Here is a 54,845-nt window from a genome sequence, read left to right on the forward strand (position 1 = left end):
TAAATCGTTTCTTCATGCTGCCTCCGTATGGGGCAGACTCTACATCATTGCCGTACTAATCTCGGGGAGCAGGTCACTGCAGGTCAAATTCGGGAATTTTCTCGTGAGTTTCAGCGTCCAGAATCTGCGACCCTGGCTCTCGTGGTTGATCTTGGGGATATTCTTGCTGTTTCTTTTTTTGAGCTTGCTCTGCAAGCTTCAGCTGTCTTACCGCTTCCAGCTTTTGTTGGCGCGCCTGCTTGCGCGAGGGCTTTGGTGGCTTGATCTCCTCTGTTGGTGCTGCGCCTGGGGCAGGGCGATCAAAGGAAATCTGTTGCGGGGTGTTGATGGCGATTGCGCCAGGATGTTTCTTCCAATGGGCAGCGCCGAACCAGGTTTTTTCAATCGTGTAGTAAGAAAGCCTTCTTGCCTTTGACATCGTCACCCCTGAGCATGGTCGAAAAGCTCAGACGGTACGTGTGTGGACTTGTGTTAGAAATCGTCCATAGGTGTGGCATTGGACAAGACAGCGAGAAATACCTGTTTTTTCAGTCATTCCAGAAGGCATTTGACTTCATGTTCTGTCGGGTCAGATTTGCACTTGGCGGATTACATCATAGCGAACCAATGCCTCACCCTTCTTGATCCGCACCGATTCAATCCGAATCTGTCCAATCTCCCCCAGTGCTGCCACATGCGTCCCGCCACAAGGATAGGCGGGCAACTCGCCAAATCCAATCTGCCGCAAGCCATTTTCCACGGCCATCACGCAGGGTAGATTCTGCGCCAGCAAGCCATTGCAGCGGCGCTCCAGTTCTGTCTGCGTCAGTTCCTGTGCCGTGCCATCTTCCGCAGCAACCATGCCCACTACACGCGCTTCCCCTGGCCAGTGATGAGCCTTGGTCGGCTTCCATCCCAGTTCCGCCATCACGTGCCCGATCACATGGCCTGCCGAATGCAGTTGCGCATGCAACTGGCGCGGCTCGGCGTCGACGGTCGCCACGGCCGGGCCTGGCGCGACCGGGGCTGCGGTGTAATGGACGATGCCTTCATTGTCGCTGACCACGCGCAGCACTTCCACGTCATCGATTCGGCCCGTATCACTGGGCTGTCCGCCACCCTGGGGATGAAAAGGCGTGGCCGACAGGCGCACGGCGTAGCGCCCATCGTCCTGCGGGGTGCAGTCCAGCACGTGGATGTTGGCGCGCAAGGCGCGGTCGGTCATGTAGAGGCGATCAGTCATGGCTAGGCTTTCAATATGGCTTGCTGCGAGTGTCGTGTATTGTATCGGTCGGACTAAGTTGCGATAATCCATTGCTATCGCAAATAATCTTTGCCCCATGAGCACAAATCAAAGCATCGCCCTGCTCAACGAAATGGCTGTTTTTGCCAAGGTGGTGGAGACGGGCAGTTTCTCGGAAGCGGCGCGCCAGCTGGGCGCGACGCCCTCGGCTGTCAGCCGGGCCATTGCACGCCTGGAAAAGGCACTCGGCACGCAGTTGCTGCAACGAACCACCCGCAAGCTGCGGCTGAGCGAGAGCGGGCGTGACATCCACCAGCGTTGCCGGGAAATGCTGGACGCCGCGCAATCGGTGCTGGCCGCCTCCGGTGGCTTTGATGCCGCGCCGCAGGGGCAGGTCCGGGTGAGCGTGCCCAAGGCGGTCGGGCATTACCTGGTGCATCCGCATGTGCCGGATTTCCTTGCCGCCCATCCCAGGGTGGACGTCCTGTTGAGGCTGGAAGACCGCTACATGGATCTGATCGATGAGGAGGTGGATCTGGCCATCCGCATCACCGACCAGCCGCCGCCGGGCCTGATGGGCCGCAGGCTGACGCGCATCGAGCACCTGCTGTGCGCCACGCCGGAGTACCTGGCGCAGCACGGGACGCCTCAGCATCCACAGGGACTCAAGACACATTCCTGCATCTACCTCGGCGAGGCGCCCGGGGACGCGCGCTGGCGCTTCCGCCGGCAGGGCGAACGGGTCACGGTCGAGGTGCGGGGGCGTTATGCGGCCAACCATACCGGGGTGCGACTGGATGCAGTGCTGCGCCATCTCGGTATCGGCAGCCTGCCGTATTTCGTCGCCCGGGAGGCGCTGACGCAGGGGCGTATCGTCCAGGTCCTGCCGCAATGGGGTTTCAGGACGCACTATTGCGGCGATCTGTGGGCGCTCTATCCGGCGACCCGCCATCTGCCGCCGCGGCTGGGGGCTTTCGTCAACTTCCTGGCAGAAAGGCTGGCCCGGGAGCCAACCATGGCCGATACCGGCGGACCTGGCTGATCCGTGCCGGCCTTGCCTGATATCTCAGGCTTCAGCGATCAGGCTTGAGATCAGGCGGCCGCCCGGTGCCAGACGCGGAAACTGCCCTCCATGGCGGACATGGCGGCGATCACGGTTTCGTAGTTCTTGTCGTTGTCATAGTCGGGCAGGCGCTGCTTCATCGCTTCCATCAGCTCTTCCAGGCCATCGGCGTCGTTGGGGACCAGTACGCCCTTGATACCCTCGGCAGTCTGGCCGGCGATGATCCATTGCGGCTGGGGCAGGCTGTCGTCGCTGATGCGGATGGTGACGTCGTCGATGGCGCTCCAGGCGATGCCTTCGCGCTTGGCGCCACGCACCATGGTTCGGATTTCCTGATCGTCGAATTCGACACTGATCTTGCGCGCCTGCTGTGCCGCGAGGCGGCCGCTGGACAATTCGGCCGCGCCCGGGGCCTGCACCTTCCAGTCGGTCTTGCGCACCTTGGGCGGAATGAAGCGGTTCTTGATCTGCTGCCCGAAGGCGAAGGCGGCGCCGAAGGAGAGGCCGGCGATCAGTCCGTAGAACAGGCTGGCGTCATTGGACATGTAGTGGATGCCGGCCCACAGTCCCACGGCGAAGGCGGCCACCAGGCCCAGCAGGGAAAACAGGACGGGAACATCGCGCTGCGGGCGCGGGTCGGGCTGGTCGGACATGGGTGGAGAGGCTCTCTGGATGACGGGAATGGGCCGAATGGTAACCCGCAAGGCCGGTGGCCGCTACCAGGGCCGCAGCATTTTCTTGCGGGGGAAGGGGGCTGGAACCCCGTGACGGGCGCGCGACTTGGTACAATCGCGGTTTCCTGCTTCAAACCTATCGTATTTTCTCCCCATGATCGACATCCAACTCCTCCGTAAAGACATCGAGAACGTTGCGGCCCGCCTGGCAGCCCGCAAGTTCGTCCTGGACGTGGCCGGCTTCAACGCGCTGGAAGCTGAACGCAAGCAGATCCAGACCCGCACCGAAGAACTGCAGGGCAAGCGCAACACCCTGTCCAAGCAGATCGGCATGCTCAAGGGCCGTGGCGAGGATGCCTCCGCGGTGATGGCCGAGGTCAATGGCATCGGCGACGAGCTCAAGTCGTCGGCGGCGCGCCTGGAAGAAGTGCAGCACCAGATGAACCTGTTCCTGCAGGCGGTTCCCAACCTGCCGCACGAGTCGGTGCCGGCCGGCAATGACGAAAGCGGCAATGTGGAATTGCGCAAGGTTGGCACGCCACGCCAGTTCGACTTCGAGATCAAGGATCACGTCGATGTCGGCGCCCCGCTGGGCCTGGATTTTGATACTGCCACCAAGCTCACCGGTTCGCGCTTTGCCGTGCTCAAGGGTGGCATCGCCCGCCTGCACCGCGCGCTGGCGCAGTTCATGCTCAACACCCATACCATGGAGCATGGCTATACCGAGTGCTATACCCCCTACATCGTCAATGCCGACAGCCTGCGCGGCACCGGCCAGTTGCCCAAGTTCGAAGCCGACCTGTTCGCTGCCAAGAAGGGCGGTCAGGAAGGCGAGGCCGAGAATGCCGCGCTGTACCTGATCCCTACGGCTGAAGTGCCGCTGACCAACTTCGTGCGCGACGAGATCGTGGCCGGCGATGCGCTGCCGATGAAGTTCACGGCGCACTCGCCTTGCTTCCGTTCGGAAGCCGGCTCCTATGGTCGCGATACCCGCGGCATGATCCGCCAGCACCAGTTCGACAAGGTGGAAATGGTGCAGATCGTCCACCCCGAGAAGTCCTACGAAGCCCTGGACGAGATGCTGGGCCACGCCGAGACCATCCTCAAGAAGCTCGGCCTGCCGTACCGTGTCATCACCCTGTGTACCGGTGACATGGGCTTTGGCGCGGCCAAGACCTATGACATCGAGGTCTGGTTGCCGGCGCAGAACACCTATCGCGAAATCTCGTCGGTCTCCAACTGCGAAGCCTTCCAGGCGCGTCGCATGCAGGCGCGCTTCCGCAATGCCCAGGGCAAGCCGGAACTGCTGCATACCTTGAACGGTTCCGGTCTGGCCGTGGGCCGTACCCTGGTCGCCGTGCTGGAAAACTACCAGCAGGCCGATGGCAGCGTGGATATCCCCGAGGTCTTGCAGCCCTACATGGGCGGCGTGAGCAAGCTGGTGCCGGGCGTCTGATCGGCTTTACCACTGCAGGACGCACGAACGGCCGCCTCGTTGATGAGGCGGCCGTTTTTTTATCGGTGCGGGGGCGAGAAAACGTTTTCCTGAGCGTGCCGGCTAGCCGTCCTTCATGGCCCAGGAGAAGGTGGCCGGGATGCGGCGCTCGATGAAGAGACTGTTGCCCTGGATCTTCTTGGCCTGTTTCTTGGCACGGGTGGCGGCCGAGGCGATCTGGTGCGGTGATGAGTATTGCGAAGGCTCGATCTTCACCGCGCCCAGCGATACCGATACCAGCGGGTGGAACACCCGGTTGCCCTGGCGATCCTCGGTGTAGTAGCCGCCACGCGCCAGGTCTTCGTCGTAGTAGAAGGCGCGGGCCTCGGCTTCGAAGTTGTCGAGGATGACACGGCAGCGCTTTTCCCAGTCTTCGCTCTGGAACATGATCAGGAAATCGTCGCCGCCGATGTGGCCGATGAAGTCCAGGGCAGGATCGCAGGCCTGCTGCAGCACGCGGCCGGTAGCCTGGATCATGTCGTCGCCCTTGCGATAGCCATAGACATCGTTGAAGGGCTTGAACTGGTCCAGGTCGCAGTAGCAGATGCAGAATTCGACGCCGCTTTGCAGCAGGTATTCGATGTGGTCGTTGATGGGGACGTTGCCCGGCAACTGCGTGAGTGGATTGGCGTGGCGGGCGGCGTCGATCTGCATCTGCGTGATTTCGCGCAGCAGGTCGTGGCCGGTGCCCAGGCCCACATACTGGCCCCGGTCGGTGATGATGAAGCCGTTGGAGAGGTGGTGCGTCTCGGCCTGCACCAGCAGGTTGGAGAGATCTTGCAGGCTGGTGTCCTGCTCGGTCAGCAGGGGATTGGGGTCCATGAAGAAGGCGCAGGACTTCTTGCCGTACAGCTCGCGCCCATACAGGCGGGCGAAGCGCTCCACCATGCTGTAGCGGTTGATCAGGCCGATCGGCAAGCCGTTGCTGACCACCGGCAGGGCCTGCAGCTGCGGATCGTTGACGAACATGTCGTAGGCCGCATCGTTGGTGACTTCCGGGCTGACATATTGCGTCTCGCGCAGCAGCTTGGCGACGGTGGCGCTGCGCTTGCCGGGGCCGTACTTGTTGGCATGGAGCGGTACCTTGTCGCGGCGCAGGGTCTTGCTGACGTCTTCCGAAATCGAGACCGGCGGCTCCGGCAGCGGGCGCGAGATGTGGTAGCCCTGGCCGCAGGCGATGCCCAGATCGCGGATGGTCAGCAGCTCGGCCTGCGATTCGATGCCTTCGGCGATGACGATGGAGCCGGACTTCTCGGCGATCTCCTGGATCGAGCGCACGAACTGCAGCTTCATCGGATCATGGTTGATGCCCTGCACGAAGTGCATGTCGATCTTCACGTATTCCGGCTGCAGTTCCGACCACAGGCGCAGGCTGGAAAAGCCTTCGCCGAGATCATCGATGGCGATCTGGAAGCCCATGTCGCGGTAGTGCATGGCGGCATTGCGCAGCAGGGCGTAGTCGTAGGTAGGTTCGTTCTCGGTCAGCTCGATGATGATGCGCTGCGGATTCACGCCCAGCTTTTCCAGATAGCGCAGGGTTTCGCCCTGGATCGCCTCGGGCTGCATCAGCGCCCCGGGGGAAACGTTGAGGAACAGGTTGCCCGGCAGGCCGAGTTGCGCAAAGCGGGTCAGCACGATGTGCCGGCACAGGTATTCCATCTGCACCGACAGATTGTGGGCGCGCGCCACCTTGAACAGCGCCAGCGGGGAGTGCAGGGGCGTATTGGAGGGTCCTCGGATCAATCCTTCATAGCCCAGGATTTCGCCATTGCGCATGCGCACGATGGGCTGGAACAGGGCGGAGAGCTTGCGCTGGGCGATGATCTCGTGCAGCAGGGACAGCATCGGGTCCGGATCTTCGACGCCACGCAGGGCGGCACCCGAGGCGCGGGCAATGAGATCGACGACTTCTGCGCCGAGCGGGAAGGTAGCGTTGGATAGGGGCGCCATCTGGCTGAATCCGGGTCTGAAGGTCCAAAGAACGGCAAATAGTTTACGGATGCTAGAAGTGATTTATGACAACATGATGATGAGGAATGCAGTCTGAGCGGTTTGTAGGTGAAGAAGGATTCTTTCGCCACGCTGCTTCCGGTTCAAGAGGATGAAAAGCTCTTTTTTTAAAGTTTTTTCAAAAAAACATTCCACTATGAAAATAGTTCTGATATAGTCGCTGTCTTTGCTGCACCACGCAGTGAAACGACCGAAGTTAACCGGAGAGGTGGCAGAGTGGTCGAATGTACCTGACTCGAAATCAGGCGTACGGTTTCCCGTACCGTGGGTTCGAATCCCACCCTCTCCGCCAGTTGGCTCGCAGTTGTAGCAGTTGTATAGATAAGGCTCTGAATTTTTCAGGGCCTTATTTTTTTGCCTGTCGTTTCGGGTTGTCGTGTTGGCTGGTCGCCTTTGTCTGAGGTTTCGTCATTGGCGACCTGATCTGCCCGCCCGCCGCCTGCGCGGGAAATGCTTCCGGACCAAGCGCATCGCCGCGCTTTGTTCATCGTATCGGTGGTCACGCGTTCACGAGGGGGAAGCGCGTGATGCGCCGGTTTCTCCCATGACGTGGGAGTGCATGCCTGCTTTCGTGGCGCCTTGTCTGCGCTGCCCGCTTTTTTCATCCCTGCTCGCGATGTGGTCGTGCCGTCGATTGATCGGCCTTGTTATATTCGTCAAATGCACTTGCCTTCGTAGCGGGCTCATCATGTCCTTGAATCGTCTGTTCCGGCTCATTTCCATCGGCTTGCTGATGCTGTTTCTGGCATTTGCAGTGGCGTTGGTCTGGACGGAATGGAGTACCTATCGCAACGGCGCCAACAGCGTGCCTGCATTGCGCAATCTGCGGCTGGCCCTGCTGGCCATGGAGAAGGTTTCGGCCGAGCGTGGCCCGGCCAATGCTTTCCTGGGCGCATCACCGCAACAATCCGAGGCACTGCTGAAGCAACTGGCCGGCGCCCGGCAACAGACCGACGTCGCCCTGGCCAGTTTGCATGCGGCGCTGGAAGCCGATGCCCGCTTGCGCCAATCTTGGGCGCTGGACAAGGTGCGCACGGTGGAGCAGGGACTGGGGCCGGCCCGGGCCAATCTGGATCGGGTGGCGCGCCTGTCGGCCGACAATCGCAGCGACGTGCTGGTGCTGGCCGCCGTCGCCGGCATGGTGGACCTGATGCCGCTGATGATCCGCGTGGTCAGCGAATTGACCCTGGAAGTGGATCGGGCCGACCCGCGCCTGCGCGATGGTCTGTCGGCCGTGCGTGCCACCGCCAGCCTGCGCGAGTACGCCGGGCAGGTCGGTTCGCGCTTCGTCGCGCCGCTGATCGCGCAGCGCCAGCTGACCCAGGATGAGGTCATCGAAATCGGGCGCCTGTATGGCCGCATCGAACTGCTGCGCGGCGTGGTGGCTGCGCAGATGGCTGGCTACGCGAGCCAGCCGCAGTTTGCCGAGGCACTGGACCGGGTGGACAAGGAGTATTTCGATAGCGGATTCCAGTTCCTCGACTTTCTGCTGCAGATTGGCCTGCATTCCAGCAGCTATGGCGTCAGCACCGCTGATCTCTACAAGTTCTATGTGCCGCAGATGCAATCGATCACCGATCTGCGCGACCTGTTGCTGGCTGAATTGATGCGGCAGGCTGAACAGAACAATGCCCGGGCGCGCAACCTGCTGGTGCTGGTCGTGGGGCTGACGCTGACGGCCTGCCTGTTCTTCCAGTTGCTGATGGTGCTCATTCGCCGGCGCGTGGTGCAGCCGCTGGTGCGGGCCACCGATCTGGTGGCCGGTCTGGTGGAGGGCAAGCTGGAGCAGGAAATCCCGGAGGCGCGCCATCGCGACGAGATTGCTGCCATGATGCGCGCCCTGCGGGTGCTCAAGCAGCGCATGCGAGAGCGCAATAGCCTGGCCAGCGAGCGCGAAGCATTGATCACGCAGCTGCAGACCTCCTCCAATACCGATTTCCTCACGGGTGTGCTGAACCGGCGCGCCTTCTTCACCCAGGCCGGCCAGCAGATGGGCCTGTCGCAGCGCTATGGGCGGGGCATGGCGGTGGTGTTGTTCGATATCGACCATTTCAAGCGCATCAACGATACCTACGGCCACCAGGCTGGCGACGTCATCCTGCGCGGCGTGGCCCAGCTCGTGGCTGGCTTGCTGCGCAAGGTGGATGTGCTGGCGCGCTATGGCGGCGAGGAGTTCATCATCCTGTTGCCGGAGGCCGACCTGGAGCAGGCGGGCAGCGTTGCCGAGAAGTTGCGTGCGGCCCTGGAGCATGCTGATTTCGAGATCGAGGACGGGCGCCGGATCAAGGTCAGCGCCAGCTTCGGGGTGGCGGCGTTGGGTGATGGCGAGGGACTCGACGAACTGATCAGGCGCGCCGATCTGGCCCTGTACCGGGCCAAGCGGATCGGGCGCAATCGGGTCGAACAGGCGACTGCCGACGACCTTATGTCCTGATATTCCTGGGCTTGCTGGGCTTCCTGATCTTTAGGCGCTGTCGCGTTCGAGGATGGCGTAGCCGAGATCGCATACCGTTTGCGTGACTGCATCGCCATCGAAGCGGGTCAGCAGCATCTCGGCGGCCGTCAGTCCGATCTGGTGGGCGCTGATCTGGACGGTGGTGAGGGCGGGCAAGACTTCCGGCGCGATATCCAGATTGGCGAAACCGGCCAGCGCGACGCGCTGCGGCACGGCGATGCCGCGTCGGGCGCACTCCAGGGCAGCGCCTGCGGCGAGGACGTCATTGCTGAAAAAGGCGGCGTCGATGCCGGGTTGTAATGCCAGGAGCCGGCAGATGGCTTCGCGCCCGGCCTGCAGGAAGGAGCCCATGGGCATGACCAGATGCACCGGCTCCGGTGCCGACTGTGCCAGCAGCGCCTCGCGCATGCCGGCATAGCGTGCCAGGCCACGCGGGTCTTCGCCGCCCACGAAGGCCATGCGGCGATAACCCTTGCGGTGCAGGTACTGCCCCATGGCGTGGCCGGCAGCATGGTTGTCGAAACCGACCAGCATGTCGATCGGTTGCGGGGTTAGATCCCAGGTTTCCACCACCGGGATGCCGGCCGCCTTGAGGCGCTGGCGGGTACGTACCGAATGCTGCACGCCGGTCAGCACCAGGCCGTCGACCCGACGGCCGATGAAGGCTTCCACCAGCCCTGTTTCCGCTTCTTCCGAATAATTGGTCTGTCCCAGCAACAACTGGTAGCCCTGCAGGCTGAGTTGTTCGGACAGCCCACGCACGGTTTCGGCGAAGATCGAATGGCTGATGGTGGGCACGATGGCGGCCACGATGCGTGTGCGCCGCGAGGCCAGCCCGCCGGCCAGCATGTTGGGGATGTACCCCATGCTGCTGATGAAGGCCTCGACCCGCTCACGGGTGGCGGGGGCCACTTTCTCCGGCGTATTGATGACCCGCGATACCGTGATGTGCGAAACACCGGCAGCGCGCGCCACGTCTTCCTTGGTGATGGCGCGGGAGGGCGCAGCGGCGATGGCGGGTTTGCGATTCATGGGGATGGGTGGTGGCAAGTTGTCGCAAGCATAACAGCAGCTTGCCGCGGCAGGGCCTGCGGACATCCACAGGCGCCCAGCCGGACGGCGATGTGCAAGCTCAGTCGCGGTCGTTGAAGGCCGAGATGTGCGAGACCTGGAACACGCCCGACAGGGATTGCAGTTCGTCGCGGTGCAATTGCGCCAGGCGGTGCAGGTACTGCTCGCCCAGTTCGGTCAGCCGGACTTGCACCAGTCGCTTGTCGCGATCATCCGGGGCACGGGTGACCAGTCCCGCCTTCACGCAGCGCGTAACCAGCGCCACCACGCCGTGGTGCTGGGCCTGCAAGCGTTCGGCCAGTTCGCTGATGCTGGCCCACTCGCGCCCGGGAAAGCCCTTGATGTGCAATAGCAACAGGTATTGCAAGGGGGTGAGGCCCTCACTTTGCGCGGCGTCTTCCGAAAAGCGCAGGAAGCGGCGCAACTGGTAGCGAAAATCCGACAGGGCTTCGAAATCCTCCTTTTGCAGGCGGCTGGCGCTTTTCATGAGGGCTGGCCTTCATCGTGGAGGGAGTTTGCCGGTGCGCGGAACTGCGCAATACGGGGTAAGCGGGACATATATATCATCTTGTGATGTAATTGCGGTTTGGCCTGGTACGTGGCTGCGTCCCAGGTTGTCGTCTGCCCAAGTTGTCAGGGAACGGATATGCCCGATTCTATCTTGCTGTGGTTCAAAAGTTTTATTCCTGCCAAGACCAATGTCGATCGCTTCGAGCGCATGCGCTCCTGCGCCGGCAGTCTGTTCGGGATTCTGCTGGTCGGCCTGATCAGTTATGCAGTCCTTCCGCATGAAGTCCACACCATCTGGCTGATCGCGCCCATGGGGGCGTCGGCGGTGCTGTTGTTCGCGGTGCCATCCAGTCCGCTGGCCCAGCCCTGGTCCATCATCGGTGGCAACCTGTGCGCGGCGCTTATCGGTGTGACCTGCGCGAGGCTGGTCCAGGAGCCGGCGCTGGCGGCGGCATTGGCAATCTCGCTGGCCATCGGCGCGATGTTCCTGCTGCGCTGTATTCATCCACCCAGCGGCGCGGTGGCGCTGACCGCCGTACTGGGTGGGCCGGTGGTGCATGAGATGGGCTATGCCTTCGTGTTGTCGCCGGTGTTGCTCAATTCGGCGCTGCTGTTGCTGACGGCACTGTTTTTCAACAACGCCACCGGGCGCCGCTATCCCCATGCGCAGCACAGCGCGGCACCGCATCCGCACCAGACGCGCGATGAACTGCCGATCACGCGGCTGGGCTTTTCGCATGAAGATCTGGATGAGGTGCTGAAGGATTTCAACCAGGTGCTCGACATCGGTCGCGACGACCTGGAGGAAATCTTCCTGCAGACCGAGATGCGCGCCTACCATCGTCGCTTTGGCCAGACCCTGTGTGCGGCGGTGATGTCCCGTGATGTGGTGGCGGTGGAGTTTGCCACCGGGCTGGATGAGGCCTGGCGGCTGTTGCAGCAGCACCGCCTGCGCGCCATGCCCGTGCTGGATCGGGGGCGGCATGTAATCGGCATCGTCAGTCGCAGCGATTTTCTGGAGCATGCCGGGGTGGAGGTGCATACCGGGCTGGTGGCGCAATTGCGGCAGCTCTTGCGCCGGGTGCCGTTCAGTCATTCGGACAAGCCGGAGGTGGTGGGGCAGATCATGAGCCGCCCCGTGATCACGGCCCAGGTGGATACGCCGGTGCTGGAGCTAGTACCGCGCATGGCCGATGGCCTGCACCAGATCCCCATTGTGCAGGCCGACGGCAAGCTGGCCGGGATGATGACGCAATCGGACATGATCGCTGCGCTCTACGAAAAGAACCTGGCCAGCGCCCGCATGGAGCCGGGTTTGCGCAGCGTGGCTTGACAGGCTGCCCGCCAGGGGGGATCGTGCTTGCATGATACTTCACATCGGGAGCTGATCATGAGAATGAGCGGCGCGGTTCTGGCGCTATGCGCGCTCTTGCTGGTGCAAGCATGCGAGCGCAAGGGTGGTACTCCGCCACGGCCGGTGACGTCGGCTCTGCACAGTGTTGCTCAGGTGGCGTGACGCGGGTGAGGTGGATGAGGTGGTGCTGCAACAGTTATGCGGGTGGTGAATATCTGCTATTGCCACAATAAAGCAGACTCGGCAGTGGGCCGTCGCTATAGTTGCACCTGTCTCCTCCAATCTCCTCCTTAAGAAATTGGATTGAAGCCCGCACCTCTTGGTCGCGGGCTTTTTTTTGTCTATCGTTTCCGCATTTCCGTTCGGGTTTTCCCTGTCTGGAGTGATTGTCCCTTCTGGTGTCAGGGGTGGTAGTGCACCGGTTCTTGGTAAGATGGCGGACACGGCGCGCATGAGGCTGGTCGCTACGACCGATCATGCCGCTTCACGTTTTCTGTTCAGATTCTGTCAATGTCTTCCACATCCCTGTCTCCCTCGTCCTTGTCTCCTGCGCCCGAGCGGCCCGATACGCCATGTGTGGCGGTTTGCTCGACCACGTTCGATGATGTCTGCCGCGGTTGCGGTCGCACCGTCGATGAGGTCGCGCAATGGGTCTTCATGGATGTGGAGCAGCGCGAGGTGGTGTGGCAGCGCATCCTGGCCGAGGGTTATCCGCGCCGCAATTACTGATTGCCGGCGTTCTCCGTCGTGAAGAAGCGGATTCCTGCCTGGCGCAGCATGCCGGTCAGGGCGATCAGTGGCAGGCCGGTCAGTGCAGTGGGGTCGTCGCTGCGGATGCTTTCCAGGATGGCAATGCCCAGGCCTTCATTCTTTGCGCTGCCGGCGCAGTCGTAGGGCTGTTCGATGCGCAGGTAGGCGTCCAGCTCTGCATCCTCCAGGTCCCGAAAGCGGACCAGCGTCTGCACATTGCAGACTTGCGCGGTCGCGCCAGCCTGCCCATTTCGACCATCCCACAGGCACAGGGCGGTATGGAAGACGACTTCCCGCCCGCGCATCAACTGCAATTGCCGTAGTGCATTGGCATGGTTGCCGGGTTTGCCGATCTGCAGGCCATCCAGGGTGGCGACTTGGTCCGAGCCGATCACCAGGGCCGGCCCGCTGCGCTCGCCGATGGCAGCGGCCTTTTCGCGCGCCAGTCGCAGGGCGGTGGCCTCCGGCGTCTCTGTGGCATGCGGGGCTTCGTCGATGTCCGGGATCATGGTCTCGAAAGGCAGGCCGAGCCGGCTCAGCAATTGCTTGCGATAGATCGAGCTGGAGCCCAGGATCAGGCGGGTAGGGGAGGTTTCGGGATGCTGTTGCAACATGGTGTGTGGTGGTGTGGTGGCTGATGTCGACAGGCGACGTGGGCAAGTAAAACCGGGATTCTGGCGGAAAATCGACGTAAAAGAGGGTTTGCCGCGACAGGTCTGGCGATTTTTTCGCCTGTCTGCCGCAAATGGTGTGCTAAGGCTTTGACTGGTAAGGAAATTTTCTGTTATGATCGCAGGTTTTCCGGATTTTGCTTTGGCTATGAATGCATTTGTTATCGACGCGTTCGAATTCTGCAGGCTGAAACAGCAGGCGCAGGGTGAGATTCCGGTTGCTGAATTAGGTCGTCTGGCGCAAGAGACGGTTGACCGTTCCGGTACGATTCGCTGGGCTCTGTCCGGCGACATCGACAAGCTGGGACATGCTCAACTCAGTCTGGCAGTGTCGGGTGCAGTTAATCTGATCTGTCAGCGTTGCCTGACGGCATTGAATTTCGAGATTGATTCGAAGTCGCTGCTGGTATTGGCAAAAGATGAGGCGCAAGCCGACACCATCGAAGAACTGCTGGATGATGACGAGATCGATGTCATCGTCGGATCGGCAGCCTTCGATGTGAACTACCTGATCGAAGACGATGCGCTGCTGGCCCTGCCGGTGGCACCCAAGCATGATGTCTGTCCTGAGGGTGGTGTGGCGGCCGAGGCCAAAGGTGCTGAACGGGCTTCCCCGTTTGAGGTACTGAAGAAGTTGAAGCAGTAACAAGTATTGTTGGGGAATGTCTGGCGTTGCCGGGCAGCGGCACAGTGGGTTTGCGGAAAAACGCAATCCGGTGTGTTAAAATTTTCAATCTTAAGTAAGGTTTAGGAGTAATCATGGCCGTTCAACAGAACAAAAAGACCCCGTCCAAGCGCGGTATGCATCGCGCACACGACTTTCTGACTGCACCCCCGCTGGCTGTGGAGCCGACGACTGGTGAAACCCACCTGCGTCACCACATCAGCCCGAACGGTTTCTACCGTGGTCGCAAGGTGCTGAAGACCAAGAACGACGAGTAATCTCATTCATTGAGCTTGCTGTTTTTGGAGAAAAGCGGCGCAATGAGCTTCTGATTCAGGAGGTTCATTTTGCGCCGCTTTTTTATGTCCGTAGCATCCGTGTAATCCGTGTGCGGACGTGCCTGCCTGCTTGCGTGAACCTTCACTTTCCGCGCTGTACGTGCGTGCTATTTTGAACGGTCTCCAATCTGCCTCATAATGTGGGCTGGCAAGGCTCTGAATCAAATCGATGACCATCAAAATTTCAATCGACTGCATGGGTGGCGATCATGGCCCGTCAGTCACTCTCCCGGCCGCTGCCTCCTTCCTGAAGCGTGAATCCGATGCCGAGCTGATCCTGGTAGGGCAGGAAAGCGTGCTGCTGCCGCTGCTGAAGAAATACCGGCTGGCCGGCGAGCCGCGTGTGCAGATCCAGAACGCCACCGAGGTGGTGACCATGGAAGACCCGATCGAGGTCGCACTGCGCCGCAAGAAGGATTCCTCCATGCGCGTGGCCGTGAACCTGGTCAAGGATGGCGTGGTCCAGGCGGCCGTGTCGGCCGGCAACACCGGTGCCCTGATGGCAGTGTCGCGCTATGTGCTCAAGACCCTGCCGGGCGTGGACCGCCCGGCCATCTGCACCATCCTGCCGAACCAGAAGGACGGCCCTACCTACATGCTCGACCTCGGCGCCAATGTCGACTGCGAGCCTCAGCATTTACACCAATTTGCACTGATGGGTTCGGCCCTGGTGGCGGTCATGGAGGGCAAGCCCAAACCGACCGTGGGCCTCTTGAACGTGGGTGAGGAAGACATGAAGGGCAACGAGCTGGTCAAGGCGACCGCCGGGCTGCTGCGTGCCGACCACGAGAAGGGTATCCTCAACTTCTACGGCAACGTGGAAGGCAACGATATCTTCGAAGGCACGACCGACCTGGTGGTGTGCGACGGTTTCGTCGGCAACGTCACCCTGAAGGCCTCCGAGGGGCTGGGGCGCTTCGTCAAGAGCGTGCTCACCAGTGAATTCAAGAAGGGCTTCATCAACAAGCTGGGCGCCCTGATCGCCTACGGCGCCATCAAGGCGCTGTCGCGCCGGCTCAATCCTTCCCGTTACAATGGCGCCAGCCTGCTGGGCCTGAAGGGCCTGGTGTTCAAGAGCCATGGCGGCGCCGATGTGTATGCGTTCGAATGGGCCATCCGCCGCGCGTATGATGCGGCCAAGTATGATGTGCTCGCCCGTATTGCCGCCACCATGGCGGAGCTGATGCCCCAGGGACAGGGGCGCGCGGCCGAGACGGCTGTCGTGGCGATGGAGCCTGCGGCACCGGTCTCGCTGGATCAACCGAATTAACAGAGCAAGAAGACGGCATGACCACTTACAGCAAAATCGTCGGCACCGGCAGCTACCTGCCAACCAAGCGCGTGACCAATCACGAACTGGCTGCACAACTGGCAGAGCAGGGTATCGAGACCTCGGATGAATGGATCGTCACGCGCAGCGGTATCTCCGCGCGTCACTACGCCGAGCCGACCCAGCTCTCCAGCGACCTGGCCCTGGCCGCGGCGCAGCGTGCGCTGGAGGCGGCCAACATGCAGCCCAACGACATCGACCTGATCATCCTGGCGACGTCCACCCCGGATCACCTGGGGGGCTTCCCCAGCACCGCCTGTGTGGTCCAGCGCAAGCTGGGCATCACCAACGGCGCGCCGGCCATGGACGTGCAGGCAGTGTGCAGCGGCTTCGTCTATGCCATGTCGGTGGCTGACAGCTTCATCAAGTCGGGCGCCCACAAGAATGTGCTGGTGATCGGCGCGGAAGTCTTCTCGCGCATCCTGGACTTCAAGGATCGCACCACCTGCGTGCTCTTCGGTGATGGCGCCGGCGCCATCGTCATGAGTGCTTCGAAGGAGCCGGGCGTGCTGGCGACCAAGCTGCACGCCGACGGCAGCCACGGCCACATCCTCTGTGTGCCGGGCAGTGTGAACAATGGTGCAGTGGCCGGTTCCGCCTATCTGTACATGGATGGTCCGGCCGTGTTCAAGCTGGCCGTCTCGGTGCTGGACAAGGTGGCGCGTGAAGCGCTGGAAGCAGCCAACATGCAGTCCAGCGACGTGGACTGGCTGGTGCCGCACCAGGCCAATATCCGCATCATGCAGGGGACGGCCAAGAAGATGGGGCTGCCACTGGAAAAGATGGTGGTCACCGTTGCCGAACACGGCAACACCTCGGCTGCCTCGATCCCGCTGGCGCTGGACCAGGCGGTGCGCGATGGTCGTATCCGGCCAGGTCATACCGTCATGATGGAAGGCGTGGGCGGCGGCTTCACCTGGGGCGCCGTGCTGGCGCGCATGTAAGCAGGGCAGGGAGCGTGGCGCCGGATTCTCTGGCGCCGGCCCCGCATTTTTATCCAAACTCAATCACATCCAAGCATGACAACATTTGCTTTTGTTTTCCCGGGCCAGGGTTCTCAGGCGATCGGGATGCTCAACGGTTTTGCCGACAACGAGATCGTTCGCCAGACCGTCTCCGAAGCCTCCGACGCGCTGCAGTTCGACCTGGGCAAGCTCATTGCCGAAGGCCCCAAGGAAGACCTGGACCTGACCACCAATACCCAGCCCGTCATGCTGACGGCTGCCGTGGCGTTCTATCGCGCCTGGCTGGCCGCCGGTGGCAAGGTGCCGTCGCTGGTTGCCGGCCACAGCCTGGGTGAATACTCGGCACTGGTCGCCGCCGGTGTGATCCAGTTCAAGGATGCCGTGCCGCTGGTGCGCTTCCGCGCCCAGGCCATGCAGGAAGCCGTGCCGGTCGGGCAGGGTGGTATGGCCGCCATTCTCGGTCTGTCGGACGACGACGTGCGCGCCGCCTGTGCCGAAGCCGCGCAAGGTGAAGTGGTCGAGGCGGTCAACTTCAATGCGCCGGCGCAAGTGGTGATCGCCGGTCACAAGGCTGCGGTCGGCCGCGCCTGCGACATCGCCAAGGCCAAGGGTGCCAAGCGTGCGTTGCCGCTGCCGGTGTCGGCGCCGTTCCACTCGTCGCTGCTCAAGCCGGCTTCGGATCGCCTGCAAGCCTATCTGGCCAACGTGGCATTTGCCGCACCGCAGATTGCGCTGATCAATAACGTCGATGTGGCCGTGGTCAGCGATCCGGCTGCCATCAAGGATGCGCTGGTGCGCCAGGCTGCAGCGCCTGTGCGCTGGGTTGAGACCGTGCAGAAGATGGCCGCCGGTGGCGTGACCCACCTGATCGAATGTGGTCCCGGCAAGGTGCTGACCGGCCTGACCAAGCGTATCAATGGCGAACTGGTGGGTGAGGCCATCGTCGACCAGGAATCCCTGAACAAAGTATTGGAGTTGCTGAAATGAGTGCACAGAATCTGCAGGGCCAGGTCGCCCTGGTGACCGGCGCATCGCGCGGTATCGGTCGTGCCATCGCCACTGAACTGGCGCGCCAGGGTGCCAAGGTGGTCGGTACCGCCACCTCCGAGGCCGGTGCGGCCGCCATCAGTGAATACCTCGCGGCGCTGGGGCCGGAAGCCGGTCGCGGCGTGGTGTTGAACGTCAACGATGCCGAGGCCAGCGTGGCCGTGGTGGAGCAGGTGCAGAAGGAATTCGGTTCGCTGTCCATCCTGGTCAACAATGCCGGTATCACCCAGGATCAACTGGCCATGCGCATGAAGGACGAGGAGTGGGACAGCGTCATCGCCACCAACCTCACGGCCGTGGGCCGTCTCTCTCGCGCGGTACTGCGCGGCATGATGAAGGCCCGCACTGGCCGCATCATCAATATCACTTCGGTGGTGGGCGAGGCCGGCAATCCCGGCCAGATGAACTACGCCGCCGCCAAGGCCGGCGTGGCCGGCATGAGCCGCGCGCTGGCGCGCGAGATCGGCAGCCGCAACATCACCGTCAATTGCGTGGCGCCCGGTTTCATCGATACCGACATGACCAAGGCCTTGAACGAGCAGCAGTCCGCCGCCATCTTGCAGCAGATTCCACTGGGTCGCCTGGGTGCGGCCGAGGAGATCGCCTATGCGGTGGCCTTCCTGGCCTCGCCGCAAGCCGCCTACATCACCGGTACCACCCTCAATGTGAACGGTGGCATGTACATGGGTTGAGTAAGTCCTGAGGGCTTGATTCAAGTCCTTTTGCCGACTTTTGTTTGAAGTTAAGCTGCACTTGGCGCAATCTTGCCAGGAATAGTTAAAAGTAAATTTTCCCCGCGCAAACCTGCTAAAATGCGCGCACTTTTGTAACCTATCATCCCTCTGGAGGAACACTATGTCCGATATCGAACAACGCGTGAAGAAGATCGTCGCTGAGCAACTGGGCGTCGCCGAAGCCGACATCAAGAACGAATCGTCGTTCGTGGACGACCTGGGCGCCGACTCGCTGGACACCGTCGAGCTGGTCATGGCACTGGAAGATGAGTTCGAAATGGAAATCCCCGACGAGCAAGCCGAAAAGATCACCACCGTGCAACAGGCGATCGACTACGCCAAGTCGCAAGTCAAGGCCTGATAAGGGCTTTGGTCAAAGTTTCAGGAGAATTGCTTGAGCCGCACTCGTGAACGTCGTGTAGTCATTACCGGCCTGGGATGCATCTCGCCTGTCGGCAACAACGTCGCCGATACGTGGAGTGCCATCAAGGAAGGCAAGTCCGGCATCGCTACCGTCACCAAATTCGACGCTACCCCCTTCACCACGCACTTCGCCGGTGAAGTCAAGGGCTTCAATATCGAGGATTACATCCCCGCCAAGGAAGCGCGTCATATGGACACCTTCATCCACTATGGCATGGCCGCCGGTATCCAGGCCATCCAGGACAGTGGCTTGACGGTGACCGACGAGAATGCCGAGCGCATCGGCGTCATGATCGGTTCGGGCATCGGCGGCTTGCCGCTGATCGAAGATACCCACGCCGAACTGACCAACCGTGGTCCGCGCCGCATCAGTCCCTTCTTCATCCCGGCCTCGATCATCAACATGATCTCCGGCAACTTGTCCATCAAGTTTGGTCTGAAGGGCCCTAACCTGGCGATTGTCACCGCCTGCACCACCGGTCTGCACTGCATCGGCTCCGCCGCGCGCATGATCATGTACGGTGATGCGGATGTGATGGTTGCTGGTGGCGCTGAATCCAGTGTCTCGCCGCTGGGCATCGGTGGTTTCGCTTCGGCGCGCGCGCTGTCGACCCGCAACGATGATCCCGCGACCGCGTCCCGTCCGTGGGACAAGGATCGCGACGGCTTCGTGCTGGGCGAGGGTGCCGGCGTGATGGTGCTCGAAGAGTACGAACACGCCAAGGCCCGTGGCGCCAAGATCTATGCGGAACTGCTCGGCTTCGGCATGAGCGGCGACGCTTACCACATGACTGCCCCCAACCTCGACGGTCCGCGTCGCTGCGTGCTCAATGCACTGCGCGATGCAGGCGTCAATGGCGATGAGGTGCAGTACCTGAACGCGCACGGTACGTCGACCCCCTTGGGCGACAAGAACGAATCGGACGCGATCAAGGCCGCATTCGGCGACCATGCTTACAAGATGGTTGTCAATTCGACCAAATCCATGACCGGTCACCTGCTGGGAGGCGCTGGCGGTCTGGAGACCGTGCTGACCGTACTGGCCGTGCACAATCAGGTGTCGCCGCCGACCATGAATATCTTCAATCAGGATCCGGAGTGCGATCTGGATTACTGCGCCAACCAGGCGCGGGACATGAAGATCGATATTGCCGTCAAGAACTCCTTCGGGTTCGGTGGTACCAACGGTACCCTGGTCATCGGCAAGATGTAAAATGCAAGACCCGGCTTCCCAGGAAGCCGGGTTTGTCGTTTTAACGGCGCCATCGCTCCCGAGCATCTCATGTCTATAGCAGTTTCTGCGGATATCAAACCGTCCCGGCTACTCCTGCTGGTCACTGGCTTTGCCTGCCTGTGCGTGGCGCTGGCCGGCATACTGATGTCGTTGCTGATGCCGGGCGCGCTGTCGTTGCCGGCGCGATTGGGCCTCGCTGGAGGCTGCATCCTGGCAGCCGCAGTCGCCCTGGCCATGGTGTTGCGTGATCGCAAGGTCATCTGGCTGCATATTTCCGGTACCGGGCAGATCCGCGTGGTGGAGCACCTGGTGCAGTCGGCGCGCGCCAAGCCGCAGGTCATGAAGGCCGGGCTGGCCCAATTGCTGGCCGGCAGCACCATCTGGCCAGGCATGCTGTTTCTGCGCCTGCGCCTGGAAAACGGCAAGACCCGTACCATTCCAATTCTTCCGGATTCGGTTTCTGAAGATACCTTCCGTTCACTTTCCGTGGCATGTCGCTGGCTGATCAGTCACAATACGGCCAAAGCGAAGATGCTCGAAAAATAAGGTCGGCAGACTTGAAAATTGCCGGGCTGGAAGCATCTGCCACGGGCAATGACGATAAAACAACACGGCCATAAAAAACAAGGAACCCGGTTTGACGACAGAACGCGAAATAGATCAGCAGCTTGTTGAGCGCGTCCAGCGCGGCGACAAGAAGGCGTTCGAGCTATTGGTAGTCAAGTATCAACGCAAGCTCATGCGGCTGGTCTCGCGCCTGGTGCGCGACCAGGCCGAAGCTGAAGACGTGGTACAGGAAGCCTTCATCAAGGCATATCGGGCATTGCCGCAATTTCGCGGCGATTCGGCCTTCTATACCTGGCTGTACCGCATCGGTATCAACACTGCCAAGAACTATTTGGTCACCATGGGCCGTCGGGCGCCAACTTCGACAGAAGCCGATGCAGAAGAAGCTGAAACTTTTGACGATGCGGACCATCTGAGGGACATCAACACTCCAGAGTCGATGTTGGCCACCAAGCAAATTGCTCAAACGGTCAACGTGGCGATGGAGGCATTGCCGGAAGAATTACGTACTGCCATCACGTTGCGCGAGATCGAGGGGTTGAGCTACGACGAGATTGCAGATGCGATGAATTGTCCGATCGGCACCGTGCGCAGTCGCATTTTCCGCGCCCGGGAAGCAATTGCCGAGAAGTTGCGTCCCTTGCTGGATACGGCGGCGGACAAGCGCTGGTAATGAGGCCACAAGCCTGTTGTAAGAAAGAAAATAATAAAGCGGGTATGGAACTAAGATTTTTGCCGGGTGACTGCTTATGGATACCAAAGTAACGACCAGAGAACAGATCTCAGCCCTTGCCGATGGCGAGTTGAGCTCTGACGAAATGACCCTTGCCTTCGCGGCCTTGCGTTCTTCCGAGAACGCCCAGGACGCGTGGGAAGATTACCACCGCATCGGCGAGGTGCTGCGTTCGGAAGAGATGGATGTCTCCCTGAGCGCCGGCTTCTCGGCCCGCATGGCGGCATTGCTGGACGCCGAGCCGGCCATCGTGGCGCCGCAGGCTGCCGCAGTGACCGCGGCAGTGCCTGCCGCTGCTGAGGTTCAGCCAGCTGCAGTCAAGACTGCTGCCAATGGTGATCATCGCGCGGCTCGTCCCAGCCGTCTGGTGCGTCTGTTGATGCCCAGCGCGGCAGCGGCTGCAGCTGCCGTGGCCGCAGTGTTCGTGGCCATGCCGCAGCAGGCGGTAGTCAATGCCGATGCCAGAATGGCGGCTCCGGTCGCTCAGGTGGCTTCGGCTCCCTTGGCTGCCCCTTCGGTACCGTCGGCGATTGCCACGGTGGCCGATACCAGCGGCAATCCGCAAAACGTGAACCAGTTCAGTTCGCTGGCCCAGCAGGGTGAAGTCAAGCGCGACCCGCGTATCGACCAGTACCTGTCTGCCCACCAGCGTTTCTCGCCTTCCTATAGTTCGGCGCAATACGCCCGTTCTGCTGCCTTCTCCTCTGACGCCGATAAATAAGATGCGTCAAACGGGGCGTCTGTACGGCGTACTCTGCTTCCTGCCCATGTTGTTCTCGCCATCCGCTCATGCGGCGGATGGCGTTTCAGCATCTCCTGCCAGTGAAGCTTCCACTCCTTCCCCATTGCCGACGCAGTTGCAAAAAATGCAATCTGCCGCGCAGCGATTGAATTATTCGGGTAGTTTCGTCTATCAGCAGGGCTCTTTGATCCGCAGTTCGCGTGTCACGCACGTGGTCGCCGGCAAGACCGAGCACGAAAAGCTGGAGCTGCTCGATGGCAAGCCCAGCGAATTCATTCGCAACAATGATGATGTCGTCGGCTATCTGCCTGACGTACGCATCATGCGCATGGAAAAACGTGTGAGCCGGGATGTGTTCCCGGCGATCCTGGATGCCCGCCCCGATGAACTGGCTGTCCACTATCGATTCAAGGCTGGCGCCCCCGAGCGCGTGGCCGGACGGGTGTGTGATGCCGTGGTGCTGGAGCCACTGGACAAGCTGCGTTACGGTTACCGGTTCTGCGGCGACAAGGCCACGGGCCTGTTGTTACGCGCCCAGACGCTGGGAGCGAAGGGGGAGGTGATCGAGCAGATCGCCTTCACACAAATAGAGATCGGCGGGATTGATCGCAGCCGCGTCAACCCCACCTACAGGGATACGCGCGGCTGGCAGGTGGAAAAGACTGCCATGAGCCCGGTCGATCTTTCCGCATGGCGGATTACGCCACCGTCGGGATTTCGTAAGATCCAGCAGGTAAGACGCATGATCCCCGGTGTGACGCCGGACGGACCGGTGCCTGCCCAGAACCAGCCAGCCGGACGTGAAGTGTCGCAGATCGTGTTTTCTGACGGTCTGGCCGCCATCTCGGTGTTCATCGAGCCCGGTAGCCAGGGCGGGGAAGAAGGTACGATCCAGCAAGGGGCCCTGAATATCCTCGGTCGTCGCCAGGGAGACTACTGGTTGACCGTGGTTGGCGAGGTGCCCGCCGCCGCGATCCGGCAAGTCGCCGATTCCATTGAACTGACATCCAAATAGAAGAGAGACTGTTGCAATGACTCCGTTGAAGAAGACCTTTGCCAGCGCCTTGCTGGCCGCCTCCGTTGTGGCCGCCGCTCCGGGCGTGCTGGCTGCGCCGCCCGTGGCGTCGCCAAGTGTGGCCGCGCTGCCCGATTTTGCCGACATCGTCGAGCGCACCGGCCCCGGTGTGGTCAATATCCGGACTACCGAGCGCGTACGTCAGAATGCCCAGGGGCAGGGCGGGATGGATGATCCGGAAATGCAGGAATTCTTCCGGCGTTTCTTCGGTATCCCCGTCCCACGCCAGCAGCAGCCCGGAACGCCTCGTGGCAATGGCAAACAGGGTGGGCAGGGGCAGCAGGAGGAGGTACCGCGTGGCGTTGGTTCCGGCTTCATCATCTCCGCCGACGGCTTCATCCTGACCAATGCCCATGTGGTGGAAGGTGCCAGCGAGGTCTATGTGACCTTGACCGACAAGCGTGAATTCAAGGCCAAGATCGTCGGCTCCGATACCCGCACCGATGTGGCTGTGCTCAAGATCGACGGCAGCAACCTGCCGCGCCTGAACATGGGTGACTCCGACAAGATCCGCGTCGGCGAGTGGGTGCTGGCCATCGGCTCGCCGTTCGGGCTGGAAAACACGGTCACTGCCGGCATCGTCTCGGCCAAGGCGCGTGATACCGGCGACTACCTGCCGCTGATCCAGACCGATGTTGCCGTCAATCCGGGCAACTCCGGTGGCCCACTGATCAATCTCAGGGGCGAAGTGGTCGGCATCAACTCGCAGATCTACAGCCGTTCTGGCGGCTTCATGGGGATTTCCTTCGCGGTGCCCATCGATGAGGCGCTGCGCGTGGCCGACCAGTTGAAGGCCAGCGGCCGCGTGACCCGTGGCCGTATCGGCGTGCAGATCGGCGAAGTGACCAAGGACGTGGCCGAGTCGCTGGGCCTGGCGCGCGCCCAGGGTGCCCTGGTGCAGCGTGTGGAGGCCGGCGGCCCGGCCGAGAAGGCTGGCCTGGAAGCAGGCGACATCATCCTGAAATACAACGGCGCTGCCATCGAGCGCCCCAGCGATCTGCCGCGCATGGTGGGTGCCACCAAGCCGGGGGCCAAGGCGACCGTCAACATCTGGCGCAAGGGCAGTGCGCGTGACCTGACGGTGACCGTGGTCGAGCTGGAAGCCGACAAGCCCAAGCAGGCCGAGGAAAAGAAAGCCAAGCCGGATAACACCCCCAATGCCCTGGGCCTGGTGGTGAGCGACCTGTCTGACGCCCAGAAGAAGGAATTGAAGGTCGATAACGGCGTGCTGGTGGAGGCCGTCAGCGGTGCCGCCGCAGCCGCCGGCATCCGCCCGGGCGACGTGATCCAGCGCCTGAACGAAGTCGATGTCAAGGATGCCAAGCAATTCGGGCAGTTGGTCGCCAAGCTGGATGCCAAGAAGCGCGCTGCGGTACTGGTACGCCGTGGCGACTCCTCGCAATTCGTGCCGCTGCGCCCGAACGGCGGCAACTGAGGAAGTCCGCTCCGCTAAGCAATGCCTGCGGGCATTGATCCTCAAGGCTGCGATTCCCGGGAGTCGCAGCCTTTTTCCATCCATCGCCCGGGATTGATCGCCCTTCTGTCACATGTCCCATACGTCCCCTGCATCCCCTAGTGAAGGTCAGCCAGCCCAGCCCGCAGAATTGCAGTTCATCATCTATTCGCGCAGTTATTGTCACCTGTGTGATGACTTGCGTGACGCCTTGCGCGCCGCGCTGGGTGCGCAGCCGGCGCAGATCGAAATGATCGATGTGGATGCTGATCCGGCTCTGGTGGCGCGCTATGACGAGCTGGTGCCGGTCCTGATGGGGCAGGCGAGGGATGGGCAGTGGTTGCAGTTGTGTCATTACCATCTTGATCCGCTGCGCTTGCAGGATTTTCTTGCCGCCAGGTAAAGCTGTGTGAGGGAGCCCGTCGATTCATTTCCACGCAAGTAAAAGTTGCCTGTCGGTCATGCTCGGCAGCGCCGTGTGGCGCGCTTTCCTGAGGTTTTTTCGCCTCCGCGAGCGCAGCCCGGCACCTGAAAGTCGGGCTTGTCACTCTGAAATCCGGTAAAATGCCGGGTCGAATAAGCTGTTGCAAAGGCGCTCGGCTGGGCACTGCCCGCTTCGGAGCGCCTTTTTTCATCGTTTCCAGTCTGTTAATGAACAATATCCGTAATTTCTCGATCATCGCCCACATCGATCACGGCAAGTCTACGCTCGCCGACCGCATCATCCAGTTGTGCGGGGGGCTCTCCAACCGCGAGATGGAAGCGCAGGTGCTGGATTCGATGGATATCGAGCGCGAGCGCGGCATCACCATCAAGGCCCAGACCGCAGCCCTGTCCTACAAGGCCAAGGATGGTCAGATCTACAATCTGAACCTCATCGATACCCCGGGTCACGTCGACTTCAGCTATGAAGTTTCGCGTTCGCTGTCGGCTTGCGAAGGTGCACTGCTGGTGGTTGATGCCTCGCAAGGCGTGGAAGCGCAGACCGTGGCCAATTGCTACACCGCCCTGGACCTGGGCGTGGAAGTGGTGCCCGTACTGAACAAGATCGACTTGCCGTCGGCCGACCCCGACAACGCCAAGAGCGAGATCGAGGATGTGATCGGCATCGATGCCTCTGATGCCACCCCATGCTCGGCCAAGACCGGCCTGGGCGTGGAAGAGGTGCTGGAAGCCATCGTCGCCAAGGTGCCGGCGCCCAAGGGCGACCCGGATGCGCCGCTGCAGGCGCTGATCATCGATTCCTGGTTCGACAACTATGTCGGCGTGGTCATGCTGGTGCGTATCGTCAACGGCACCCTGCGTCCCAAGGACAAGATCCTGCTGATGGCCACCGAGACCCAGTACCTGACCGAAAGCATCGGCGTGTTCACGCCCAAGTCGCAATCGCGTGATGCGCTCACGGCAGGGCAGGTAGGCTTCGTCATTGCCGGCATCAAGGAACTGAAATCGGCCCGCGTGGGCGACACCATCACCCTGGCCAGCAAGCCGGCGCCTTCGCCGCTGCCAGGCTTCAAGGAAGTGCAGCCGCAGGTGTTCGCGGGCCTCTTCCCGGTGGAGGCCAACCAGTACGACGCCCTGCGCGACTCGCTGGAAAAACTGAAGCTCAACGACGCCGCGCTGATGTACGAGCCCGAAGTCTCGCAGGCGCTGGGCTTCGGCTTCCGCTGCGGCTTCCTGGGCCTGCTGCACATGGAAATCGTGCAAGAGCGTCTGGAGCGCGAATTCGACATGGACCTGATCACCACTGCGCCCACGGTGGTCTACGAAGTCCAGCAGCGGGACGGCACCATGCTGATGGTAGACAACCCGTCGAAGATGCCGGAAGTGTCTAAGATCGAGGAAATCCGCGAACCCATCGTCACCGTCAACCTGTACATGCCGCAGGAATACGTGGGCTCCGTCATCACCCTGTGCACGCAGAAACGCGGCATCCAGATGAACATGAGCTACCACGGCAAGCAGGTGCAGCTGACCTATGAAATGCCGATGGCCGAGATCGTGCTGGACTTCTTTGATCGCCTGAAGTCGACCTCGCGCGGCTATGCCTCGATGGACTACGAGTTCAAGGAATACCGTGCCGCCGACGTGGTCAAGGTGGACATGCTGATCAACAGTGAGAAGGTCGATGCACTGGCCATCATCGTGCACCGCGCCGCCGCCCAGATCCGTGGTCGCCAGGTGGCGGCCAAGATGCGCGAACTGATTCCGCGCCAGATGTTTGACGTCGCCATCCAGGCCGCCATCGGCGCCACCATCATCTCGCGCGAGAACGTCAAGGCCATGCGCAAGAACGTGCTGGCCAAGTGCTACGGCGGCGACATCTCGCGCAAGCGCAAGCTGCTGGAAAAGCAGAAGGCCGGCAAGAAGCGCATGAAGCAGGTGGGCTCGGTCGAAATCCCGCAGGAAGCATTCCTGGCAATCTTACAAGTGGAAGATAAATAACATGCAGGCTTTGTTGGGCAACTTCGCACTCATTCTGTTCGTCCTGATGCTGGTGACCGGCGTGATCTGGTTCGCCGATACCTTCTTCCTGTCCAAGCAGCGCCGCGCCCGTGCCGATGCCGCCCTGGCCGAGTTCGATGCCCGCGTGGCGCGTGACGAGGCCCAGGGCATCAAGCGTGACGGCGCCGTGGCCACCGGCCGCGCCGACCTGCAGGCCAGCCTGATGAAGCAGCCGGCCTGGATCGAATACTCGGGCAGCTTCTTCCCGGTGATCGCCCTGGTGTTCTGCCTGCGCTCCTTCCTCTACGAGCCGTTCAAGATTCCTTCCAGCTCCATGGTGCCCACCTTGCTGGTCGGCGACCTGATCCTGGTGAACAAATTTACCTACGGCATCCGCCTGCCCATCATCAACAAGAAGATCATCGAAGTGAACCAGCCTCAGCGCGGCGACGTCATGGTCTTCAAGTATCCGAAGGACATGTCGGTGGACTACATCAAGCGCGTGGTTGGCGTTCCTGGTGATAAAATTGTCTATAAAAACAAGCGCTTAACCGTAAATGGTGAACAAATTTCTTATAAAGCGCTGCCGGATTATCTGGACGAGGAAAATCTGACGTACTATAAGCAATGGCAGGAAAACCTGACCGGCGTGGAACACAAGATCCTCACTGATGAGCGTGCTCCCAACTTCGTGCCCAACCCGGATGCCTTCCCGCATCATGAGCTGTGCACCTACAACGCTGAAGGTTTTGCCTGCACGGTGCCGCCGGGCGAGTACTTCATGATGGGCGACAACCGGGACAACAGCCTCGACAGTCGTTACTGGGGCTTCGTGCCGGACCAGAACATCGTCGGCAAGGCCTTCTTTGTCTGGATGAACCTGGGCGATATCAAGCGGATCGGCAGCTTCCACTAAGGCGCGCCACGTTCTGATCGAGCAGCTTTCGAAGGTTTCGCAGTTTTCCGTAGTTTCCATTTGGCAATTTTGCGTTGTGGAGGCAGACCCGGAGCAGTATTGAGCTTTGCTTTGCACCGATCCCGCTGACTGGTCAGGCTGGTAATCCCCGATCCTCGCGCCGCTGCGCGAACGGGGCGGCAGACTGAATGACGGATGAAAAAATGGATCCTCAACTCTTGCAACAACGGCTAGGCCACACTTTCAAGGACGCGTCGCTCCTGCAGCAGGCCTTGACCCATCGTAGCCATAGCGCCTTGCATAACGAGCGGCTGGAATTCCTCGGCGATTCGGTACTGAACTGCGTGGTGGCATCCCTGCTGTTCGAGCGCTACGACAAGATCGACGAAGGCGACCTTTCCCGTCTGCGCGCCAATCTGGTCAAGCAGCAGTCCCTTTACGAGATCGCCCAGCGGCTGGAGCTGTCGCAGTTCTTGCGCCTGGGTGAGGGCGAGCTGAAGTCGGGCGGTTTCCGCCGCCCCTCGATCCTGGCCGATACCCTGGAGGCGCTGTTCGGCGCCATCTTCCTCGATTCCGGTTTCGAGGCGGCACGCGCGGTGATCCGTGCGCTCTACGTCCCGGTGCTGGAACACGTCGATCCCCGTACGCTGGGCAAGGATGCCAAGACGCTGCTGCAGGAATTCCTGCAGGGCAAGAAAATCCCGCTGCCGCAATACAACGTGATCGCCACCCACGGTGCCGCCCACAGCCAGGAATTCGAGATCGAATGCCTGGTGCCCAAGCTGGACATCCAGGTCTTCGGCACCGGTGGCAGTCGCCGCGCCGGTGAACAGGCCGCTGCCAAGCTGGCGCTGGAGGCGGTGCAGCTGGCGCTGGCCAAGACGCCCTCGGCCGGCCGCAAGCCGCGCACCCGGACCACCCAGTTGAAGCTGGCCGGCATCGCCACCATCCAGCCCGATGCACCGGACCAGGAAAGCGGCAAGGGCAACCGTCCGGAGGGGGGGGCCTCCTCCGAGCGTGCTCCTGGCAGCAAGCCGGCCAAGTCGGCCAAGGAGCCGAAGAGCCCTGCGGCGGCCACCCGCAACGAGGGCAAGAACAACACTGGCGACCGCGCTGAAACGGTCGCGGCAGAACCCATTTCGGCGGCTTCATCCGCCACGCAATCCAGAACAGCATGACAGATTCCCCCATGGCCGGCGACGCGTCGGCGCAGACCCCGGCAGACGATTACCGTTGCGGTTACATCGCCATCGTCGGTCGTCCCAACGTCGGCAAGTCGACCCTGATGAACGTGCTGGTCGGTGCCAAGGTCAGCATCACCTCGCGCAAGGCCCAGACCACGCGTCACCGCATCACCGGCATCCAGACCATCGAGAACACCCAGTACGTCTACGTCGACACGCCCGGTTTCCAGACCCGTCACAGCAATGCGCTCAACAAGACCCTGAACCGCACCGTCACCAATACCCTGACGGCAGCCGATGTGATCCTGTTCGTCATCGAGGCGGGCACCTTCGGCCCGGCCGACAAGCAGGTGCTGGACCTGCTGCCGTCCAACGTGCCCTGCATCCTGGTGTTGAACAAGGCCGACCGCAACAAGGACAAGACCACCCTCATGCCCTTTGCTGCCGAAGTGGCCTCGCATCATGACTTCGCCGCCGTGGTGCCGGTCTCGGCCAAGCAGCGCTTCCAGCTGGATCGTCTGCAGGAGGAGGTGCGCAAGCTGCTGCCGCAGAATCCGCCGATGTTCGACGAAGACGACATCACCGACCGCAGCGAGAAATTCCTGGCCTCTGAAATCGTGCGTGAAAAGGTGTTCCGCTTTGTCGGCGAAGAACTGCCCTATACCAGCACGGTGCTGATCGAGAAGTTCGAGCAGGAAGGCAATCTACGCCGCGTCTTCGCCGCCATCCTGGTCGAACGCGACACCCACAAGGCCATGGTGATCGGTCAGAAGGGCGCGCGCCTGAAGGAAATTTCCACCCAGTCGCGGCTGGACATGGAGCGCCTCTTCGGCGGTCCGGTCTACCTGGAGATCTGGGTCAAGGTCAAATCGGGCTGGGCCGACAACGAAGCCGGTCTGCGCGCCTACGGCTACGAATGATCCCGGCTGCGGCCCGTCCTGCGGGCTGCGCGAAATTCCTGCATCATCATGGCATTACGCCGCGCCCTAACGACGTGGCTTCACGCATTCAGGACGGATATCCATGACTACCATGCTCACCGAATCCCAGCTCGACAGCCAGGCTGATCCGGCAAATGCCGCAGCGCCGGCGGTCGTGCCGCAGGCGCCTGTCAAGGCCCCGGCGCGCAAGCCGGCCGCGCCCCGTGCGCGCAGCCGCGCCGTGCCGGAGAAGGAGCACAAGGTACTGGCACAGCCGGGCTTCGTGTTGCACAGCTATCCCTACAAGGAAACCAGTCTCATCATCGACGTCTTCTCGCGTGACCATGGTCGCGTGGCGCTGGTGGCCAAGGGCGCCAAGCGCCCGCATTCCAAGTTGCGTGGTGCCTTGCAGACCTTCCAGCCGCTCTCGCTGTCGTGGAGCGGCAAGTCCGAGGTGCGTACCCTGACCGATGCCGAATGGGTCGGTGGCCTGCTGCCGCTGGAGAAGTCGGCGCTGCTGTGCGGTTTCTATCTCAACGAATTGCTGGTCAAGCTGCTGGCCCGCGAAGACGCGCACCCGGCGCTGTTCGATCACTACGTGGCCACCCTGAACAAGCTGGCCCATGGCGAGAATGCACCGATCGTGCTGCGCCAGTTCGAACGCGTCCTGCTCAGGCAGACCGGCGTGGCCGGCAACTGGAGTCATTGCGTGGTCAGCGGCAAGACGGTCCAGGCCGATGGCATCTATGTCGTCGATCCGGAGCAGGGGACGCGTCCAGAGCGCATTTCCGACCGTGCGCCCAAGGTCAGCGGCAAGACCCTGCTGGACATGGAGCGCGAGGACTACAGCGACCCTACCACCCAGCTCCAGAGCAAATTCCTGATGCGCTATCTGCTGGCGCACCATCTGGGTGGGGCGCAGTTGAATACGCGCCAGATCCTGATCGACCTCATGCAATTGTGATCCGACGGCGGCGCGCTCGCCGTCGCTCCTCCCACGCACGCTCCCAAGTCGCTACAATCATCGTCTGGCCGCATCATCCCCGATGCGCGGCCAGATGCATACAGCACATCCGAATATCACTCACACGAAGCATCCTGACGCCATGAGTTTCCTGCAGCCCGCCGGCCCGACCATCGAACTGGGCATCAACATCGACCACGTCGCCACCCTGCGCAATGCGCGCGGGACCCGCTATCCCGATCCCATCCGCGCTGCCCTGGAAGCGGAGGAAGCCGGTGCCGACGTCATCACCCTGCACCTGCGTGAAGATCGTCGCCACATCCGCGACGACGATGTGAAGGCCATCCGTCCGCTGCTGCAGACCCGCATGAACCTGGAAGCGGCAGTGACGAAGGAAATGATCGACTTCGCCTGTCTCATCAAGCCGCAGGATGTCTGCCTGGTGCCGGAAAAGCGCACCGAAGTCACCACCGAAGGCGGGCTGGACGTGACCGGCCACTTTGCCGATGTGCAGTCCGCCATCCGCCAGTTGCAGCAGGAACGGGTACGCGTCTCGCTCTTCATTGATCCTGACGTGCAACAGATCCAGGCCGCCGCCGAATCCGGCGCGCCGGTGATCGAACTGCACACCGGTCGCTACGCCGACGCCACCAGCGAGCAGGAGCAGCAGGAAGAACTGGAGCGCATCCGCATCGCCGTCCAGGCCGGCATCAGGCTCGGTCTGAAGGTCAATGCCGGGCATGGTCTGCACTACACCAATGTCCAGGCGATTGCCGCCATTCCCGAGATCGCCGAACTCAACATCGGCCATGCCGTGGTGGCGCATGCGGTCTTCGTGGGCTGGCGCAATGCCGTCTCCGAAATGAAGGCCATCATGGTCAAGGCGCGCCTGGAAGCGACCAAGTCCGGCGCCAAGGCTTGAGGCGCATCGCATGATCTACGGCATCGGTACCGACATCCTCAAGATCCCGCGCCTGGAAGCGGCGCTCAAGCGCCACGGCGATCGCTTCGCCAGCAAGATCCTGGGGCCGCAGGAAATGGAAAAATACCTGCGGCGCAAGGCCAAGGTGGAGGCCCGTGGCATCCGTTTCCTGGCCACCCGTTTCGCGGCCAAGGAAGCCTTTTCCAAGGCCATCGGCATGGGCATGCGCATGCCCATGACCTGGCGCGCCATGCAGGTTCTGAACGCCCCCAGTGGCAAGCCGGTGGTGGTCTGCAGCGGCGCCTTGCAACAATGGATGCAAGAGCAGGGCCTCAGCGCCCACGTCACCATCACCGACGAAGTGGAATACGCCGTCGCCTTTGTCATCGTGGAGAAGTCATGAACCAAGCCGTCAAGCCCCTGGGTCCGGTGATGCTGGACGTGGTCGGCACGCGGCTGGATGCCGCCGATATCGCCCGCCTGCAGCACCCGCTCACCGGCGGCGTCATCCTGTTTGCCCGCAACTACGAGGACCGTGCTCAGTTGGTCGCGCTGACCAGCGCCATCCGCCAGGCACGCCCCGGCATCCTGATCGCGGTCGACCACGAAGGCGGGCGTGTGCAGCGTTTTCGCAGCGATGGTTTCACCCGCCTGCCGGCCATGGGTCAACTGGGTCAGCTGTGGGACCGTGATGTGCTGCAGGCTACCAAGCTGGCGACTGCCACCGGTTTCGTGCTGGCCGCCGAGTTGCGCGCCTGTGGCATCGACCTGTCCTTCACGCCGGTGCTGGACCTTGACTACGGCGTCTCCACCGTGATCGGCGACCGCTCCTTCCATCGCGATCCGCGGGTGGTGACCTTGCTGGCCAAGAGCCTCAATCACGGCCTGGCGCTGGCCGGCATGGCCAATTGCGGCAAGCATTTCCCCGGGCACGGTTTCGTCACGGCCGATTCGCATGTGGCCATCCCGGTCGACGAGCGGGAACTGGATGACATTCTCGGCGAGGATGCGACGCCCTACGACTGGCTCGGCATGAGCCTGGCGGCGGTGATGCCGGCCCACGTCATCTATCCCAAGGTGGATGCCCAGCCGGCCGGTTTTTCCAAGGTATGGCTGTCGCTGCTGCGCGAGCGTTTCGGCTTCCAGGGTGTGATCTTCAGCGACGACCTCAGCATGCACGGCGCCAGTGTCGCCGGTGGCCCGCTGGAGGCAGCGCAGGCTGCGCTGGATGCGGGTTGCGACGTGGCGCTGATCTGCAATTCGCCCGACAAGGCCGATGCCATCCTGGCCGGTCTCAAGGGCGGCACCGATACCGCTTCCGCCACACGCCGTGCCAGCCTGCTGCCGCTGGGCCAGGCCCCGGGCTGGGATGCGCTGCAAGCCGATGCGCGCTATCTGGCTGCGCGCACATTGCTGCAATCGCTGTAAGCTGCTGTCATATCCATGTCCGATATTCCTGCCTCTGCGTTGCCCGATCCACGCGAGATCGTGCTTGAAACAGTCGCCCGCCTGCCGCACCTGCCGGGCGTCTATCGCTACTTCGATGCCGAAGACAATGTGCTCTACGTGGGCAAGGCACGCGACCTCAAGAAGCGGGTTTCCAGCTATTTTCAGAAGACCCTGACCAGCCCGCGCATCGCCATGATGGTCGAGCGCATCGCCCGCCTGGAAACCACGGTGACCCGTAGCGAAGCCGAAGCGCTGCTGCTGGAAAACAACCTGATCAAGACCCTGCGGCCGCGTTTCAACATCCTCTTTCGCGACGACAAGTCCTACCCCTATCTGAAGATCACCGGCCACGCCTTTCCGCGCATGGCCTATTACCGTGGTGCGGTGGACAAGCGCAGCCAGTATTTCGGGCCGTTTCCCAATGCCGGCGCGGTCAAGGAATCGATCCAGATCCTGCAGAAGGTCTTCCTGCTGCGCACCTGCGAAGACACGGTCTTCACCAATCGCACGCGTCCCTGCCTGCTGCACCAGATCCATCGCTGCAGCGGCCCCTGCGTGAAACTGGTGAGTCGTGAGGACTACGCCATCGACGTCGAGAACGCCTCGAAATTCCTGCGTGGTCGCCAAAGCGAAGTGATGGAAGCGCTGGAGCAGAAGATGCATGCCTTCGCCGCCGACCTCAAGTTCGAGCAGGCCGCTGCCGTGCGCGACCAGATCGGCTCGCTCTCCAGTGTGTTGCATCAGCAGAGCATGGAAACCGTCAGCGACGCCGACATCGACATCATTGCGGTGGTGGTGCAGGGCGGTCGCGCCTGCGTCAACCTGGCGATGGTGCGCGGCGGACGTCATCTCGGCGACCGTGCCTATTTCCCCACGCACGTCGACGATGCGATGGATACCGCCGAGGACAGCATCGAGGTCGAAGTGCTCAAGGCCTTCCTGGCCCAGCATTACATCGACAAGTTCGTCCCCGGCTCGCTGATCGTGGGGACCGAATTCGACGATCCGGCCCTGATGGTGGCGCTGATGGAGCAATGCGGCCACCGCATCACGCTGACCTTCCAGCCCCAGGGTCAGCGCCGGCAGTGGCTGGACATGGCGACCAAGGGTGCCGGCATCGCGCTGGCCCGGTTGCTCTCCGAACAGGGTTCGCAGCAGGCCCGCACGCGTGCCCTGGCCGAGGTGCTGGAGCTGGAACGCGACGACCTCGACGAGCTGCGCGCCGAATGCTTCGACATCAGCCACACCCAGGGCGAGGCCACGCAGGCATCCTGTGTGGTGTTCCATCACCATGCCATGCAGAACGGCGAATACCGCCGCTACAACATCAACGACATCACCCCGGGTGATGATTACGCCGCCATGCGCCAGGTGCTCACGCGCCGTTATGAAAAGGTCGCCAACGGCGAAGGTGTCATGCCCGACATCGTCCTGATCGACGGCGGCAAGGGGCAGGTGGAAATGGCACGCCAGGTCCTTACCGAACTGGGCCTGGACATCAGCCTCATCGTCGGCGTAGCCAAGGGGGAAGGGCGCAAGGTCGGCCTGGAAACCCTGGTCTTCGCAGATGGACGCGCGCCCAAGGAACTGGGCAAGGAGTCGGCCGCACTGATGTTGATCGCCCAGATCCGCGACGAAGCGCACCGCTTCGCCATCACCGGCATGCGGGCCAAGCGCGCCAAGGCACGCCAGACCTCGCGCCTGGAAGAGATCGAAGGCATCGGTGCCAAGCGTCGCCAGCGCCTGCTGGTGCGCTTTGGTGGCCTGCGCGGCGTGGTCGATGCCAGCGTGGATGACCTGGCTTCGGTGGAAGGTATCTCGCGCCAGCTGGCCGAGGAAATCTACCGGCAATTGCACTGATCCGTCACGCGCGCGATGCGCCGTGCGGCGCCGGCCGAATGAAAGGCGGGCGCAGCAGGGGACGACTCTGCTACTATTCGGTAAATTTTTTTTGTGTACGCCGCACCCACCCTCCAAGACGTATGCCTTTCAATATTCCGATTCTGCTGACCTGGTTGCGGGTGGCGCTCATTCCCCTGGTCGTCGGTGTCTACTATCTGCCCGAGATCGGCCTGAACCGCTATGAGCAAGGTATCGCCGCTACCGCTGTCTTCATCGTCGCCGCCGCGACCGACTGGTTCGACGGCTTCCTGGCCCGGCGCTGGAACCAGACCTCGGCCTTCGGTGCCTTCCTCGACCCGGTGGCCGACAAGCTCATGGTCACCGGTGCACTGCTGGTGCTGGTGCACCTGGATCGCGTACACCCGGTAATCGCCTTCGTCATCATCGGTCGCGAGATCGCCATCTCGGCCCTGCGCGAGTGGATGGCCCAGATCGGCGCGTCCAAGTCGGTGGCCGTCAGTTCGCTGGGCAAGATCAAGACCACCGCCCAGATGATTGCCATCCCCATGCTGCTGTACTACGACACGCTGTTCTCCATCATCGATACCCGTCTGTGGGGCAGCCTGCTGCTGCTGGTGGCGGCGGTGCTGACGGTATGGTCAATGCTGTATTACCTGCGTCGCGCCATGCCGATGATCAAGGAAGCCGACGCTGAAAACCGCAAGAAGATAATTAAATAAATAATTAAAAAACCAAGTTCAATAGTTGACAAACGCCAACGGTGACTTATAATAGCGTTCTGTTTTCGATGCGGGAGTAGCTCAGTTGGTAGAGCGATACCTTGCCAAGGTATAGGTCGAGAGTTCGAGACTCTTCTCCCGCTCCAGGTTACTTGGAAAAAAGGAAGCCTAACAAAGCTTCCTTTTTTTATTGTGATAGGTGAGCATGCATTGAAAGTTTGGCTTTGAAAAGTTGTCGAAAAAGTCAAAAAAGATGTTTGCAAACAACACGCGTTTTAGGTAGTATGCGTGTCCCCAAGGCGGGGTAGCAAAGTGGTTATGCAGCGGCCTGCAAAGCCGTCTACGCCGGTTCGATCCCGACCCCCGCCTCCAAAACGCTCCATGCGGGAGTAGCTCAGTTGGTAGAGCGATACCTTGCCAAGGTATAGGTCGAGAGTTCGAGACTCTTCTCCCGCTCCAGATTCAAGGCAGGCAGCTTCGGCTTCCTGTTGCAGTAGATGCAGGTTCCCATGCGGGAGTAGCTCAGTTGGTAGAGCGATACCTTGCCAAGGTATAGGTCGAGAGTTCGAGACTCTTCTCCCGCTCCAGTTTCAAGGCAGGCGGCTTCGGTTTCCTGTTGCAGTAGATGTAAGTTCCCATGCGGGAGTAGCTCAGTTGGTAGAGCGATACCTTGCCAAGGTATAGGTCGAGAGTTCGAGACTCTTCTCCCGCTCCAAGTTGAAAAAGGAAGCCTTCGGGCTTCCTTTTTTGCTTTCCGGCTCGCATTTCCAGCAGCCCACGGTTTTTCTTCCCTGCCGGTGCAGCGGCCTTGCTCCCTGGGCGTTGCCCATCCTTCTGCCAGGATGTCTCTCGTGACGTCGTATTTCAGCCTGATTCAAATTGCAGAAAATCAAAAAAATCGTATATCAGTGATTGCCTGATTGCCACGGCCAACTTTCCCAACTACATTGCTGGAGCAGGTCCTTACCTGTCACATCCATTCGAATCGGGGGGAAGATATGGATAGTTTCCAGAAAGAGATCGATGAGAGAACCAATCTCACCGCATCTAACAAATTCGAGCTGCTGCTATTCCGTCTGGGGGCGGATCCTTACGGCGAGCGCTCTGAGCTGTTCGGCATCAATGTCTTCAAGATCCGTGAAATCGTGCCCATGCCGCCCGTCACCAAGGCGGCCGGAACGCAATCGCCGATGCTGGGCATGGTCAACATCCGGGGGCAGATCATTTCGGTCATCGATTTGCCGGCCGTGGTCGGCTGTGTGCCCAAGACCGGCCTGAACATCCTGCTGGTCACCGAATATGCCCGCAGCACCCAGGCCTTTGCGGTGGAGTCGGTGGACGAGATCGTGCGCCTGGAATGGAGCCAGGTGCTGTCGGCCGAATCCAGCAGCGGTGGCGCCTTCGTCACCAGCATCGCGCGCCTGGACAACGACAAGGACACCAGCCGCCTGGCCCAGGTGCTGGACGTCGAGCAGATCCTGCACGAGATCATGCCCAGCGACCGTCACCTGAAGATGGAAAGCCTGGAGAAGAGCACCGGTCATGGCATCCGCCCGGGGACCGTGGCCATTGCCGCGGACGATTCCAAGGTGGCACGCTCGCTCATCGAGCAGGGCTTGCGGGCCATGGAGATTCCCTTCGAGATGCACGTCACCGGCAAGGAAGCCTGGGAGAAGATCCAGAAACTGGCCAAGGAAGCACGCGCCGAGGGCAAGCCGATCTCCGACAAGATTTCCTTCGTCCTGACCGATCTGGAAATGCCCGAAATGGATGGCTTCACGCTGACCCGCAATATCAAGCGTGAAGATTTCCTCAAGAGCATTCCCGTCATCATCCACTCCTCATTGTCCGGTTCGGCCAACGAGGATCACGTGCGCAGTGTGGGGGGCGACGCCTATGTCGCCAAGTTCGAAGCCAACGAGCTGGCCTCGACCATCTACGGCGTGCTGGACAAGGCGGCCGTGAAGGCCTGATCGCTGCCATCACCACGGGCCGGCCAACAGCCGCCAAGGGCAGGGAGTCGCAGGGCGCCCTGCCTTTTTTGCGTCCGCACCGCGCTTCGTCGTCGCCTTCGGTCGCGGCGATCTCTTATACTGTCGCTCCCTTGATCCTGCCGCGCCATGCGGCGCCCAGCACGACGCCATGCAGATTCCCACCCTCGTTTCCACCCACGATGCCGCGCTGGCCGCGCGCCTGGACGCACGCATCAACGACAAGACCAAGCCACAGGGCAGCCTCGGCGCGCTGGAGCGCCTGGCGCGCCAGATCGGACTGATCCAGGCGACCGATCGGCCCACCCTGCGGCGGCCGGCCATCGTCGTCTGTGCCGGTGACCACGGGGTGACGGCAGAGGGCGTCTCCGCCTATCCCCAAAGCGTGACCTGGCAGATGGTCGAGAATTTCCTGGCCGGCGGCGCCGCGATCAATGTCTTTGCGCGACAGAACGAATGCGCGCTGACCATCGTCGACGTCGGCGTCAATCATGATTTCGGTGTTCGTACCGGCCTGCTGGACCGCAAGATTGCCCACGGCACCGCCAACTTCTGTCATGGCCCGGCGATGACGGCAGTGCAATGCGAGGCCGCCATCCAGGCGGGGCTGCAGTGGGCCGCGTCGGTGGATGCGGACGTGCTCGGTTTTGGCGAGATGGGGATCGGCAACACGACTGCGGCGGCCGCCTTGATGGCCGCGCTGACCAGCATGGCCGTGGAGGATTGTATCGGCGCCGGCACCGGGCTGGACCAGCAGGGCATGGCGCGCAAGGCCGATGCCATCACGCGTGCGCTGCGCCTGCACGCGCAGGCGAGTACGCCGCTGGCGCCGCTGGAACAACTGGCGGCGCTGGGTGGCCTGGAGATTGCCTTCATGGTCGGCGCCATGCTGGGCGCCGCCAAGCGGCGCCTGGTCCTGCTGATCGACGGTTTCATCGTCACGTCGGCGCTGCTGGTGGCGGCGGCCTTGCAGCCGGCGGTGCTGGACTACTGCGTGTTTTCCCACTGCTCCGACGAGGCCGGCCACGCTCGCATGCTGCAGTATCTGCAGGCCCGACCGCTGATGCAGCTGGATCTGCGCCTGGGCGAGGGCACCGGCGCTGCGCTGGCCTTGCCCCTGCTGCGGGCGGCCGTCAATTTCCTGGAACAGATGGCGACCTTCTCCTCGGCCAGCGTCAGCGTCAAACATGGCTGATCCGCGCCAGGACCCCGGGGACTCCAGGGACTCCACATCCGGCACGGGCCTGCTGTATCAGCTGCGGCTATTCTTCATCGCCCTGCAGTTCTTCACGCGCCTGCCGATTCCGCGCTGGGTTGGCTTCCGGCCGGAATGGCTGCAGCGTTGCACGCGCTATTTTCCCCTGGTGGGCTGGATCGTGGCCTGGGTCTGCGCCCTGGTGTATATGCTGGCAGTGCAGGTCTGGCCACATCTGCTGGCGGTGCTGTTGTCGACGGCGGTGGGTATCTGGCTCACCGGGGCGTTTCACGAGGATGGTTTTGCCGACGTCTGCGATGGCCTGGGTGGTGCAGTGGGGCGCGAGCGTGCGCTGGAGATCATGCGCGATTCGCGTCTGGGCAGCTATGGCGTGATCGGGATTGTCCTGCTACTGGCCCTCAAGGTGGCTGCGCTCAACGCATTCCTGCCCCTGCAGGTGCTGGCCGTACTGGGCATGGCCCATCCGGTGTCGCGCTGGCTGGCCACCTGCCTGATCTGGCGTATGGACTACGTGCGCGAGCAAGGCAAAGCCAAGCCGCTGGCCCAGCACATGCGTGGCGGTGAATTCCTGCTCGCTTCGCTGTGCGCGGCGCTACCGGTGATCGGCGTGTGGGCGCTCGGCCTCATGTCGTGGCAACGTATCGTGGTGGGCGTGCTGCTCGCCGCGCTCGCTGCCGTTTGGCTGGCGCGACGCTTCCAGCAGCGGCTGGGGGGCTACACCGGCGATTGCCTGGGGGCGGTCCAGCAAATGAGCGAGACCGCGTTCTATCTGGGCGCACTGGCCACGCTGCCTGGCTGGTGGACTGCCTGACCATGCAGCTCTACCTGATCCGCCATCCGCAGCCGGTATTGGACCAGCACACCTGCTATGGCCGCAGCGATATCGCGGTCGCACCCGAGGTGCAGCAGCAGTGCCTGGAACAACTGCTCACGCAACTGCCGCGCGATGTGCCGGTGTTCAGCAGTCCTCTGCGTCGCTGCGCCGGGCTGGCGCAACAGCTGGCGGTGCGGCTGGAGCAGGCAGGCGCGGTGCTGGAACGTGATCTGCAGGAAATGGATTTCGGCAGTTGGGAATTGCGCCGCTGGGACGATATCCCCTGGGCCGAGGTCGAGGCCTGGAACCAGGATCTGCTGCACCATGCACCCGGTGGCGGCGAGACACTGCCGGCGATGGCCCGGCGCATCTGGCAGGCCCTTGAGCGCCTGCGCGCACGCACTATACCGGCTGCCATCGTGGTCTGCCATGCGGGATCGATCCGCATGCTGCACGCCTGCGCCCAGTGGCGCGCAGAGCAGGGTGACATGCTGGCCCCGCAGCAGCAGGCATACGAAGATATTGCCCTGCGCGCCATGGCGCAGCGACGCCAGATCGGGTTTGGGGAAGTGATCCGCCTGAGCTTGCCCGCCATGTCCACACCAGCGGCGTGACGTGCATCATGCCGGCCAATCGGCCTGCACCCGTCAGGACGTGCCGGTGCTGTTGCGTGACTCCACCGCGAACTTGATCAGCTCGGCCTGCCCATCGATGTTGAGCTTGCGCTTGATGTTGAGTCGATGCGTTTCCACCGTGCGCACGCTCAGGTCCAGCTCGCGGGCAATCTGCTTGTTCGATTCGCCGTTGGCGATGTGCTGCAGCACCTCCCGTTCGCGCTGCGTGAGCAGGTCGCGCGGCGGCAGCGGTTGGGTCAGCTGGCGTGCCAGTGCCGCGCTGTAGTAGATGCCGCCCGAACGCACGGTCTCGATGGCCTGCACGATATCCTGGCTGGGCGCATCCTTGAGCACATAGCCACGGGCACCGGCCTGGATCGATTGCATCACGTATTCAGCCTTGTCATGCATGCTCAGGATGAGCACCGCGATCTCCGGATGCAGGGCGTGGAAGCGGCCGGTCAGCTCGATCCCGTTGATGCCGCGCATGTTGATGTCCATCAGCGTCAGGTCGATCTGCTGCGCGCTGGCGGCGGCCAGCGCTTCCTCGGCGTTGCCGGCTTCGGCCACCACCAGCAGGCCGGGTACCATTTCCAGGCGTGCCCGCAAGCCGTCCCGCACCAGCGGATGGTCGTCGATGAGCATGATGCGGGTCAGTGCCGGTGCGATGGGAATGAATTCAGCCATGGGAGGAGAGGAACAGGGAAGAACGGGGAATGATGGCGCTGATGCTGGTGCCGGCGGCCGACGAATCGATCGCCAGTTCGCCGCCCACCGATTCCATGCGCTCGCGCATGTTGCGCAGACCGATGCCGTGGCGCGAGTGATCATCCACCTGGCCCAGGTCGAAGCCGCAGCCATTGTCCTGGACTTGCAGCATGATCAGGTTGTGGCCGCCGTAGAGGCGCATCCTGATCTGGCTGGCGTGCGCATGGCGGGCGATGTTGGTCAGCGCCTCCTGGGCCACCCGGAAGAGCACCGTATTGACCACGTCGGACAAGGGCGCGCCATCGCCGATGTTGCCTTCGCTGACGAAGGTGATGCGGCTTTCCGTGCGCTCGCCACCGGCATCATTGCCGCGACCGTCGCCGACAGCATCGCGCCATTCACCGCAGAGATGTTCCAGTGCCGCCGCCAGGCCGAGGTCATCCAGGATGGCCGGGCGCAGGTCGTGTGAGATACGCCGTACTTCGGCCAGCACCCCATTGATCTGGGTCGCGGTCTTCTCGAAGCCCAGCCGCGCCTGGGCGGCCTGCTCGGGGGTGCCGCGCAGGCGTTCCAAGGCTGCCTCGATCTGCAGCTTGATCGATACCAGCCATTGGCTGATGCCGTCATGCAGATCGCGTGAGAGGCGGGCGCGTTCTTCTTCCTGCGAGCGCACCACGCGCTGCGCCAGCTGGCGCAGCTTGGCGTCGGCCACGCGGTGTTCGCTCAGGTTCAGCAGGACGCCGGCCAGGCCCACCACCAGCGCGCTGGAAAGTGCAATGGCGGCGATCAGCAGCATGGTCCGGCTCAGATAGCCGGAGTTCTGGTGATCCACCTTGGCCAGCGCCTTTTCCACGTCGTCGAGATAGATGCCGGTGCCGATCACCCAGCCCCAGCGGGGCAGGCCGATCACATAGCCCAGCTTGGGCGCCACCGCCTTGCTGGACGGCTTGCGCCACAGGTAATGTTCGAAGCCGCCGCCCTGATGGGCCAGCGTGATCAGGTGCTGGATGGTGGGGCTGCCGGACTCATCGCGCCAGTCCCACATGTCCAGTCCCACCAGCTCCGGCTGGCGCGGGTGGACGATGTTGCGGCCATGGTCGTCATAGACAAAGAAATAGCCATCGTCGCCGAACTCCATGTCGGCCAGGATGCGACGCGCCTCTTCCTTGATGGCGTCGTCGCTGCGCCCGGTGTCGTAGAGATGGGCCAGCGCGTGTCGGGCCAGGTCCACGTAATGCCGCAATTCGGTGTTCTTGCTGGCCAGATAGGCCGCTTCGATGGTGGCGCGCTGCTGGCGGGCCAGCTCCACCGCCTGGTAGCGCACCACCAGCGCAATGGCGGCAAAGGCCAGTCCCAGGGGAACAATGGCAAGGAAAATGATCTTCTGGCGCAGCTTCATGCCCGCGATTCTACCCAAGGGCTGCCGACGCCGCCGAAAATCTGCATTGCTCCGGCATCACGATATTGCCGCAGGTCAAGATGTCGGCTGCAGTGGCGTGAGAAAGCGGTCCCACCGGAGTAATATTCATGTTGCATCTTTGATAGATGCAGGTTTTATCAGGGATTCCCCCATACGGCCCGGCTTGATTTTGATTTATCATTCTTAAATGTCTGACAACTTGTCAGTAGGTGTCAGCATTTATCCAGTTTTTCTGCATTTTCGTTCAGCTGTTTGTTTTCAGCTTGTATTCAGCTTTCTGATAGTCAAAGTGATTCAAGATGGTTAATGACGCAACAGGCAAGACCCTCCTCATCGTCGACGACAGCAAGGTATCGCGCATGGTGATCAAGGCCCATGTGCTGGCGGTGCACCCGGATTGGCAGGTGGTGGAAGCGGCCAGCGGGGAAGAGGCGATTCGCGTGGTGCAGCAGAATGTGCCGCATTACTGCACGATGGACATCAACATGCCTGGCATGCTCGGCACCGACGCCGCCGAGCAGATCCTGCAGCAGCAACCGAGCGTGCGCGTGGCGATCTTCTCGGCCAATATCCAGGAGGCCGCGCAGACGCGGGCCCAGCAACTGGGCGCCGTGTTCGTCGCCAAGCCGGTCACGGAAAAGTCGATTGCCCAGGCCTTGCTGCATTTCCGGGGACCGGTGTGAGCATCCTGTCGGAAATCGAACGCGATGCCCTGACCGAGATCTTCAACGTCGGTGCCGGTCGCGCGGCGCAGAGCCTGTCGGAAATCGTCGGCGATGAAGTGCGCCTGACCGTGCCTTCGGTGGAGGTCTTGCGCACCGACGCCATCAACGAGCAACTGCTACCGCGTATCCAGGGCCGCTTTGCCACGGTGAGCCAGAATTTCTATGGCCCCTTCGATGCCGAGGCGGTCCTGCTCTTCACCGAAGACCGGGCGCTGTCCATCGTGCGTGACATGATGGGGTCGCAGATGAGCCTGGACCAGTTGGCCGAGTTCGAGCGCGAAGCCATGTGCGAACTGGGCAACATCATCCTCAATGCCTGTCTGTCGGCCATGGCGGACATGCTGGAGATCACGCTCAACAGCTCCCTGCCGCAGTACGTGGTGTCCTCCCCGGAGGAGATTTCCTCGCGCCTGTCGGAGGTGCAGTCCGACGAGCGCTATGTGCTGGTCCTGCACATAGACCTGGTTATCGAGAAACACCAGACCGACGGTCATCTCATCTTCCTGCTCAGTTCCACCTCCTTGCACGCACTGGTCGAGCATGTCCAGGCCTATCTGAGGAAGATCGAGTTGACATGAGCAGTTTCGTTGCCGGGCGCTTCCGCTTGGAGGACGTCTACGACCAGCTCAATTGCGGCCTGGTCATGCTGGACAGGGATTTGAACATCCTGCTCTGGAACGCCTGGATGGCGCGCCACAGCCGTGTGCCTGCCAGCGCTGCCATCAATGCCGACTTTGCTGCGCTGTTTGCGGGACAGGTCACGCCGGCCCTGCTGCGCGCGCTGGACAACACCCTTAGCTACGGCCTGCCATCGCTGCTCTCCAGCGCCTTGCACCGTTCGCCCTTGCCGCTCTACCCGCACCATCCGGGCGGGCAGGGGGAGGGCGCCCAGAGGATGGCGCAGTCGGTGGTGCTCACGCCCATCGATAATCCGGATGGCCAGCGGCTGTGCCTGATGCAGGTCACCGACGCCAGCAATTCGGTCAAGCGCGAGAAGATGCTGCTGTCCCATTCGGAAGTGCTCAAGCGCCAGGTCGGTACCGACGGCCTGACCGGCATCCCCAATCGCCGCTACTTTGACGAGAACTACGCCCGTGCCTTGCAGCGGGTGCAGGAAGAGGGTGGAATGCTCTCCCTCTTCATGATCGACGTCGATTATTTCAAGCAGTACAACGACCTCTATGGTCACGGTGGCGGCGATCGCGTGCTCAAGCGCGTGGCGGAGACCCTGCGCGCGCACCTGCAGCGCCCGGATGACGTGCTGGCGCGCTATGGTGGCGAGGAATTCATCCTCCTGGTCCGCAATCTGCAGCCGCTGCAGGCTGCCGAGCTTGGGGAGGCATTGCGCCAGGCGGTCTATCAACTGGCCGAGCCTCATGACAAGTCACTGGTCGAACGGCGCCTGACCATCAGCGTCGGTGTCTGCACCCGTGAACTGCAGGACGATACCGATGGTCGTCAGCTGCTGGAAGCGGCCGATGCCGCGCTCTACCGCGCCAAACTCGGTGGCCGCAACAAGGTGGTCTCCATCACCTAGGCCAATTTCTTCACCTTTGTGTAAAACAAGGGCAATTTATTGGAAACCCTTGCTCAGCAAGCATGTCAGAAGCTGGCAGGGTGCTTATCAACAGGCTTGTTCACAGCTTTTGTGGATAACTTTCCTGCCAGCTTGATTCTGGGGAGAATGCTCGGCAGATGGTCGACAGCGGGCTGGCGGGGATATTGCGTATAATGCCGAGCCGTCATTGCTGACGAAATGCTGACGGATATTTCCTTTTTGACGCCTGTGGGTTGGGCCTGCTCTTGCTCCGTTTTTCCACCTGACAAGGATTTGATGCGCCGATTGCTGCTCCTGTTGTTGACTCTGCTGATCCCGCTGCAATTGCTGGCAGCCACGGGAGAGTCACAGCTTCGCGAGCAGTTGCGCACCGAATTGCACAACGCATCGCACTCCGCTGCTGGTGCGGCTTCTTGCCTGCAGGCCGGACCCGACCTGCGTGGCCGGCACGCATTGACGGCGCTGGCGGGTGTAACTGATTTGGCTGATGTGGCTGGCGTGGCCGGCGCGACCGCCAGCGAGCCCGGTGCGCCCGTGGACGATGATGATGACCGGCCCTCGCTACAGGGTGAGCTGGAAGACCCCACCTTGCCGGCGCGCATCGCCACCCCGGAGCTGCTCTGGTACCCGTTTCCCCACGCCTTTTCGGCAATCCCTGCCTGGTCGTCCTACCTGCGCGACCAGTTGCGGCCGCCACCATTGGTGGCCTGAGCGCGCCTGATCTGCTCGCGGCCTTGCCGCCTCCCCAGTGATGGCCCCGCCACTGGCGGTGCGCTCCCTCTTTGATTTCCCGTGTTCCCGTTTCCCCAGTCTTGGCGACCGGCCCGTGCCGGACGCTTTCATTTCGTTCTACAGGAAAAACCATGAAACGCATTGTTCTCTTCCTCGTTACCAACCTGGCCGTGATGCTGGTCCTGAGCGTCACAGCCAGTCTGCTCGGGGTGAATCGCTACCTCACCGCCAATGGCCTCAACTTCGGCATGCTGCTGGTGTTCTGCGGCCTGATGGGGTTTGGTGGCTCCTTCATTTCGCTGTTCATGTCCAAGACCATCGCCAAGTGGTCGACCGGTGCGCGCGTGATCGAGCAACCGCAGAATTCCACCGAACTGTGGCTGCTGCAGACCGTCCAGACCCTGGCCGCCCGCGCCCAGTTACCGATGCCCGAAGTGGCGGTCTATGACGGCCCGCCCAATGCCTTCGCCACGGGTGCCAGCAAGAGCAATTCGCTGGTGGCGGTGTCTACCGGCCTGCTGCAGGGCATGACCAAGGACGAAGTGGAAGCCGTGCTGGCCCATGAAGTGGCGCACATCGCCAATGGTGACATGGTGACGCTGACCCTGATCCAGGGCGTGGTCAATACCTTCGTGATGTTCTTTGCCCGCATCGTCGGCTACTTCGTCGACTCCTTCCTGCGTCGCAACAACGAAGAAAATTCCGGCCCTGGCATCGCCTACATGGTGACCGTCTTCGTCTGCGAGATCGTGTTCGGCATCCTGGCCAGCGTCATCGTCATGTACTTCTCGCGTCAGCGCGAGTATCGCGCCGATGCCGGTGCCGCCACGCTCATGGGTTCCCGCGCGCCGATGATCAATGCCCTGCGTCGCCTGGGTGGCCTGCAATCCGACGGTCTGCCGCAGAACCTGCAGGCGTCCGGCATTTCGGGGCGTGAGGCCTGGCTGGGGCTGTTTTCCAGCCATCCGCCGCTGGAGTCGCGCATCGCCGCCCTCCAGGCAGCCCGCTGATCGCCACGGCGCAGTGACCGCAGGCGGCGGACCAGTGGCGTCGCGCCAAGCGCCGCAGTTCGCCGCCGTGGTCGGCCAACGGCCATGTTAGTCTTTGCGTGGTCGTCGGTGTCCTTCGTGCTTTATCTGCAGTCATCTCCATCAATTTCATCCACACAGAAAGGAACCCTGACTGATGCCCCATCACACCCCCCTGATTGCCACCATTGTCGCAGGCCTGGTGCTGGCCTTTATCTTCGGCACCCTGGCCCATCGTCTGAAAATGCCGCCGCTGATCGGTTATCTGGTCGCTGGTATCGCCATCGGCCCCTTTACTCCCGGTTTCGTGGGCGATGCCGACCTGGCCCAGGAGCTGGCCGAGATCGGGGTGATCCTGCTGATGTTCGGAGTGGGGCTGCACTTCTCGCTCAAGGACTTGCTGTCGGTCAAGAACATCGCCATCCCCGGGGCGGTCGCGCAGATCGCCATTGCGACCTTGCTGGGCATGGGCATGGGGTGGGTGCTGGGATGGCCGGTGGGTGAAGGTTTCCTGTTCGGCCTGGCCTTGTCGGTGGCCAGTACCGTGGTGCTGCTCAAGGCCCTGCAGGAGCGGCGTCTGGTGGAGACGCAGCGTGGGCGTATCGCAGTCGGTTGGTTGATCGTCGAAGACATTGCCATGGTGCTGGCGCTGGTACTGATCCCGGCGCTGTCGGGCATCCTCGGCGGCAAGGGCGAGGCCCTGAGCGGCAATGCGGTGCTGCTGACGCTGGGGATCACCCTGGGCAAGGTGGTGGCCTTCGTGGCGGTGATGCTCATCGTCGGTCGTCGCGTCATTCCCTGGATCCTGGAGCGCATTGCCGATACCGGTTCGCGCGAACTGTTTCGGCTGGCAGTGCTGGCCATTGCGCTGGGCTTCGCATTGGGTTCGGCCTATGTGTTCGGTGTTTCCTTCGCGCTGGGGGCTTTCTTCGCCGGCATGATCCTGTCCGAATCCGAGTTGAGCCATCGCGCCGCCGAGGAATCCCTGCCGCTGCGTGACGCCTTCTCGGTGCTGTTCTTCGTTTCGGTCGGCATGCTGTTCGATCCCTCCATCCTGGTGCGCGAGCCCTTGCTGGTGCTGGCGACGGTGTTCATCATCGTGGTCGGCAAGTCGCTGGCGGCATTGATGATCGTGCGGGTCTTCGGACACCCGAATTCGACCGCCCTGACGATCTCGGCCAGCCTGGCGCAGATCGGTGAATTTTCCTTCATCCTGGCAACGCTGGGCCTGTCGCTGGACCTGCTCTCGCCGATGGCTCGCGACCTGATCCTGGGCGGCGCCATCCTCTCCATCCTGCTCAATCCGCTGCTGTTCTCGCTGCTGGATCGCTACGAGGCACGCCAGCCCAAGGAGCCAGACGCCGACAATGTGCCACCGACCGTCGACCTGCAGGATCATGTGGTGCTGGTCGGCTATGGCCGGGTGGGGCGCGGCATCGGCGAGCAGCTGCGTGCCCAGGGGCGGCCCTTTGTGGTCATCGAGGCGCAACGGGAAAACCTGGATGCCCTGCGCAGTGCCGGTGTGCCGGCCCTGTATGGCAATGCCGCCCAGAGCGAACTGTTGAAGGCGGCCGCCGTGGACCGCGCACGCTGGTTGCTGGTGGCCATTCCCGAGGTATTCGAGGCCGGCCAGGTGATCGAGAATGCGCTGGAGCTGAACGCCGGGCTGCAGGTCGTGGCGCGGGCCCATTCGGATGCCGAGATCGAGCACCTGGAAAAACATGGTGCCCAGCGCGTCATCATGGGGGAACGCGAAATCGCCCGGGGCATGCTCGACATGGTGGGGCAGGGCGCCTGACGGTTCAGCTATCGCGTCGATGGCCTGCAGCAATTTTCCATGCGTGCTAAAGTCGCGGCTGCTGCTGTGGCGGGCTCCCTGCCCGCTGCGCAGCAACAAGTTCTCGGGGCGGGGCGAAACTCCCCACCGGCGGTAATCAGGCGAGGTCACCCGACCTCGTCTGTAGCCCGCGAGCGCCCGGCCTGCCATCGCGGCGGGACGGGGTCAGCAGACCCGGTGTGATCCCGGGGCCGACGGTCATAGTCCGGATGAAAGAGAACGGAGTGTCCGGCATGGCAGCCCTGCGCGAGCAGTCTGCCTGCGGCCGCGCATTCCAACGCCCTGTTTAATCATCGAACAGGAGTCCTGAACCATGTCGCAATCGCATCTTTCTGCAGTGTCTTCCCACCACGGTCAACGTATCGCCTTCATCCAGGCTTGCTGGCACAAGGATATCGTCGACCAGTGCCGTATCGCCTTCACCGCGGAAATGGCCGCACTCGGCTGGCCGAGCAGCAGCATCGATTTCTTCGAACTGCCTGGCGCCTTCGAAATTCCCCTGCATGCCAAGGTCTTGGCCAAGACCGGCAAGTATGCCGGCATCGTCGCCAGCGGCCTGGTGGTCGATGGCGGCATCTACCGTCACGACTTCGTGGCACAGTCGGTCATTTCGGCGCTGATGCAGGTGCAGCTTGATACCGAAGTGCCGGTCTTTTCGGCCGTCTTGACCCCGCATCACTTCCATTCCCATAGCGAGCACCATCAGTACTTCCACGAGCATTTCCTGGTCAAGGGCAAGGAAGCGGCACAGGCTTGCGCCACCACCGTGGCCAAGCTGGCGGAGGTGCGGGCTGCCGAGGCTGCGCGGCATAGCCTGAACGCGGCCTGAACGTGGGCTGCGAGCGGCCTGAATGAGGTCGGCTAGGCACGCAGGCGGCTCGCGCAGGGGGTGGGGGAATTCAAATCCCCGTTCACATTTTGCTTAACGATTGTGAAGCATTTGCTTACAACCCTTACGGCTTTGGCCTAGAGTTGTCAGGATTGGCGGGCTATATTCACGCTACGTAATCCAGAACAACGAGGAGCTATCGTGAAAAAGTCGATTCCCCTGATGGCCGGCCTGGCCGTCTTCGCTGCCGTAGCCGGCCTGTCGGCCGCTCCGGCCATGGCCGGGCATGTCTCGATCGGCGTGAACATCGGCGTGCCGGGCGCCTACGTGGCTCCGCAGCCGGTCTACGTGCAGCCTGCACCGGTGTACGCACCGCCGCCGCCAGTCTATGTCCGCCCGGCTCCGGTCTATTACGGTCCGCCGCCGGTCTATGTGGCGCCGGGGTATTACCGTGGGCACCATCATCGTCACTGGCATCGTCCGCCACCGCCTCCAGGCTACTGGCATCGTTGATGTCGGGGGCGGGCGGTACCTGGTGATGCCAGGTGTGCCGGCGAAAAAAATGGCGGCCGAGGCCGCCATTGTCGTATCCGCGATGTGAACCTCACGCAGGAGTGGTAAGCCTCTCGATTGAGCCCGGCTTACTTCTTGGCCGGGGCGGCTTCGTCGTCGACGTCCACCAGCAGATAGCGCTCTGCCGCGCCGAAGAAGCGATCGTAGAAATCGGGCGAGCGGATGGTCTCGCTGGAGACGCGCACCATGGAGTCGTCGCTGGCAGCGAAGGGCATCGACACCGAGCCCAGCACGCTGACCCCGAGGCTGGCTGAACTGTTGCTCTTCTTGATGCCGTAGCCATCCTGGGTAGCGCTGGCAAACATGGTCGAACTCTTGCCGTTGCCATTGGAGGCGCAGACGACGTGAAAAGCGATTTCCATGTGCTTGTCGCTGGCCGGCTGGAAGCTCTTGTTGCCATCCATGGTGTTGTCGGTAGAGCGGCTGATGACATAGCCCTGGCCCAGCAACGCACGGCGCGCGGCCTCGCAGACGGCCTTTTCGCTACCGGGGAAGCTGCGCGAGAAGGCGCTGGTATCGCTGAATTCTTCCTGGTGGTAGAAGGCGGTCTTGCCGGTGGAGCAGGCGGTCAGTCCAAGGGCGAGGACCAGGGTGAGCGGGACATAAACACACGGGCGCGACATGCAGCTAATCTCCGGCGACAGAAAATGGTGGCTGAATTGTAAAGGATTCGCCTGACGCAGGGTTTGGGCAGATGGTAAAGATCGGTAACAGAAGGCTTATCACCTAATGAGAACAGATGTGAAGAGGTTCGCAAGTCCCTGGCGTGAAGGTAAAATCACTTGTGAAATTGCCTGACTGAAAGTATCTTTAGGTGAGTCAAGAAAGTGGCGTTCGGGAGTGGTCTTCCATCGGGACGATCATGAATCTGCGCAGCGAGCTGGGCAAATTCGCATACGGCCTCGTCAAGGATAATGGATAAAAATCAGAAAGCGGAATTGGCGCGCATCCAGAGGGAACTGGTGGATGCACACAATAAGGCTGCGTGGCAAATGGCTGCCACGATCATCAAGGCTTCGCTGGTCAAGAATGGCATGGATCAGCCGCCCACCGCGGCTGAACTGGCCGACCTCAACGCCACCATCACCAATCTGCGCAGCGTGGCCGAGGATGCGCTGGAGTTGCTCAAGCGCTGACCGGTGACCAGAGACGAGGGCAATACAAGCTCGTCCGGCTATGCCGATCACGGGGCATGCCACACCAGGAAAAATTCGTAGCAGGAAATCGATAACTGAAGATGGAAGCGAAGAACCGGCACGACGTGCTGTCATCGCGTTCTTCTGGTGCCTGAGGCCGGGGTCGAACCGGCACGCTCCCTTCCGGGTAGGCGGCGGATTTTAAGTCCGCTGTGTCTACCAATTTCACCACTCAGGCATGAGGATACCGGCGAGGGTCGCCGGAAAAGGGACGCATTATAGCAGCGACTTGCGCAGCTTCATCTGTTTTTTGCTGGGGAAAAGGCAGGATGTCCTGATCATCCTTGCAGCGCGGCGCGCGCTCCGGTTTGGTCCTGCCATGCAGAGCGTTTTAAGTCCATGGGGCAGTCCATTTCCGGGTGATAAATCGGTTCGGGATAGTAGAATGACGACTTCTTTCACCAGAAAGCCGTCATCATGACTGAAGCCGTAGTCAAGACAGTGCAATGCATCTCGCCCGCCGGGCTGCATACCATGGCCTACAAGGAGTGGGGCGATGCCCGCAATCCCAATGTGCTGGTGTGCGTGCACGGGGTGACCCGGGTCTCCGACGATTTCGATCGCATGGCCCGTGAGCTCTGCGATACCTATCGCGTGATCTGCCCCGACGTAGTCGGTCGCGGTCGCTCAGGGCGCCTGGCCAATCCGCAGTTCTATACGGTGCCGCAGTACGTCAGCGACATGGTCACCTTGCTGGCGCGGGCCGATGCCGAGATCGTGGACTGGTTCGGTACTTCGATGGGCGGGCTGATCGGCATGGTACTGGCCTCGCTGCCAGGCAATCCGATCCGACGCCTGGTGCTCAACGATATCGGCCCCTCCATCAATGGCGCGGCGCTGGCGCGCATCGGTGACTACATCGGCCAGGATGTACGTTTCGACAGTTTCGAGGAAGCTGCGCAGTACATTCGTACCATCTCGGCCAGCTTTGGCCATCACAGTGATGAAGAGTGGCACAAGCTGGCCAGGGACGTGCTGCGCCAGAATGAGGATGGCAAGTGGGTGCGCCATTACGATCTGGCGCTGGCGGTGCCGTTCAAGCTGACCACGCCGGAAGCGGCCAGTGCCGCCGAGCAGATGCTGTGGGCTGCCTATGACGCCATCACCTGCCCGACGCTGCTGGTGCGCGGCGCCCAGTCCGATCTGCTGCTGCCCGAAGTGGCGCAGGAGATGACCCGTCGTGGCCCCCAGGCCAGGCTGGTGGAATTCCCCGAGGTCGGCCATGCGCCGACCTTCATGCATGCCCCGCAAATCGAGGTGGCGCGTCAGTTCCTGCTGGGTTGAGCATTCGATCCGGTAGATTTTTTCATATGCTGGCTCCTGCTGAGCCGGCTTACCTATAAGGAAAATCCCATGCCCATTCAACGCCTGCACGTCGGCAAGCGCCTCTCCGAAGTGGCCATCCACAACGGCACCGTCTACCTGGCCGGCCAGATCGCCGAAGACGCCACCCAGAACATCGAAGGCCAGACCCGTGAAGTGCTGGGCCATATCGACCGCCTGCTGGCCGAGGCCGGCAGCGACAAGACCAAGATCCTGTCGTGCCAGATTTTCCTGTCCGATGTGAAGGATTTTGCTGGCATGAATTCGGTCTGGGACGAATGGGTCGCCCCCGGCAACGCGCCGCCGCGCGCCACCGTCGAAGCCAAGCTGGCCCGTCCTGAACTGCTGGTGGAAATCATCATCGTCGCCGCACAGAAGTAATCGTTTATGGTTTCGGTAGCAAGTACACAGGGCGAAGGCCTGGCGGCGATCACCGCCGGCCTCGCCCCCGAGGATGTGACGCGGGTCGAGCAGGCGCTGGCCGAGCTCGAACCGTTGTATGCCGACAGGCAGATCCTGTCCGGGCAGAACGCCTTGCAATTCGCGGTTTCCGTGGCCACCGTGCTGACGGCGCTCAATGTCGATGCGGCTACGCGTATCGCCGGCCTGGCCTTCGAGGCGCAGATGCTGCATCCGGAGCTGGAAGAAAAGCTGGAAGAGCGCTTCGGCAAGGAGATCGCCGAGCTGGTGGGTAACGTGCGCCAGTTGATGCGCTTCCATAGCCTCAGCTTCCAGCCGCAGAACCAGGAGGTCCTGCGCGGCAAGAACGCCGCCCAGCAGGCGGCTGCCCAGGTGGAAACACTGCGCAAGATGCTCCTGGCCATGGCCACCGACATGCGGGCGGTGCTGGTGCGCCTGGCCTCCCGCGTGGCGACCTTACGCTACTTTGCCGAAACCAAGCAGGAGAACGAGGCCAGTGCCCAGTATGCGCGACAGACCTTCGACCTCTATGCGCCGCTGGCCAACCGCCTGGGCATCTGGCAGCTGAAGTGGGAGCTGGAGGATCTGTCGTTCCGCTTCCTGGAGCCGCAGACCTACAAGCGCATCGCCAAGATGCTGGAAGAAAAGCGCCTGGAGCGCGAAGCCTTCGTGGCCAGTGCCATTGCGCGCCTGCGCTCGGAAATGGCGGCCCAGGACATCCGGGCCGAGGTCAGTGGCCGGCCCAAGCACATCTACAGCATCTGGAACAAGATGCGCGGCAAGTCGATCGACTTTTCCGAGCTCTACGATGTGCGCGCCTTCCGGGTCATCGTCGACGACGTCAAGACCTGCTACGCGGTGCTGGGCATCGTGCACGATATCTGGACTCCGATTCCCGAAGAGTTCGACGACTACATCTCCCGTCCCAAGCAGAACGGCTACCAGTCCCTGCACACGGTGGTATTGGCCGAGGACGGTCGCGCCCTGGAAGTGCAGATCCGCACGCACGAGATGCATCACTTCGCCGAGTACGGGGTGGCGGCCCACTGGCGTTACAAGGAAAGCGGCGGCTCCAATTTCTCGGCACAGAAATACGACGAGAAGATTGCCTGGTTGCGTCAGCTTCTGGCCTGGAAAAATGAAGTCACCGACGCCGTCGTGGATCAGGAAGAGGTTCGCCGTGACTGGGTGCAAAAGCTCAAGTCGGCCACGCTGGATGAGCGCATCTACGTGCTCACGCCGCAGGCGAGGGTGATCGAGCTGCCCAGCGGCGCCACGCCGATCGACTTCGCCTATCACCTGCACAGCGATGTCGGCCATCGCTGCCGCGGCGCCCGCGTAGACGGGGTCATGGTGCCGTTGAATACGGTGCTCAAGAATGGTCAGACGGTGGAGATCATCACGGCCAAGAGCGGCGCCGGTGTCGGGCCGTCGCGCGATTGGCTGAGCCCTGGTTATGCCGCCAGCTCACGCACCCGTTCCAAGATCCGCGCCTGGTTCAATGCCATCGAGCAGCAGGAAACCCTGTCGGTCGGTCGCGGCCTGCTGGAAAAGACCCTGCAGCGCGAGGGCAAGACGGCTGTCAACCTGGAAGAGCTGGCGCAGAAGCTGGGCTTTGCCAAGGTGGACGACCTGTGCCTGTCGTTGGCCAAGGAAGAGTTCAGCCTGCGTCATGTCGAGCAGGCTTTGCATGAAGGCCAGGACAAGAAGCCCGAGATCGATGACGAGGCGCTGATTACCCGCAAGAGTCGCGCTTCCAGCATCGTGCAGGGTGCCAAGTCCGGCGTGCTGGTGGTCGGCACCGATGGTTTGCTGACGCAACTGGCGCGCTGCTGCAAGCCGGCGCCGCCGGATGTGATTGCCGGCTTCGTCACGCGCGGCAAGGGAGTGTCGATCCAT

At 62.0% G+C, this 54,845-nt stretch carries 56 protein-coding genes, 7 tRNA genes and 1 riboswitch (1 of these 64 running past the window's edge); of the genes, 51 read left to right on the forward strand and 12 right to left on the reverse strand.

Annotated elements, in window-relative coordinates; all coding sequences use genetic code 11:
- Positions 1-73: 73 nt before the first annotated feature.
- Positions 74-418, reverse strand: a complete 345-nt coding sequence (locus tag BTM36_RS27850; RefSeq protein ID WP_139347170.1) for a hypothetical protein — start codon at positions 416-418, stop codon at positions 74-76.
- 150 nt (positions 419-568) lie between these two features.
- Positions 569-1,222, reverse strand: coding sequence for a hypothetical protein (locus tag BTM36_RS15225; protein WP_077236969.1), 654 nt, complete (start codon positions 1,220-1,222; stop codon positions 569-571).
- A 97-nt stretch (positions 1,223-1,319) separates the two neighbouring features.
- Here BTM36_RS15225 and BTM36_RS15230 point away from each other — a divergent pair, with 97 nt between their 5' ends.
- Positions 1,320-2,264, forward strand: a complete 945-nt coding sequence (locus BTM36_RS15230; RefSeq protein WP_077236970.1) for a LysR family transcriptional regulator — start codon at positions 1,320-1,322, stop codon at positions 2,262-2,264.
- 50 nt (positions 2,265-2,314) lie between these two features.
- Here BTM36_RS15230 and BTM36_RS15235 read toward each other — a convergent pair whose 3' ends face one another.
- Positions 2,315-2,938, reverse strand: a complete 624-nt coding sequence (locus BTM36_RS15235; RefSeq protein WP_077236971.1) for an anaphase-promoting protein — start codon at positions 2,936-2,938, stop codon at positions 2,315-2,317.
- A gap of 175 nt (positions 2,939-3,113) precedes the next feature.
- Here BTM36_RS15235 and serS point away from each other — a divergent pair, with 175 nt between their 5' ends.
- Complete coding sequence (gene serS, locus BTM36_RS15240) at positions 3,114-4,415, forward strand: serine--tRNA ligase (protein ID WP_077236972.1); 1,302 nt, start codon at positions 3,114-3,116, stop codon at positions 4,413-4,415.
- A 102-nt stretch (positions 4,416-4,517) separates the two neighbouring features.
- Here serS and BTM36_RS15245 read toward each other — a convergent pair whose 3' ends face one another.
- Positions 4,518-6,404: a GGDEF domain-containing protein gene (locus tag BTM36_RS15245; RefSeq protein WP_077236973.1), complete on the reverse strand. Its 1,887-nt coding sequence runs from the start codon at positions 6,402-6,404 to the stop codon at positions 4,518-4,520.
- Between the two features lie 262 nt (positions 6,405-6,666).
- Between BTM36_RS15245 and BTM36_RS15250 the strand changes: the two genes are divergently transcribed.
- Both BTM36_RS15250 and BTM36_RS15255 read left to right on the forward strand, forming a co-directional pair.
- A tRNA-Ser gene (locus BTM36_RS15250) sits at positions 6,667-6,756 on the forward strand.
- Positions 6,757-7,152: 396 nt separating this feature from the next.
- Positions 7,153-8,898: a diguanylate cyclase gene (locus BTM36_RS15255; protein ID WP_077236974.1), complete on the forward strand. Its 1,746-nt coding sequence runs from the start codon at positions 7,153-7,155 to the stop codon at positions 8,896-8,898.
- Between the two features lie 30 nt (positions 8,899-8,928).
- Here the strand turns inward: BTM36_RS15255 and BTM36_RS15260 are convergent, their stop codons facing one another.
- Positions 8,929-9,951 (reverse strand): LacI family DNA-binding transcriptional regulator, encoded by a 1,023-nt coding sequence (locus tag BTM36_RS15260; protein ID WP_077236975.1) that lies wholly within the window; start codon positions 9,949-9,951, stop codon positions 8,929-8,931.
- A 100-nt stretch (positions 9,952-10,051) separates the two neighbouring features.
- Positions 10,052-10,477 carry a MarR family winged helix-turn-helix transcriptional regulator gene (locus tag BTM36_RS15265; protein WP_006463515.1) on the reverse strand — a complete coding sequence of 142 codons (426 nt, stop codon included), beginning with the start codon at positions 10,475-10,477 and terminating at the stop codon, positions 10,052-10,054.
- A gap of 159 nt (positions 10,478-10,636) precedes the next feature.
- Here BTM36_RS15265 and BTM36_RS15270 point away from each other — a divergent pair, with 159 nt between their 5' ends.
- A complete protein-coding gene (locus BTM36_RS15270) occupies positions 10,637-11,833 on the forward strand; it encodes an HPP family protein (protein ID WP_077236976.1) in 1,197 nt (398 codons plus the stop codon).
- 531 nt (positions 11,834-12,364) lie between these two features.
- Positions 12,365-12,583, forward strand: coding sequence for a DUF1289 domain-containing protein (locus BTM36_RS15275; RefSeq protein WP_039875400.1), 219 nt, complete (start codon positions 12,365-12,367; stop codon positions 12,581-12,583).
- Here the strand turns inward: BTM36_RS15275 and BTM36_RS15280 are convergent.
- Complete coding sequence (locus tag BTM36_RS15280) at positions 12,577-13,218, reverse strand: Maf-like protein (protein WP_077236977.1); 642 nt, start codon at positions 13,216-13,218, stop codon at positions 12,577-12,579. The two genes, BTM36_RS15275 and BTM36_RS15280, sit on opposite strands and share 7 nt — an antisense overlap.
- A gap of 172 nt (positions 13,219-13,390) precedes the next feature.
- Between BTM36_RS15280 and BTM36_RS15285 the strand changes: the two genes are divergently transcribed.
- Together BTM36_RS15285 and rpmF are read left to right on the forward strand one after the other, a co-directional pair.
- A complete protein-coding gene (locus tag BTM36_RS15285; RefSeq protein WP_077236978.1) occupies positions 13,391-13,921 on the forward strand; it encodes a DUF177 domain-containing protein in 531 nt (176 codons plus the stop codon).
- Between the two features lie 113 nt (positions 13,922-14,034).
- Positions 14,035-14,217, forward strand: coding sequence for a 50S ribosomal protein L32 (rpmF, locus tag BTM36_RS15290; protein ID WP_006463510.1), 183 nt, complete (start codon positions 14,035-14,037; stop codon positions 14,215-14,217).
- Positions 14,218-14,223: 6 nt separating this feature from the next.
- On the opposite strand, the gene BTM36_RS28380 is transcribed toward rpmF, so the two are convergent.
- Complete coding sequence (locus BTM36_RS28380) at positions 14,224-14,454, reverse strand: hypothetical protein (RefSeq protein ID WP_217349592.1); 231 nt, start codon at positions 14,452-14,454, stop codon at positions 14,224-14,226.
- Here BTM36_RS28380 and plsX point away from each other — a divergent pair.
- From plsX to BTM36_RS15445, 31 genes are all read left to right on the forward strand, one after another.
- Positions 14,447-15,547, forward strand: coding sequence for a phosphate acyltransferase PlsX (gene plsX, locus BTM36_RS15295; RefSeq protein WP_006463509.1), 1,101 nt, complete (start codon positions 14,447-14,449; stop codon positions 15,545-15,547). The genes BTM36_RS28380 and plsX overlap by 8 nt on opposite strands.
- A 17-nt stretch (positions 15,548-15,564) precedes the next feature.
- Complete coding sequence (locus BTM36_RS15300) at positions 15,565-16,551, forward strand: beta-ketoacyl-ACP synthase III (RefSeq protein WP_006463508.1); 987 nt, start codon at positions 15,565-15,567, stop codon at positions 16,549-16,551.
- A 75-nt stretch (positions 16,552-16,626) separates the two neighbouring features.
- Complete coding sequence (fabD, locus tag BTM36_RS15305; protein WP_077236979.1) at positions 16,627-17,559, forward strand: ACP S-malonyltransferase; 933 nt, start codon at positions 16,627-16,629, stop codon at positions 17,557-17,559.
- Positions 17,556-18,311 carry a 3-oxoacyl-ACP reductase FabG gene (gene fabG / locus BTM36_RS15310; protein ID WP_077236980.1) on the forward strand — a complete coding sequence of 252 codons (756 nt, stop codon included), beginning with the start codon at positions 17,556-17,558 and terminating at the stop codon, positions 18,309-18,311. Before fabD ends, fabG begins: the two co-directional genes overlap by 4 nt.
- Positions 18,312-18,474: 163 nt before the next feature.
- Positions 18,475-18,714 carry an acyl carrier protein gene (gene acpP / locus BTM36_RS15315; RefSeq protein ID WP_006463505.1) on the forward strand — a complete coding sequence of 80 codons (240 nt, stop codon included), beginning with the start codon at positions 18,475-18,477 and terminating at the stop codon, positions 18,712-18,714.
- A gap of 33 nt (positions 18,715-18,747) precedes the next feature.
- Positions 18,748-19,989 (forward strand): beta-ketoacyl-ACP synthase II, encoded by a 1,242-nt coding sequence (fabF, locus tag BTM36_RS15320; RefSeq protein WP_006463504.1) that lies wholly within the window; start codon positions 18,748-18,750, stop codon positions 19,987-19,989.
- Positions 19,990-20,058: 69 nt separating this feature from the next.
- On the forward strand, positions 20,059-20,556 hold the full coding sequence (locus BTM36_RS15325) for a protein YgfX (protein ID WP_039875390.1): 498 nt from the start codon (positions 20,059-20,061) through the stop codon (positions 20,554-20,556).
- Positions 20,557-20,647: 91 nt separating this feature from the next.
- Positions 20,648-21,250, forward strand: a complete 603-nt coding sequence (gene rpoE / locus BTM36_RS15330; RefSeq protein ID WP_006463502.1) for an RNA polymerase sigma factor RpoE — start codon at positions 20,648-20,650, stop codon at positions 21,248-21,250.
- A gap of 76 nt (positions 21,251-21,326) precedes the next feature.
- On the forward strand, positions 21,327-22,031 hold the full coding sequence (locus BTM36_RS15335) for a sigma-E factor negative regulatory protein (protein ID WP_039875388.1): 705 nt from the start codon (positions 21,327-21,329) through the stop codon (positions 22,029-22,031).
- A gap of 1 nt (position 22,032) precedes the next feature.
- Entirely contained in the window at positions 22,033-23,067 is a 1,035-nt protein-coding gene (locus BTM36_RS15340) for a MucB/RseB C-terminal domain-containing protein (protein WP_039875386.1), read from the forward strand.
- A 16-nt stretch (positions 23,068-23,083) separates the two neighbouring features.
- A complete protein-coding gene (locus tag BTM36_RS15345; RefSeq protein ID WP_077236981.1) occupies positions 23,084-24,562 on the forward strand; it encodes a DegQ family serine endoprotease in 1,479 nt (492 codons plus the stop codon).
- 112 nt (positions 24,563-24,674) lie between these two features.
- Positions 24,675-24,983: a glutaredoxin family protein gene (locus BTM36_RS15350; protein ID WP_077236982.1), complete on the forward strand. Its 309-nt coding sequence runs from the start codon at positions 24,675-24,677 to the stop codon at positions 24,981-24,983.
- Positions 24,984-25,231: 248 nt separating this feature from the next.
- On the forward strand, positions 25,232-27,025 hold the full coding sequence (gene lepA, locus BTM36_RS15355) for a translation elongation factor 4 (RefSeq protein WP_077236983.1): 1,794 nt from the start codon (positions 25,232-25,234) through the stop codon (positions 27,023-27,025).
- A 1-nt stretch (position 27,026) separates the two neighbouring features.
- Entirely contained in the window at positions 27,027-27,941 is a 915-nt protein-coding gene (gene lepB / locus BTM36_RS15360) for a signal peptidase I (protein ID WP_006463496.1), read from the forward strand.
- Positions 27,942-28,144: 203 nt separating this feature from the next.
- On the forward strand, positions 28,145-29,119 hold the full coding sequence (gene rnc / locus BTM36_RS15365) for a ribonuclease III (RefSeq protein ID WP_077236984.1): 975 nt from the start codon (positions 28,145-28,147) through the stop codon (positions 29,117-29,119).
- Positions 29,116-30,045 (forward strand): GTPase Era, encoded by a 930-nt coding sequence (era, locus tag BTM36_RS15370; RefSeq protein WP_039875381.1) that lies wholly within the window; start codon positions 29,116-29,118, stop codon positions 30,043-30,045. Before rnc ends, era begins: the two co-directional genes overlap by 4 nt.
- Positions 30,046-30,148: 103 nt before the next feature.
- A complete protein-coding gene (gene recO, locus BTM36_RS15375; RefSeq protein ID WP_006463493.1) occupies positions 30,149-31,009 on the forward strand; it encodes a DNA repair protein RecO in 861 nt (286 codons plus the stop codon).
- A 142-nt stretch (positions 31,010-31,151) separates the two neighbouring features.
- Positions 31,152-31,931, forward strand: coding sequence for a pyridoxine 5'-phosphate synthase (gene pdxJ / locus BTM36_RS15380; RefSeq protein WP_077236985.1), 780 nt, complete (start codon positions 31,152-31,154; stop codon positions 31,929-31,931).
- 10 nt (positions 31,932-31,941) lie between these two features.
- Positions 31,942-32,334, forward strand: coding sequence for a holo-ACP synthase (gene acpS, locus BTM36_RS15385; RefSeq protein WP_077236986.1), 393 nt, complete (start codon positions 31,942-31,944; stop codon positions 32,332-32,334).
- Entirely contained in the window at positions 32,331-33,359 is a 1,029-nt protein-coding gene (nagZ, locus tag BTM36_RS15390; RefSeq protein ID WP_077236987.1) for a beta-N-acetylhexosaminidase, read from the forward strand. Before acpS ends, nagZ begins: the two co-directional genes overlap by 4 nt.
- Positions 33,360-33,374: 15 nt before the next feature.
- Entirely contained in the window at positions 33,375-35,240 is a 1,866-nt protein-coding gene (gene uvrC, locus BTM36_RS15395; protein WP_077236988.1) for an excinuclease ABC subunit UvrC, read from the forward strand.
- Between the two features lie 122 nt (positions 35,241-35,362).
- A complete protein-coding gene (gene pgsA / locus BTM36_RS15400; RefSeq protein ID WP_006463484.1) occupies positions 35,363-35,962 on the forward strand; it encodes a CDP-diacylglycerol--glycerol-3-phosphate 3-phosphatidyltransferase in 600 nt (199 codons plus the stop codon).
- 70 nt (positions 35,963-36,032) lie between these two features.
- Positions 36,033-36,108: transfer RNA gene (locus BTM36_RS15405), tRNA-Gly, on the forward strand.
- 152 nt (positions 36,109-36,260) lie between these two features.
- A tRNA-Cys gene (locus BTM36_RS15410) sits at positions 36,261-36,334 on the forward strand.
- An 11-nt stretch (positions 36,335-36,345) separates the two neighbouring features.
- Positions 36,346-36,421: transfer RNA gene (locus BTM36_RS15415), tRNA-Gly, on the forward strand.
- A 52-nt stretch (positions 36,422-36,473) separates the two neighbouring features.
- A tRNA-Gly gene (locus tag BTM36_RS15420) sits at positions 36,474-36,549 on the forward strand.
- 52 nt (positions 36,550-36,601) lie between these two features.
- Positions 36,602-36,677: transfer RNA gene (locus BTM36_RS15425), tRNA-Gly, on the forward strand.
- Between the two features lie 283 nt (positions 36,678-36,960).
- Positions 36,961-37,935: a chemotaxis protein gene (locus BTM36_RS15430; protein ID WP_077236989.1), complete on the forward strand. Its 975-nt coding sequence runs from the start codon at positions 36,961-36,963 to the stop codon at positions 37,933-37,935.
- Positions 37,936-38,104: 169 nt separating this feature from the next.
- Entirely contained in the window at positions 38,105-39,148 is a 1,044-nt protein-coding gene (gene cobT, locus BTM36_RS15435) for a nicotinate-nucleotide--dimethylbenzimidazole phosphoribosyltransferase (protein WP_077236990.1), read from the forward strand.
- Positions 39,141-39,980, forward strand: coding sequence for an adenosylcobinamide-GDP ribazoletransferase (locus tag BTM36_RS15440; RefSeq protein ID WP_077236991.1), 840 nt, complete (start codon positions 39,141-39,143; stop codon positions 39,978-39,980). The genes cobT and BTM36_RS15440 overlap by 8 nt, the downstream gene beginning before the upstream one ends.
- A gap of 2 nt (positions 39,981-39,982) precedes the next feature.
- Entirely contained in the window at positions 39,983-40,597 is a 615-nt protein-coding gene (locus BTM36_RS15445) for a histidine phosphatase family protein (RefSeq protein WP_077236992.1), read from the forward strand.
- Positions 40,598-40,630: 33 nt separating this feature from the next.
- On the opposite strand, the gene BTM36_RS15450 is transcribed toward BTM36_RS15445, so the two are convergent.
- Both BTM36_RS15450 and BTM36_RS15455 read right to left on the reverse strand, forming a co-directional pair.
- On the reverse strand, positions 40,631-41,284 hold the full coding sequence (locus BTM36_RS15450; protein WP_077236993.1) for a response regulator transcription factor: 654 nt from the start codon (positions 41,282-41,284) through the stop codon (positions 40,631-40,633).
- Complete coding sequence (locus BTM36_RS15455; RefSeq protein ID WP_077236994.1) at positions 41,277-42,704, reverse strand: cache domain-containing protein; 1,428 nt, start codon at positions 42,702-42,704, stop codon at positions 41,277-41,279. The genes BTM36_RS15450 and BTM36_RS15455 overlap by 8 nt, the downstream gene beginning before the upstream one ends.
- Before the next feature lie 320 nt (positions 42,705-43,024).
- On the opposite strand from BTM36_RS15455, the gene BTM36_RS15460 reads away from it, so the two are divergent.
- The 8 genes from BTM36_RS15460 to BTM36_RS15495 all read left to right on the forward strand — a co-directional run bounded on the left by BTM36_RS15460 (position 43,025) and on the right by BTM36_RS15495 (position 49,947).
- Positions 43,025-43,408 carry a response regulator transcription factor gene (locus BTM36_RS15460; protein WP_077236995.1) on the forward strand — a complete coding sequence of 128 codons (384 nt, stop codon included), beginning with the start codon at positions 43,025-43,027 and terminating at the stop codon, positions 43,406-43,408.
- Positions 43,405-44,028, forward strand: a complete 624-nt coding sequence (locus BTM36_RS15465) for a chemotaxis protein CheC (protein WP_077236996.1) — start codon at positions 43,405-43,407, stop codon at positions 44,026-44,028. Before BTM36_RS15460 ends, BTM36_RS15465 begins: the two co-directional genes overlap by 4 nt.
- Positions 44,025-44,987: a GGDEF domain-containing protein gene (locus BTM36_RS15470; RefSeq protein WP_077236997.1), complete on the forward strand. Its 963-nt coding sequence runs from the start codon at positions 44,025-44,027 to the stop codon at positions 44,985-44,987. Before BTM36_RS15465 ends, BTM36_RS15470 begins: the two co-directional genes overlap by 4 nt.
- Positions 44,988-45,284: 297 nt before the next feature.
- Positions 45,285-45,719: a hypothetical protein gene (locus BTM36_RS15475; RefSeq protein WP_077236998.1), complete on the forward strand. Its 435-nt coding sequence runs from the start codon at positions 45,285-45,287 to the stop codon at positions 45,717-45,719.
- A gap of 152 nt (positions 45,720-45,871) precedes the next feature.
- Positions 45,872-46,750 carry a protease HtpX gene (htpX, locus tag BTM36_RS15480; protein WP_006465599.1) on the forward strand — a complete coding sequence of 293 codons (879 nt, stop codon included), beginning with the start codon at positions 45,872-45,874 and terminating at the stop codon, positions 46,748-46,750.
- 175 nt (positions 46,751-46,925) lie between these two features.
- Positions 46,926-48,566, forward strand: a complete 1,641-nt coding sequence (gene ybaL, locus BTM36_RS15485; protein WP_077236999.1) for a YbaL family putative K(+) efflux transporter — start codon at positions 46,926-46,928, stop codon at positions 48,564-48,566.
- A 95-nt stretch (positions 48,567-48,661) separates the two neighbouring features.
- Positions 48,662-48,830: riboswitch (FMN riboswitch) on the forward strand.
- Between the two features lie 88 nt (positions 48,831-48,918).
- Entirely contained in the window at positions 48,919-49,434 is a 516-nt protein-coding gene (locus tag BTM36_RS15490) for a 6,7-dimethyl-8-ribityllumazine synthase (protein WP_006465597.1), read from the forward strand.
- Positions 49,435-49,635: 201 nt separating this feature from the next.
- Positions 49,636-49,947 (forward strand): hypothetical protein, encoded by a 312-nt coding sequence (locus BTM36_RS15495; RefSeq protein ID WP_006465596.1) that lies wholly within the window; start codon positions 49,636-49,638, stop codon positions 49,945-49,947.
- 128 nt (positions 49,948-50,075) lie between these two features.
- On the opposite strand, the gene BTM36_RS15500 is transcribed toward BTM36_RS15495, so the two are convergent.
- Positions 50,076-50,630: a DUF2242 domain-containing protein gene (locus BTM36_RS15500; RefSeq protein WP_006712670.1), complete on the reverse strand. Its 555-nt coding sequence runs from the start codon at positions 50,628-50,630 to the stop codon at positions 50,076-50,078.
- 369 nt (positions 50,631-50,999) lie between these two features.
- Between BTM36_RS15500 and BTM36_RS29040 the strand changes: the two genes are divergently transcribed.
- Complete coding sequence (locus BTM36_RS29040; RefSeq protein ID WP_233207655.1) at positions 51,000-51,143, forward strand: hypothetical protein; 144 nt, start codon at positions 51,000-51,002, stop codon at positions 51,141-51,143.
- A 145-nt stretch (positions 51,144-51,288) separates the two neighbouring features.
- On the opposite strand, the gene BTM36_RS15510 is transcribed toward BTM36_RS29040, so the two are convergent.
- A tRNA-Leu gene (locus BTM36_RS15510) sits at positions 51,289-51,381 on the reverse strand.
- Positions 51,382-51,620: 239 nt separating this feature from the next.
- Here BTM36_RS15510 and BTM36_RS15515 point away from each other — a divergent pair.
- The 3 genes from BTM36_RS15515 to BTM36_RS15525 form a co-directional block, all read left to right on the forward strand.
- The gene (locus BTM36_RS15515) at positions 51,621-52,487 is read left to right on the forward strand and encodes an alpha/beta fold hydrolase (RefSeq protein WP_077237001.1); all 867 of its coding nucleotides are present in this window, start codon (positions 51,621-51,623) and stop codon (positions 52,485-52,487) included.
- A 69-nt stretch (positions 52,488-52,556) separates the two neighbouring features.
- Positions 52,557-52,907: a RidA family protein gene (locus BTM36_RS15520; RefSeq protein WP_006712677.1), complete on the forward strand. Its 351-nt coding sequence runs from the start codon at positions 52,557-52,559 to the stop codon at positions 52,905-52,907.
- A 6-nt stretch (positions 52,908-52,913) separates the two neighbouring features.
- Positions 52,914-54,845: the 5' portion of a bifunctional (p)ppGpp synthetase/guanosine-3',5'-bis(diphosphate) 3'-pyrophosphohydrolase gene (locus tag BTM36_RS15525; RefSeq protein ID WP_006712679.1), read on the forward strand. It continues 321 nt past the right edge of the window; only the first 1,932 of its 2,253 coding nucleotides appear in the window; the start codon lies at positions 52,914-52,916; the stop codon falls past the right edge of the window.

Source organism: Herbaspirillum sp. VT-16-41 (assembly GCF_001994935.1).
Lineage (GTDB): Bacteria > Pseudomonadota > Gammaproteobacteria > Burkholderiales > Burkholderiaceae_D > Herbaspirillum > Herbaspirillum frisingense.

What these genes read in the sequence shown, in the direction of transcription:
- acpS (WP_077236986.1), top strand. Translation starts at nt 31,942, where the DNA reads ATGATCTACGGCATCGGTACCGACATCCTCAAGATCCCGCGCCTGGAA.
- BTM36_RS15345 (WP_077236981.1), top strand. Translation starts at nt 23,084, where the DNA reads ATGACTCCGTTGAAGAAGACCTTTGCCAGCGCCTTGCTGGCCGCCTCC.
- BTM36_RS15445 (WP_077236992.1), top strand. Translation starts at nt 39,983, where the DNA reads ATGCAGCTCTACCTGATCCGCCATCCGCAGCCGGTATTGGACCAGCAC.
- BTM36_RS15280 (WP_077236977.1), bottom strand. Translation starts at nt 13,218, where the DNA reads ATGTTGCAACAGCATCCCGAAACCTCCCCTACCCGCCTGATCCTGGGC.
- BTM36_RS15340 (WP_039875386.1), top strand. Translation starts at nt 22,033, where the DNA reads ATGCGTCAAACGGGGCGTCTGTACGGCGTACTCTGCTTCCTGCCCATG.
- BTM36_RS15455 (WP_077236994.1), bottom strand. Translation starts at nt 42,704, where the DNA reads ATGAAGCTGCGCCAGAAGATCATTTTCCTTGCCATTGTTCCCCTGGGA.
- BTM36_RS15350 (WP_077236982.1), top strand. Translation starts at nt 24,675, where the DNA reads ATGTCCCATACGTCCCCTGCATCCCCTAGTGAAGGTCAGCCAGCCCAG.
- uvrC (WP_077236988.1), top strand. Translation starts at nt 33,375, where the DNA reads ATGTCCGATATTCCTGCCTCTGCGTTGCCCGATCCACGCGAGATCGTG.
- BTM36_RS15515 (WP_077237001.1), top strand. Translation starts at nt 51,621, where the DNA reads ATGACTGAAGCCGTAGTCAAGACAGTGCAATGCATCTCGCCCGCCGGG.
- serS (WP_077236972.1), top strand. Translation starts at nt 3,114, where the DNA reads ATGATCGACATCCAACTCCTCCGTAAAGACATCGAGAACGTTGCGGCC.
- lepB (WP_006463496.1), top strand. Translation starts at nt 27,027, where the DNA reads ATGCAGGCTTTGTTGGGCAACTTCGCACTCATTCTGTTCGTCCTGATG.
- BTM36_RS29040 (WP_233207655.1), top strand. Translation starts at nt 51,000, where the DNA reads ATGGCTGCCACGATCATCAAGGCTTCGCTGGTCAAGAATGGCATGGAT.
- recO (WP_006463493.1), top strand. Translation starts at nt 30,149, where the DNA reads ATGACTACCATGCTCACCGAATCCCAGCTCGACAGCCAGGCTGATCCG.
- cobT (WP_077236990.1), top strand. Translation starts at nt 38,105, where the DNA reads ATGCAGATTCCCACCCTCGTTTCCACCCACGATGCCGCGCTGGCCGCG.
- BTM36_RS15270 (WP_077236976.1), top strand. Translation starts at nt 10,637, where the DNA reads ATGCCCGATTCTATCTTGCTGTGGTTCAAAAGTTTTATTCCTGCCAAG.
- BTM36_RS15460 (WP_077236995.1), top strand. Translation starts at nt 43,025, where the DNA reads ATGGTTAATGACGCAACAGGCAAGACCCTCCTCATCGTCGACGACAGC.
- acpP (WP_006463505.1), top strand. Translation starts at nt 18,475, where the DNA reads ATGTCCGATATCGAACAACGCGTGAAGAAGATCGTCGCTGAGCAACTG.
- pdxJ (WP_077236985.1), top strand. Translation starts at nt 31,152, where the DNA reads ATGAGTTTCCTGCAGCCCGCCGGCCCGACCATCGAACTGGGCATCAAC.
- era (WP_039875381.1), top strand. Translation starts at nt 29,116, where the DNA reads ATGACAGATTCCCCCATGGCCGGCGACGCGTCGGCGCAGACCCCGGCA.
- BTM36_RS15500 (WP_006712670.1), bottom strand. Translation starts at nt 50,630, where the DNA reads ATGTCGCGCCCGTGTGTTTATGTCCCGCTCACCCTGGTCCTCGCCCTT.
- BTM36_RS15285 (WP_077236978.1), top strand. Translation starts at nt 13,391, where the DNA reads ATGATCGCAGGTTTTCCGGATTTTGCTTTGGCTATGAATGCATTTGTT.
- BTM36_RS15470 (WP_077236997.1), top strand. Translation starts at nt 44,025, where the DNA reads ATGAGCAGTTTCGTTGCCGGGCGCTTCCGCTTGGAGGACGTCTACGAC.
- BTM36_RS15260 (WP_077236975.1), bottom strand. Translation starts at nt 9,951, where the DNA reads ATGAATCGCAAACCCGCCATCGCCGCTGCGCCCTCCCGCGCCATCACC.
- htpX (WP_006465599.1), top strand. Translation starts at nt 45,872, where the DNA reads ATGAAACGCATTGTTCTCTTCCTCGTTACCAACCTGGCCGTGATGCTG.
- BTM36_RS15300 (WP_006463508.1), top strand. Translation starts at nt 15,565, where the DNA reads ATGACCACTTACAGCAAAATCGTCGGCACCGGCAGCTACCTGCCAACC.
- BTM36_RS15490 (WP_006465597.1), top strand. Translation starts at nt 48,919, where the DNA reads ATGTCGCAATCGCATCTTTCTGCAGTGTCTTCCCACCACGGTCAACGT.
- BTM36_RS15520 (WP_006712677.1), top strand. Translation starts at nt 52,557, where the DNA reads ATGCCCATTCAACGCCTGCACGTCGGCAAGCGCCTCTCCGAAGTGGCC.
- BTM36_RS15275 (WP_039875400.1), top strand. Translation starts at nt 12,365, where the DNA reads ATGTCTTCCACATCCCTGTCTCCCTCGTCCTTGTCTCCTGCGCCCGAG.
- BTM36_RS15475 (WP_077236998.1), top strand. Translation starts at nt 45,285, where the DNA reads ATGCGCCGATTGCTGCTCCTGTTGTTGACTCTGCTGATCCCGCTGCAA.
- fabG (WP_077236980.1), top strand. Translation starts at nt 17,556, where the DNA reads ATGAGTGCACAGAATCTGCAGGGCCAGGTCGCCCTGGTGACCGGCGCA.
- BTM36_RS15440 (WP_077236991.1), top strand. Translation starts at nt 39,141, where the DNA reads ATGGCTGATCCGCGCCAGGACCCCGGGGACTCCAGGGACTCCACATCC.
- ybaL (WP_077236999.1), top strand. Translation starts at nt 46,926, where the DNA reads ATGCCCCATCACACCCCCCTGATTGCCACCATTGTCGCAGGCCTGGTG.
- BTM36_RS15430 (WP_077236989.1), top strand. Translation starts at nt 36,961, where the DNA reads ATGGATAGTTTCCAGAAAGAGATCGATGAGAGAACCAATCTCACCGCA.
- BTM36_RS15450 (WP_077236993.1), bottom strand. Translation starts at nt 41,284, where the DNA reads ATGGCTGAATTCATTCCCATCGCACCGGCACTGACCCGCATCATGCTC.
- BTM36_RS15225 (WP_077236969.1), bottom strand. Translation starts at nt 1,222, where the DNA reads ATGACTGATCGCCTCTACATGACCGACCGCGCCTTGCGCGCCAACATC.
- BTM36_RS15255 (WP_077236974.1), top strand. Translation starts at nt 7,153, where the DNA reads ATGTCCTTGAATCGTCTGTTCCGGCTCATTTCCATCGGCTTGCTGATG.
- BTM36_RS15325 (WP_039875390.1), top strand. Translation starts at nt 20,059, where the DNA reads ATGTCTATAGCAGTTTCTGCGGATATCAAACCGTCCCGGCTACTCCTG.
- BTM36_RS15245 (WP_077236973.1), bottom strand. Translation starts at nt 6,404, where the DNA reads ATGGCGCCCCTATCCAACGCTACCTTCCCGCTCGGCGCAGAAGTCGTC.
- plsX (WP_006463509.1), top strand. Translation starts at nt 14,447, where the DNA reads ATGACCATCAAAATTTCAATCGACTGCATGGGTGGCGATCATGGCCCG.
- rpmF (WP_006463510.1), top strand. Translation starts at nt 14,035, where the DNA reads ATGGCCGTTCAACAGAACAAAAAGACCCCGTCCAAGCGCGGTATGCAT.
- BTM36_RS15265 (WP_006463515.1), bottom strand. Translation starts at nt 10,477, where the DNA reads ATGAAAAGCGCCAGCCGCCTGCAAAAGGAGGATTTCGAAGCCCTGTCG.
- rnc (WP_077236984.1), top strand. Translation starts at nt 28,145, where the DNA reads ATGGATCCTCAACTCTTGCAACAACGGCTAGGCCACACTTTCAAGGAC.
- fabD (WP_077236979.1), top strand. Translation starts at nt 16,627, where the DNA reads ATGACAACATTTGCTTTTGTTTTCCCGGGCCAGGGTTCTCAGGCGATC.
- BTM36_RS28380 (WP_217349592.1), bottom strand. Translation starts at nt 14,454, where the DNA reads ATGGTCATCGATTTGATTCAGAGCCTTGCCAGCCCACATTATGAGGCA.
- lepA (WP_077236983.1), top strand. Translation starts at nt 25,232, where the DNA reads ATGAACAATATCCGTAATTTCTCGATCATCGCCCACATCGATCACGGC.
- nagZ (WP_077236987.1), top strand. Translation starts at nt 32,331, where the DNA reads ATGAACCAAGCCGTCAAGCCCCTGGGTCCGGTGATGCTGGACGTGGTC.
- BTM36_RS27850 (WP_139347170.1), bottom strand. Translation starts at nt 418, where the DNA reads ATGTCAAAGGCAAGAAGGCTTTCTTACTACACGATTGAAAAAACCTGG.
- pgsA (WP_006463484.1), top strand. Translation starts at nt 35,363, where the DNA reads ATGCCTTTCAATATTCCGATTCTGCTGACCTGGTTGCGGGTGGCGCTC.
- BTM36_RS15230 (WP_077236970.1), top strand. Translation starts at nt 1,320, where the DNA reads ATGAGCACAAATCAAAGCATCGCCCTGCTCAACGAAATGGCTGTTTTT.
- BTM36_RS15235 (WP_077236971.1), bottom strand. Translation starts at nt 2,938, where the DNA reads ATGTCCGACCAGCCCGACCCGCGCCCGCAGCGCGATGTTCCCGTCCTG.
- BTM36_RS15335 (WP_039875388.1), top strand. Translation starts at nt 21,327, where the DNA reads ATGGATACCAAAGTAACGACCAGAGAACAGATCTCAGCCCTTGCCGAT.